The sequence below is a fragment of the Synechococcus sp. WH 8101 genome (genome assembly GCF_004209775.1).
Taxonomy (GTDB): Bacteria; Cyanobacteriota; Cyanobacteriia; order PCC-6307; family Cyanobiaceae; genus Synechococcus_C.
Genome location: NZ_CP035914.1, coordinates 718184 through 770694 on the forward strand (window position 1 = coordinate 718184; position 52511 = coordinate 770694).

Annotated in this window: 59 protein-coding genes and 1 tRNA gene (2 of these 60 running past the window's edge); 39 read left to right on the plus strand and 21 right to left on the minus strand. The window is 63.6% G+C overall.

The window, feature by feature from the left end; all coding sequences use genetic code 11:
- The 3 genes in view from SynWH8101_RS03580 to trpC are tightly spaced (at most 4 nt apart) and all read left to right on the plus strand, a layout consistent with a single transcriptional unit that may run on beyond the window.
- Positions 1–660, plus strand: partial view of an RNA methyltransferase gene (locus SynWH8101_RS03580; protein ID WP_130128588.1) — the 3' portion only. It extends 174 nt beyond the left edge of the window; only the last 660 of its 834 coding nucleotides appear in the window; the start codon falls outside the window, past its left edge; it ends in the stop codon at positions 658–660.
- A gap of 4 nt (positions 661–664) precedes the next feature.
- Entirely contained in the window at positions 665–2107 is a 1443-nt protein-coding gene (gene lpdA / locus SynWH8101_RS03585) for a dihydrolipoyl dehydrogenase (RefSeq protein WP_130128589.1), read from the plus strand.
- Positions 2108–2110: 3 nt separating this feature from the next.
- A complete protein-coding gene (trpC, locus tag SynWH8101_RS03590; protein ID WP_130128590.1) occupies positions 2111–2995 on the plus strand; it encodes an indole-3-glycerol phosphate synthase TrpC in 885 nt (294 codons plus the stop codon).
- 7 nt (positions 2996–3002) lie between these two features.
- On the opposite strand, the gene SynWH8101_RS03595 is transcribed toward trpC, so the two are convergent.
- Genes SynWH8101_RS03595 through SynWH8101_RS03610 form a run of 4 tightly spaced genes read right to left on the minus strand, consistent with a single transcriptional unit; the run spans position 3003 to position 5197 of the window.
- A complete protein-coding gene (locus tag SynWH8101_RS03595) occupies positions 3003–3527 on the minus strand; it encodes a hypothetical protein (RefSeq protein WP_130128591.1) in 525 nt (174 codons plus the stop codon).
- A 40-nt stretch (positions 3528–3567) separates the two neighbouring features.
- Positions 3568–4167: a superoxide dismutase gene (locus SynWH8101_RS03600; RefSeq protein WP_130128592.1), complete on the minus strand. Its 600-nt coding sequence runs from the start codon at positions 4165–4167 to the stop codon at positions 3568–3570.
- A gap of 26 nt (positions 4168–4193) precedes the next feature.
- Positions 4194–4829 carry an FKBP-type peptidyl-prolyl cis-trans isomerase gene (locus SynWH8101_RS03605; protein ID WP_130128593.1) on the minus strand — a complete coding sequence of 212 codons (636 nt, stop codon included), beginning with the start codon at positions 4827–4829 and terminating at the stop codon, positions 4194–4196.
- A 38-nt stretch (positions 4830–4867) separates the two neighbouring features.
- The gene (locus SynWH8101_RS03610) at positions 4868–5197 is read right to left on the minus strand and encodes a phasin family protein (protein ID WP_130128594.1); all 330 of its coding nucleotides are present in this window, start codon (positions 5195–5197) and stop codon (positions 4868–4870) included.
- Positions 5198–5251: 54 nt separating this feature from the next.
- Here SynWH8101_RS03610 and SynWH8101_RS03615 point away from each other — a divergent pair, with 54 nt between their 5' ends.
- Entirely contained in the window at positions 5252–6805 is a 1554-nt protein-coding gene (locus SynWH8101_RS03615) for an apolipoprotein N-acyltransferase (RefSeq protein ID WP_130128595.1), read from the plus strand.
- On the opposite strand, the gene mnmA is transcribed toward SynWH8101_RS03615, so the two are convergent.
- A complete protein-coding gene (mnmA, locus tag SynWH8101_RS03620; RefSeq protein WP_130128596.1) occupies positions 6699–7886 on the minus strand; it encodes a tRNA 2-thiouridine(34) synthase MnmA in 1188 nt (395 codons plus the stop codon). The genes SynWH8101_RS03615 and mnmA overlap by 107 nt on opposite strands.
- A 99-nt stretch (positions 7887–7985) precedes the next feature.
- On the opposite strand from mnmA, the gene SynWH8101_RS03625 reads away from it, so the two are divergent.
- Together SynWH8101_RS03625 and SynWH8101_RS03630 are read left to right on the plus strand one after the other, a co-directional pair.
- A complete protein-coding gene (locus tag SynWH8101_RS03625; protein WP_254428037.1) occupies positions 7986–9494 on the plus strand; it encodes an NAD(P)H-hydrate dehydratase in 1509 nt (502 codons plus the stop codon).
- Between the two features lie 166 nt (positions 9495–9660).
- Positions 9661–10599 carry an RpoD/SigA family RNA polymerase sigma factor gene (locus SynWH8101_RS03630; protein WP_130128598.1) on the plus strand — a complete coding sequence of 313 codons (939 nt, stop codon included), beginning with the start codon at positions 9661–9663 and terminating at the stop codon, positions 10597–10599.
- 3 nt (positions 10600–10602) lie between these two features.
- On the opposite strand, the gene pdhA is transcribed toward SynWH8101_RS03630, so the two are convergent.
- The gene (gene pdhA / locus SynWH8101_RS03635; RefSeq protein WP_130128599.1) at positions 10603–11694 is read right to left on the minus strand and encodes a pyruvate dehydrogenase (acetyl-transferring) E1 component subunit alpha; all 1092 of its coding nucleotides are present in this window, start codon (positions 11692–11694) and stop codon (positions 10603–10605) included.
- Between the two features lie 47 nt (positions 11695–11741).
- On the opposite strand from pdhA, the gene SynWH8101_RS03640 reads away from it, so the two are divergent.
- From SynWH8101_RS03640 to SynWH8101_RS03670, 7 genes are all read left to right on the plus strand, one after another.
- Complete coding sequence (locus SynWH8101_RS03640) at positions 11742–13781, plus strand: ARC6/PARC6 family protein (protein ID WP_130128600.1); 2040 nt, start codon at positions 11742–11744, stop codon at positions 13779–13781.
- 96 nt (positions 13782–13877) lie between these two features.
- Positions 13878–15371, plus strand: coding sequence for a signal recognition particle protein (gene ffh, locus SynWH8101_RS03645; RefSeq protein ID WP_130128601.1), 1494 nt, complete (start codon positions 13878–13880; stop codon positions 15369–15371).
- Positions 15372–15449: 78 nt separating this feature from the next.
- Positions 15450–15866, plus strand: a complete 417-nt coding sequence (gene rpsP, locus SynWH8101_RS03650; protein ID WP_130128602.1) for a 30S ribosomal protein S16 — start codon at positions 15450–15452, stop codon at positions 15864–15866.
- A 6-nt stretch (positions 15867–15872) separates the two neighbouring features.
- On the plus strand, positions 15873–16859 hold the full coding sequence (locus SynWH8101_RS03655; protein ID WP_130128603.1) for a PhoH family protein: 987 nt from the start codon (positions 15873–15875) through the stop codon (positions 16857–16859).
- A 76-nt stretch (positions 16860–16935) separates the two neighbouring features.
- The gene (locus SynWH8101_RS03660; RefSeq protein WP_130128604.1) at positions 16936–17670 is read left to right on the plus strand and encodes a Bax inhibitor-1 family protein; all 735 of its coding nucleotides are present in this window, start codon (positions 16936–16938) and stop codon (positions 17668–17670) included.
- A 148-nt stretch (positions 17671–17818) separates the two neighbouring features.
- Positions 17819–19228, plus strand: coding sequence for a sugar porter family MFS transporter (locus SynWH8101_RS03665; RefSeq protein ID WP_130128605.1), 1410 nt, complete (start codon positions 17819–17821; stop codon positions 19226–19228).
- 5 nt (positions 19229–19233) lie between these two features.
- Complete coding sequence (locus SynWH8101_RS03670; RefSeq protein WP_130128606.1) at positions 19234–20601, plus strand: carbohydrate porin; 1368 nt, start codon at positions 19234–19236, stop codon at positions 20599–20601.
- Positions 20602–20611: 10 nt separating this feature from the next.
- On the opposite strand, the gene SynWH8101_RS03675 is transcribed toward SynWH8101_RS03670, so the two are convergent.
- Complete coding sequence (locus tag SynWH8101_RS03675) at positions 20612–21130, minus strand: hypothetical protein (RefSeq protein WP_130128607.1); 519 nt, start codon at positions 21128–21130, stop codon at positions 20612–20614.
- Positions 21131–21195: 65 nt separating this feature from the next.
- Here SynWH8101_RS03675 and era point away from each other — a divergent pair, with 65 nt between their 5' ends.
- The 6 genes from era to larB are packed head-to-tail and all read left to right on the plus strand — an operon-like array spanning position 21196 to position 25026.
- On the plus strand, positions 21196–22131 hold the full coding sequence (gene era / locus SynWH8101_RS03680; RefSeq protein WP_130128608.1) for a GTPase Era: 936 nt from the start codon (positions 21196–21198) through the stop codon (positions 22129–22131).
- A 32-nt stretch (positions 22132–22163) separates the two neighbouring features.
- Positions 22164–22634: a phycobiliprotein lyase gene (locus SynWH8101_RS03685; RefSeq protein ID WP_130128609.1), complete on the plus strand. Its 471-nt coding sequence runs from the start codon at positions 22164–22166 to the stop codon at positions 22632–22634.
- Positions 22635–22638: 4 nt separating this feature from the next.
- Positions 22639–23352: a tRNA (guanosine(37)-N1)-methyltransferase TrmD gene (trmD, locus tag SynWH8101_RS03690; RefSeq protein WP_174719494.1), complete on the plus strand. Its 714-nt coding sequence runs from the start codon at positions 22639–22641 to the stop codon at positions 23350–23352.
- Between the two features lie 56 nt (positions 23353–23408).
- Entirely contained in the window at positions 23409–23894 is a 486-nt protein-coding gene (gene ispF, locus SynWH8101_RS03695) for a 2-C-methyl-D-erythritol 2,4-cyclodiphosphate synthase (protein WP_130128610.1), read from the plus strand.
- 50 nt (positions 23895–23944) lie between these two features.
- Positions 23945–24334, plus strand: a complete 390-nt coding sequence (locus SynWH8101_RS03700) for a TIGR03792 family protein (RefSeq protein WP_370587011.1) — start codon at positions 23945–23947, stop codon at positions 24332–24334.
- Positions 24331–25026 carry a nickel pincer cofactor biosynthesis protein LarB gene (gene larB, locus SynWH8101_RS03705; RefSeq protein WP_130128611.1) on the plus strand — a complete coding sequence of 232 codons (696 nt, stop codon included), beginning with the start codon at positions 24331–24333 and terminating at the stop codon, positions 25024–25026. The genes SynWH8101_RS03700 and larB overlap by 4 nt, the downstream gene beginning before the upstream one ends.
- Here larB and SynWH8101_RS03710 read toward each other — a convergent pair.
- From SynWH8101_RS03710 to SynWH8101_RS03730, 5 genes are all read right to left on the minus strand, one after another.
- On the minus strand, positions 24988–25167 hold the full coding sequence (locus SynWH8101_RS03710) for a hypothetical protein (RefSeq protein ID WP_130128612.1): 180 nt from the start codon (positions 25165–25167) through the stop codon (positions 24988–24990). The genes larB and SynWH8101_RS03710 overlap by 39 nt on opposite strands.
- Before the next feature lie 333 nt (positions 25168–25500).
- On the minus strand, positions 25501–26457 hold the full coding sequence (locus tag SynWH8101_RS03715) for a DUF1517 domain-containing protein (RefSeq protein ID WP_130128613.1): 957 nt from the start codon (positions 26455–26457) through the stop codon (positions 25501–25503).
- A gap of 35 nt (positions 26458–26492) precedes the next feature.
- A complete protein-coding gene (gene thiS, locus SynWH8101_RS03720) occupies positions 26493–26708 on the minus strand; it encodes a sulfur carrier protein ThiS (protein WP_130128614.1) in 216 nt (71 codons plus the stop codon).
- A gap of 42 nt (positions 26709–26750) precedes the next feature.
- On the minus strand, positions 26751–27797 hold the full coding sequence (locus SynWH8101_RS03725; RefSeq protein WP_130128615.1) for a thiamine phosphate synthase: 1047 nt from the start codon (positions 27795–27797) through the stop codon (positions 26751–26753).
- 137 nt (positions 27798–27934) lie between these two features.
- Entirely contained in the window at positions 27935–28861 is a 927-nt protein-coding gene (locus SynWH8101_RS03730) for a bifunctional riboflavin kinase/FAD synthetase (protein ID WP_130128616.1), read from the minus strand.
- A gap of 61 nt (positions 28862–28922) precedes the next feature.
- On the opposite strand from SynWH8101_RS03730, the gene SynWH8101_RS03735 reads away from it, so the two are divergent.
- Entirely contained in the window at positions 28923–29495 is a 573-nt protein-coding gene (locus SynWH8101_RS03735) for a DUF3611 family protein (RefSeq protein ID WP_130128617.1), read from the plus strand.
- A 5-nt stretch (positions 29496–29500) separates the two neighbouring features.
- Here SynWH8101_RS03735 and surE read toward each other — a convergent pair whose 3' ends face one another.
- Entirely contained in the window at positions 29501–30310 is an 810-nt protein-coding gene (surE, locus tag SynWH8101_RS03740) for a 5'/3'-nucleotidase SurE (protein WP_130128618.1), read from the minus strand.
- A gap of 71 nt (positions 30311–30381) precedes the next feature.
- Between surE and pheS the strand changes: the two genes are divergently transcribed.
- From pheS to SynWH8101_RS03760, 4 genes are all read left to right on the plus strand, one after another.
- On the plus strand, positions 30382–31389 hold the full coding sequence (pheS, locus tag SynWH8101_RS03745) for a phenylalanine--tRNA ligase subunit alpha (protein WP_130128619.1): 1008 nt from the start codon (positions 30382–30384) through the stop codon (positions 31387–31389).
- A 67-nt stretch (positions 31390–31456) separates the two neighbouring features.
- Positions 31457–32365: an NAD(+) kinase gene (locus SynWH8101_RS03750; RefSeq protein WP_130130325.1), complete on the plus strand. Its 909-nt coding sequence runs from the start codon at positions 31457–31459 to the stop codon at positions 32363–32365.
- Positions 32362–33048, plus strand: a complete 687-nt coding sequence (locus tag SynWH8101_RS03755; RefSeq protein WP_130128620.1) for a winged helix family transcriptional regulator — start codon at positions 32362–32364, stop codon at positions 33046–33048. The genes SynWH8101_RS03750 and SynWH8101_RS03755 overlap by 4 nt, the downstream gene beginning before the upstream one ends.
- A gap of 2 nt (positions 33049–33050) precedes the next feature.
- Complete coding sequence (locus SynWH8101_RS03760) at positions 33051–33536, plus strand: DUF192 domain-containing protein (protein ID WP_130128621.1); 486 nt, start codon at positions 33051–33053, stop codon at positions 33534–33536.
- Here the strand turns inward: SynWH8101_RS03760 and SynWH8101_RS03765 are convergent.
- Genes SynWH8101_RS03765 through cbiE form a run of 3 tightly spaced genes read right to left on the minus strand, consistent with a single transcriptional unit; the run spans position 33516 to position 36394 of the window.
- Positions 33516–34949 (minus strand): DUF4114 domain-containing protein, encoded by a 1434-nt coding sequence (locus SynWH8101_RS03765; RefSeq protein WP_130128622.1) that lies wholly within the window; start codon positions 34947–34949, stop codon positions 33516–33518. The genes SynWH8101_RS03760 and SynWH8101_RS03765 overlap by 21 nt on opposite strands.
- A 3-nt stretch (positions 34950–34952) precedes the next feature.
- Positions 34953–35114, minus strand: coding sequence for a hypothetical protein (locus tag SynWH8101_RS13985; RefSeq protein ID WP_165380879.1), 162 nt, complete (start codon positions 35112–35114; stop codon positions 34953–34955).
- Positions 35111–36394 carry a precorrin-6y C5,15-methyltransferase (decarboxylating) subunit CbiE gene (cbiE, locus tag SynWH8101_RS03770; RefSeq protein ID WP_130128623.1) on the minus strand — a complete coding sequence of 428 codons (1284 nt, stop codon included), beginning with the start codon at positions 36392–36394 and terminating at the stop codon, positions 35111–35113. Before cbiE ends, SynWH8101_RS13985 begins: the two co-directional genes overlap by 4 nt.
- 21 nt (positions 36395–36415) lie before the next feature.
- Between cbiE and SynWH8101_RS03775 the strand changes: the two genes are divergently transcribed.
- From SynWH8101_RS03775 to SynWH8101_RS03790, 4 genes are all read left to right on the plus strand, one after another.
- Entirely contained in the window at positions 36416–36724 is a 309-nt protein-coding gene (locus SynWH8101_RS03775) for a hypothetical protein (protein ID WP_254428038.1), read from the plus strand.
- A 63-nt stretch (positions 36725–36787) separates the two neighbouring features.
- Entirely contained in the window at positions 36788–37048 is a 261-nt protein-coding gene (locus tag SynWH8101_RS03780) for a DUF3764 family protein (protein ID WP_130130327.1), read from the plus strand.
- A 56-nt stretch (positions 37049–37104) separates the two neighbouring features.
- On the plus strand, positions 37105–39603 hold the full coding sequence (locus SynWH8101_RS03785) for a GH116 family glycosyl hydrolase (RefSeq protein WP_130128624.1): 2499 nt from the start codon (positions 37105–37107) through the stop codon (positions 39601–39603).
- A gap of 72 nt (positions 39604–39675) precedes the next feature.
- Positions 39676–40173 (plus strand): DUF3122 domain-containing protein, encoded by a 498-nt coding sequence (locus SynWH8101_RS03790; RefSeq protein ID WP_174719536.1) that lies wholly within the window; start codon positions 39676–39678, stop codon positions 40171–40173.
- Here SynWH8101_RS03790 and SynWH8101_RS03795 read toward each other — a convergent pair whose 3' ends face one another.
- Both SynWH8101_RS03795 and SynWH8101_RS03800 read right to left on the minus strand, forming a co-directional pair.
- On the minus strand, positions 40174–40560 hold the full coding sequence (locus SynWH8101_RS03795) for a type II toxin-antitoxin system VapC family toxin (protein ID WP_130128625.1): 387 nt from the start codon (positions 40558–40560) through the stop codon (positions 40174–40176). It lies immediately after the preceding gene.
- A 5-nt stretch (positions 40561–40565) separates the two neighbouring features.
- Positions 40566–40814: a type II toxin-antitoxin system Phd/YefM family antitoxin gene (locus SynWH8101_RS03800; protein WP_130128626.1), complete on the minus strand. Its 249-nt coding sequence runs from the start codon at positions 40812–40814 to the stop codon at positions 40566–40568.
- Between the two features lie 117 nt (positions 40815–40931).
- Between SynWH8101_RS03800 and ribD the strand changes: the two genes are divergently transcribed.
- The gene (gene ribD, locus SynWH8101_RS03805; RefSeq protein ID WP_370587021.1) at positions 40932–42014 is read left to right on the plus strand and encodes a bifunctional diaminohydroxyphosphoribosylaminopyrimidine deaminase/5-amino-6-(5-phosphoribosylamino)uracil reductase RibD; all 1083 of its coding nucleotides are present in this window, start codon (positions 40932–40934) and stop codon (positions 42012–42014) included.
- Between the two features lie 10 nt (positions 42015–42024).
- On the opposite strand, the gene SynWH8101_RS03810 is transcribed toward ribD, so the two are convergent.
- Complete coding sequence (locus tag SynWH8101_RS03810; RefSeq protein WP_130128628.1) at positions 42025–42786, minus strand: potassium channel family protein; 762 nt, start codon at positions 42784–42786, stop codon at positions 42025–42027.
- Between the two features lie 89 nt (positions 42787–42875).
- Between SynWH8101_RS03810 and ftsH the strand changes: the two genes are divergently transcribed.
- From ftsH to SynWH8101_RS14580, 10 genes are all read left to right on the plus strand, one after another.
- The gene (gene ftsH / locus SynWH8101_RS03815; RefSeq protein ID WP_130128629.1) at positions 42876–44756 is read left to right on the plus strand and encodes an ATP-dependent zinc metalloprotease FtsH; all 1881 of its coding nucleotides are present in this window, start codon (positions 42876–42878) and stop codon (positions 44754–44756) included.
- A 52-nt stretch (positions 44757–44808) separates the two neighbouring features.
- A complete protein-coding gene (gene argF / locus SynWH8101_RS03820) occupies positions 44809–45765 on the plus strand; it encodes an ornithine carbamoyltransferase (protein ID WP_130128630.1) in 957 nt (318 codons plus the stop codon).
- A gap of 71 nt (positions 45766–45836) precedes the next feature.
- Positions 45837–46454 carry a transcriptional repressor LexA gene (lexA, locus tag SynWH8101_RS03825; RefSeq protein WP_130128631.1) on the plus strand — a complete coding sequence of 206 codons (618 nt, stop codon included), beginning with the start codon at positions 45837–45839 and terminating at the stop codon, positions 46452–46454.
- A gap of 92 nt (positions 46455–46546) precedes the next feature.
- Positions 46547–46619, plus strand: a tRNA-Ala gene (locus tag SynWH8101_RS03830).
- A gap of 189 nt (positions 46620–46808) precedes the next feature.
- The gene (locus tag SynWH8101_RS03835; protein ID WP_130128632.1) at positions 46809–48098 is read left to right on the plus strand and encodes a site-specific integrase; all 1290 of its coding nucleotides are present in this window, start codon (positions 46809–46811) and stop codon (positions 48096–48098) included.
- 195 nt (positions 48099–48293) lie between these two features.
- A complete protein-coding gene (locus tag SynWH8101_RS03840; RefSeq protein ID WP_130128633.1) occupies positions 48294–48611 on the plus strand; it encodes a hypothetical protein in 318 nt (105 codons plus the stop codon).
- Entirely contained in the window at positions 48608–48862 is a 255-nt protein-coding gene (locus SynWH8101_RS03845; protein WP_130128634.1) for a hypothetical protein, read from the plus strand. The genes SynWH8101_RS03840 and SynWH8101_RS03845 overlap by 4 nt, the downstream gene beginning before the upstream one ends.
- Before the next feature lie 603 nt (positions 48863–49465).
- The gene (locus tag SynWH8101_RS13990; RefSeq protein ID WP_165380911.1) at positions 49466–49885 is read left to right on the plus strand and encodes a hypothetical protein; all 420 of its coding nucleotides are present in this window, start codon (positions 49466–49468) and stop codon (positions 49883–49885) included.
- The gene (locus SynWH8101_RS03850; RefSeq protein WP_130128635.1) at positions 49875–51293 is read left to right on the plus strand and encodes an AAA family ATPase; all 1419 of its coding nucleotides are present in this window, start codon (positions 49875–49877) and stop codon (positions 51291–51293) included. Before SynWH8101_RS13990 ends, SynWH8101_RS03850 begins: the two co-directional genes overlap by 11 nt.
- Positions 51287–51583 carry a DUF4326 domain-containing protein gene (locus SynWH8101_RS14580; RefSeq protein WP_130128636.1) on the plus strand — a complete coding sequence of 99 codons (297 nt, stop codon included), beginning with the start codon at positions 51287–51289 and terminating at the stop codon, positions 51581–51583. The genes SynWH8101_RS03850 and SynWH8101_RS14580 overlap by 7 nt, the downstream gene beginning before the upstream one ends.
- Positions 51584–51668: 85 nt before the next feature.
- Here the strand turns inward: SynWH8101_RS14580 and SynWH8101_RS03860 are convergent, their stop codons facing one another.
- Together SynWH8101_RS03860 and SynWH8101_RS03865 are read right to left on the minus strand one after the other, a co-directional pair.
- Positions 51669–51995 (minus strand): hypothetical protein, encoded by a 327-nt coding sequence (locus SynWH8101_RS03860; protein ID WP_130128637.1) that lies wholly within the window; start codon positions 51993–51995, stop codon positions 51669–51671.
- A gap of 283 nt (positions 51996–52278) precedes the next feature.
- Positions 52279–52511: the 3' portion of a hypothetical protein gene (locus tag SynWH8101_RS03865; RefSeq protein ID WP_130128638.1), read on the minus strand. Its footprint extends 136 nt past the window's final position; 233 of the gene's 369 nt are visible here — the last part of the coding sequence; its start codon lies off the right edge, out of view; it ends in the stop codon at positions 52279–52281.

The following is a 52511-nucleotide window of genomic DNA, read 5'->3' on the forward strand; positions in this document are numbered from 1 at the left end:
GAGGCCCATCCCAATGCCCTGGGTGCGTGGGAGGGGCCGGTGCGCTGGCATCACGTCACTGAGGAGGTGCTGCGGGCGGCGTTGTCGACCGTGCACCCTGATGGTGTGGCCTGTCTGCTGCCCCTCAAGGCCCTGCCGGAGCCTCCCGGGCACACCAGTTTTGTGCTCGCGCTCGATCGTGTGCAGGATCCAGGCAATCTCGGCACCTTGCTGCGCACTGCTCTGGCGGCCGATGTGGAGCTGGTCTTGCTGGCCTCCGGTGCCGATCCCCTCAGTCCGAAGGTGGTGCGCAGCTCCTCCGGTGCGGTGCTTAAGCTGGCCCAGGAGCGCCTTAGGCCCGAGGAGCGGCTGGGGGTGAGGGCTCTCGCGGAACGCCTCCAGGATCTGCGCCGTGATGGCCTGCAGGTGGTGGCCACGCTGGTGCCGGATGCCTCAGCACCTGTGGAGGTGGTGCCCTACTGGGAGCTCGACTGGACCCGACCCACGGCCCTGGTGCTGGGAAACGAGGGATCAGGGCTGCATCCGGAGTTGCTCGCCTGCTGTAGCCATGGCGTCACCCTCCCCCACAGCCCGCGGGTGGAATCCCTGAATGTGGCCGCGGCTGCGGTCCCGCTCCTGTTGGAACGCCGACGGGCGACAATGACCGCTCCACGCAGCTGACCGGGTGAGCGACGCCACTTTCGACTTCGATGTGATCGTGATCGGTGCGGGTTACGGCGGTTTTGATGCCGCCAAGCACGCTGCCGAGCACGGCCTGAAGGTGGCGATCATCGAATCTCGCGACATGGGCGGCACCTGCGTCAATCGCGGTTGTGTTCCTTCCAAGGCCCTGCTGGCGGCCAGTGGTCGGGTGCGGGAGCTGGCGGATGCCGACCATCTCGCCGGCTTTGGCATCCATGCGGCACCGGTGCGTTTCGAGCGCCAGAAGATCGCCGACCATGCCAATGCTCTGGTTGCCACGATCAGAGCCAATCTCACCAAGACCCTGGAGCGGGCCGGCGTCACGATCATCCGCGGCAAGGGCCGTCTGGAGGGAAGCCAGCGTGTGGGGGTGCGGGAGGTCAGCGGTGTGGATCGGGTGTTGACGGCCCGCGATGTGATCCTGGCCACCGGTTCCGATCCGTTCGTGCCACCGGGGATCGACACCGATGGGCGCAGTGTCTTCACCAGCGATGAAGCGGTGAATCTGGAATGGCTGCCGCGCTGGATCGCCATCATCGGCAGTGGCTACATCGGCCTGGAGTTCGCCGATGTGTACACCGCCCTTGGCTGTGAGGTCACGATGATTGAAGCCCTGGATCGGGTGATGCCGACGTTTGACCCCGACATCGCCAAAATCGCAGCCCGCAAACTGATCGATGGTCGCGATATCGAGGCCCGCTCGGGGGTGCTGGCCAAAGCGATCCGCCCCGGATCTCCCGTTCAGATCGAGTTGGTTGACATGGAGACCCGCGAGCCGGTGGAGACGCTCGAGGTGGATGCGGTGCTGGTGGCCACCGGGCGTGTGCCCAGCAGCAAGGATCTCAATCTTGAATCGGTCGGTGTCGAAACCCAGCGGGGCTTCGTGCCGATCGACGACAGCATGCACGTTCTGGTGCATGGCCAGCCCTTGCCGCACCTCTGGGCTGTGGGTGATGTGACCGGCAAGTTGATGCTGGCTCACACGGCGGCCGCCCAGGGCACCGTGGCCGTCGACAACATCCTCGGCCATGGCCGCACCATTGATTACCGCAGCATCCCTGCGGCCACCTTCACCCACCCTGAGATCAGTTCCGTGGGGCTGAGCGAAGCCGACGCCAAGCAGTTGGCTGCCGATCAGGGCTTTGAGCTCGGTGTGGTGCGCTCCTATTTCAAAGCCAACACGAAGGCCCTGGCGGAATTGGAAAGTGATGGTCTGATGAAGCTTCTTTTCAACAAGTCGAGCGGAGAAGTGCTGGGTGCCCACCTTTATGGGTTGCATGCCGCTGATCTGATTCAGGAGATCGCCAATGCGGTGGCAAGGCGCCAGAGCGTGACGCAGCTGGCCCAGGAGGTGCACACCCATCCCACCCTGAGTGAACTGGTGGAAGTGGCTTACAAGCAGGCTGCAACAGCGGTGGGGGCCTGAGTCATGGAGATCCGTCGCCGTCCTCCCAATCCCCGCATCCAGGTGGCCCACCTGGAATACGCCATTCCCCATGAGGAGAGTGAGCCCCGTCACATTCTTGAGAAGATTGTTTGGGAGAAGGATCGAGAGATCACCACAGCCAGGGAGCGCATGCCTCTGGAGCAACTCAAGAGCAAGGTCGCCCAGCTGCCTCCACCCAAAGATTTTCTTGCTGCCCTGCGGTCAGCACCTGTTGCCCCGGCGGTGATTGCCGAGGTCAAAAAAGCCAGCCCCAGCAAAGGGGTGATTCGTGAGGATTTCGATCCGGTGGCCATCGCCCGTGCCTATGCCGCCGGCGGGGCCAGCTGTCTGTCGGTGCTCACCGACAAAACCTTTTTTCAGGGTGGCTTCGACGTGTTGGTGGAGGTGCGCGACAGCGTTGAGCTTCCCCTCCTCTGCAAGGATTTCATCCTCAGCCCCTATCAGCTGTATCAGGCCAGGGCCGCCGGAGCTGATGCTGCCTTATTAATCGCAGCCATCCTCAGTGATCAGGATCTTCGTTATCTCCGCAAGGTGGCCGCAGCTCTGGGGCTGACCGTGCTGGTGGAGGTTCACGACGCCAAGGAAATGGAGCGAGTGCTTCAGCTCGGTGGATTTCCCTTGATCGGCATCAACAATCGCGACCTCACCACGTTTGAGACCAACCTGGCCACAACGGAAGGGTTAACGACAGAGTTTGGTGTTCGCCTTCAGGAGCAGGGTGTGCTCCTGGTGAGTGAATCGGGCTTGTTTGAGCGCTCCGATCTGGATCGGGTTCAGAGTGCAGGAGCGGCTGCTGTGTTGGTGGGAGAGGCGTTGATGCGAGAGGCCGACGTGGAAGCCGGCCTGCGCACGCTGCTTCAGGGCTGAGAGAAACTCAGCTCTTCTGCCAGCACTGTTGGGGGGTGCTGGTGGTCAGCAGCATTCCCTGAATCGGGGTGGTCGTGGTGTGCAGGGTGTAGCTGAATTCGCTCGGCCGCACACCGCTCGGCCGTGCACACACGAAGGTGGCACCGCTGGTGTTGGTGGTGGGCACCGTGCTGATGTTGTACAGCTTCAGCAGATTGACCATGGCGGCGTCGTAGTCGACCTCCGCCTGGTTGTTGCCCAGGAACAACTGGGAACGGCTGGCACCACAGCGGGTTTTGGAGGTGGTGACCTGGGGATAGAGGGCCTTGGAGGTGTAAGTCACATCGCAGAGCATCCCCTTGGAGGTGTTGCTCGGTCCGCTGATCGCCAGGATCGCCACCGACTGGGGTGTGGCTTCACGCACAAACACTGACTTGGGAATCAACCCTTTCAGGTCGATGGCCTTGGCAGCGGGGCTCAGGGCCGTGATGGCACTGAAACCGGCGCCGCCGAGGGCGATCGCAAGGGCGCAGGAGTGGAGGGCAGAACGCATGGGCGCGGTGATCGTCAAGAACGGTTGTCAGGGGTTGGAATCAGGCGGCGGCCAGATTGGCGGCCACGAAATCCCAGTTCACCAACTTGTCGAGATAGGTGCTGATGTAATCGGGACGGCGATTCTGGTAGTCGAGGTAGTAAGCGTGCTCCCACACATCCATGGTGAGCAGGGCCTTCTGACCATGGGCCAGGGGCAGGTCGGCGTTGGCGGTTTTGGTGATCTTCAGGCTGCCGTTGTCGAGCACCAGCCAGGCCCAGCCGCTGCCGAACTGCGTGGCACCAGCGGCCTTGAACTGCTCGACAAAAGCGTCGTAGCTGCCGAAGTCGGCGTTGATCTTTTCAAGCAGGGCACCGCTGGGCTGGCCACCGCCACCGGGCTTCATGCATTGCCAGTAGAAGCTGTGGTTCCACACCTGAGCGGCATTGTTGAACACACCGGCCTTGCTGGAATCACCGGCCACGGCGGTGATGACCTCCTCAAGGCTCTTGCCGTCAAGATCGGTGCCTTCAATCGCCTTGTTCAGATTGGTGACGTAGGCGTTGTGGTGTTTGCCGTGGTGGAACTCCAGCGTCGAGCGGGAGATGTGCGGCTCGAGGGCATCGAGGGCGTAAGGCAGGGCAGGAAGGGTATGGGCCATGGGAAGGTCATCCGGGCGGCGGGATCCTAACGGCCCTTCACCTCCAGCAGCTCCACATCGAAAATCAGGGTGGCGTTGGGAGGAATCACGCCACCGGCACCGCGGCTGCCGTAGCCGAGATCGGGGGGGATCACGAGCTTGCGCTTGCCACCCACCTGCATGCCCTGCACGCCTTCATCCCAACCTTTGATCACCCGGCCGGCGCCGAGAGGGAAACTGAAAGGGGTGCCGCGGTCGTAGCTGGCATCAAATTGCGAACCGTCTTCGAGGGTGCCGCGGTAGTGCACAACCACGGTGTCGCCTGGGCTCGCCTCGGCTCCGGTGCCCACGACCACATCGGTGATGCGCAGGCCGCTGGCCGTGAGTCGGGATTTCTCCACATCCATCGGGCCGCCGAGGGCGGAGGCATCAGCCTGGGCGATGTCGGCAGGCTGGGTCTGGTCAGCAGCCATGGCAAAAAGGGTGGGGTTGGGGTCATCTGGATCGAGCTCCATCGGCGCCGAAGCCGATGCACCGCTGGTGGCGATGGCCGGGGCTGTGAGGCTGGTGCTTGAGGCACCGGGGGCGGCGGCAACCACTGTGGAGGGTGCCACGATCTGGCTGATCAGGGCCACCATCAGGCAGGCCACACAGACGGCGGAGCTGATCAGAATGTCGCGCACGACGGCTTTTAAGGAACGTGAGCCTGATTGTGGCAGGTTCACTCCTGACGGTCGCGTTGGCGCAGCTGTTGCTCCAGGCGATCGATGCGGCCGCGCAGTTCATCCATTTCCTTCTGGCTGGCCAGGCCGAGATCCTGAAGAAGATTGTCGCGGTTCCGCTCCAGGTTGCGGCCCATCTGCTGTTCGAGCTCAGGCGTCTCACCTCGGAGCGCCTTGAGCACATCGTCCACCAGGGCGGAGGCATGGGAGGGATCCAGCCGGCCGCTGCTCACCCACTCCTGGGTGACATAACGGAGGCGATCCGCCACCAGTGTGGTGGTGCCAAGGCCACGCAGCAGCAGCTGCTGAAGGGGGTTGGCGCTCTCCATGGCACATCCTGGTCCGGGTTGACTTCAGGATGGCGATCCCCCTCTCCGTTGACCATGGGCGATGACCGATCCATGGCTGTTCTTCAGGCGGCCAGCGGTGGTGTGTTGGCGGGCCTGGCCCTCAGCCTCCATGGCGGTTGGTGGCTCGGGGGGCCGCTCTGGATGACGCCGGCCCTGGCCCTGCTCTGGTCGGTGCTGCGGCAGCCATTCGCAGCGGCGCTCTGGGGCGTGGTGGCCGTCCTAGTCAGCCATCGCTGGCTGCTTGCGCTCCATCCGCTCACCTGGATCGGTGTGCCCGCCCCCCTCAGCCTGCCGGTGGCGATGCTGATCTGGTTGCTGTGCGGTCTCGCGGCTGGGGTGCTGGTGGGGCTCTGGGCCTGGCTGGCGACGCTCACTGGACGCAGGAGCTGGTCGGCCGCTCTTCTGCTTGCTGGTTGCTGGGGGCTGGCGGAGGTCGCTTTGGCGCGAACGCCCCTGTTCTGGATTGGCGTGGGCGGCTCGCTGCTGCCAGCCGATCCCTGGCTGGCGGGTCTGGCGCGCTGGCTCGGTGCCGGCGGCCTGGCGGCCCTGTTGCTGCTGCTGGGGTGGTGGCTCTGGCGTCTGGTGCGACTGGTGCAGCTGCGGGCCAGGGGGCAGCGATCCACCCTGCTCGTGGGGCTGGTGCTGCTGGTGCTGGCCCATTGGCTGGGTGGATGGGGGAACCGGAGGGTGCCCACGGCCCAACCGGCGCTGAGCGCTCCTCACCCGGCCGCACCCTGGCACGTCGCCTTGTGGCAGCCGGCGATTCCCACCCGGGAGAAATTCCTTGCCGAGCAGCAGCTCCGCCTGCCGGCCCGGCTCGACGCGGCGCTGGTGGAGGCGGCGCGGGCACAGGCGGACTGGTTGGTGGTGCCCGAGGGCACCTTGCCCCTGCAGGGACGCCTGCAGGAGCCAGCTCCCCTTCCCCTGCTCACGGGGGGTTTCCGTTGGCACCGCGGCCGGCAACGCAGTGCCCTGTTGCTGATCCCTGCCGGCGAGCGTCAGCCGAGCGATTCGATCGACAAGCATCGCCTTGTGCCCCTTGGGGAGTGGGTGCCGTCCTGGCTTGGAGCCGGTCCGGGCTTGTCGGCGGTGGGGGGCCTGGAGCCCGGGGAGCCTTCGCGCCTCTGGCGTTGGAACGGGCCACCGGTAGCGGTGGCGATCTGCTACGAGATCAGCAATGGTGCGGCCCTGGCCAGGGCCGTGGCCGATGGTGCCCAATGGCTGCTCACGATCGCCAACCTGGACCCCTATCCCGTGTTGCTGCAACGCCAGTTCCTGGCCTTGGCCCAACTGCGCAGCGTCGAAACCGCCCGACCCCTGCTCAGCGCTGCCAACACCGGACCCACCGCAACAGTGGCGGCCACAGGAGAGGTCCGCTGGTTGCTGCCTTCCGGAGCGGCGGCGGTGGCGATCGCGCCCCTGGTTCCCGCCGATGGATTCAGTGCCTACGTGCGTTGGCGCGAGGCACCTCTGATTGGGCTCACCCTGCTGGCGGCGCTGCTGGTGCTGAGGCAGCGTCTCGCTGGATCAGGCCCCCGCCCAGCAGCCGTTCCCCCGCGTAGAACACCGCCGCCTGACCCGGGGTGATCGAAAACTGTGGCTCCGCAAAGTCGAGCCGACAGCGGTGGGGGCGACCCGCCGCCGCATCGGTTGCTTGGGCCGGCAAGGGGGTCAGGCGTGCCGCAACAGCACCGCTGCGGTAGCGCACTTGCACCTCCACATCGATCGGATGCTTCGGCTCAGGGATCGACACCCAGTTCACGGCGCCCACCTCCGCGCCGGCGCGGGCCGCATCGCGGCGCGGAGCCACCACGACGCGATTCAGGGCGCCATCCAGTTGGACCACGTGCAAGGGCTCACTCCAGGCCACCCCAAGGCCCTTGCGCTGGCCGATGGTGAAATGTTCGATCCCATCGTGCTCGCCCACCACGGTGCCATCGCGCAGCACGATTTCTCCCTGACGTGGCGCCAGGTAGGTGTCGAGAAAGGCCCGCATCGAGCCGTGGTGATCCGCCAGGCAGAGGTCCTGGCTCTCCGTTTTCTTGGCGGTGCGGAGGCCGTGACGAGCCGCTTCGAGGCGGGTGTCGCTCTTGGTGAGTTCCCCCAGCGGAAATACCAGTCGGCCGAGCGCCTCCTGGGGTAGGTCGTAGAGGAAATAGCTCTGGTCTTTGTGGCTGTCGCAGCCGCGCAGCAATTGGTGGCGTCCGTTGTCGCTCTGGGCGCCATGGCGGATGCGGGCGTAGTGGCCCGTGGCGATGCGCTCAATGCCTCGCTCATCGAGAGCCCACTGCAGCATCGGGCCGAATTTCACCTCCCGGTTGCAGCGGGAGCAGGGCAGCGGTGTGATGCCCTCGCCATACCCCTGCACGAGGAAATCGACGATCTGCTCCTTGAAATGGGAACGGAAATCCACCACGTGGTGGGGAATGCCCAGTTGGTCGCAGATCCCGGCCGCATCCACCAGCCCTTCGGCGCAGCAGGCTCCCTTGCCGCTCATCAGCCAGAGGGTGAGCCCTTCCACCTGCCAGCCCGCCTCCACGAGCAGAGCCGCCGTCAGGGAGCTGTCGACCCCACCGGATAGGCCCACAGCCACCCGATGCTCGCCCGGCCAGCAGTGCAGCTTGGCGAGGGCCTGATGCCCTGCTTCGGTGACCGGAGCTGAACCCATGGGCGATGGCACTGGATCTCTCCATAGTGAGGTTCCGCCTGCCCGTTCGTGACCTGGCCCCGTCCCGATGCTGCCCACTGGCTGGTGAGGTGCGAGCTGATGGCAGCCCTCGAACAGGACTGGTTGGCCAGTGGTCTGCCGGTGCCGTCCTTGATGGAAAAGGTGGGGCTAGCGATGGCCGCCTGGCTGCTCGAGCGCCCCACGTGGCTGAGCGCAGGGGTGCTGGTGCTGGTGGGGCCCGGTCATAACGGCGGCGATGGTTTGGTGGTGGCCCGGGAATTGGCCCAGGTCGGTGTGGCGGTGCGGCTCTGGCTGCCGTTGCCGATTCGTGCGCCTCTCACGCAGCAACACCTGGACCATGCCCGCTGGCTTGGGATCCCCGTCCTGGAGTCGGTTCCCGATCCCGCCGATCCCGCCCTCTGGATCGAGGCCCTTTTCGGTCTTGGCCAGAGTCGGCCTCTGCCGCAGGCGCTGGCTTCCCTGCTGCGCCAGCGGCAGCAGCAGCGACCCCACCAGCTCGTGAGCCTGGATCTCCCTGCCGGCCTGGATGGTGATCACGGCCACGCCCTCAATGGTGAGGCGGCGGTGGCGCGGGCCACCCTCACGGTGGCCTTGATCAAGGAGGGGTTGGTGCAGGATGCGGCCCTGGAGCATGTGGGCGAGCTACATCGCATCGATGTCGGCTGGCCCGATCGCTTGATGCCTGATCCGTCCACCCCCCTGCTGCTCGGGGTGAGACCGGACGATCTTGAAGACCTCGTCTGGCCCCAACCGCCTTGTTCGGCGATGAAATACCAGCGGGGTCGGGTGCTGGTGATCGCTGGCAGTGATCGCTATCGCGGCGCGACGCTTCTGGCGCTCAGGGGTGCGCTGGCCAGCGGTGTGGGCAGCATTCAGGCGGTGGTGCCAGAGACGGTGGCGCAGGCGCTGTGGCAAGTGTTACCGGAAGTGGTGCTGGCTGGAGCTGCAGGCCCTGACGCTGAGGTTGGGCGGCTCTGGCCCGAGACCGTCGCAGAGCTCGACCTGAGTCGTTTTGACGCGGTGTTGCTCGGGCCGGGGCTGGGCCCTGGTTCTGCTGACTGGGATCGGGCCGCGGCTCCCCTGCTGGCCTTTTCAGGCGTTCTCGTGCTCGATGCCGATGGCCTGAATCAGCTCGCTGCATCGCAAGGGGGTTGGCGTTGGTTGACGCAGCGGCAGGGACCCACCTGGCTCACGCCCCATGCCGCGGAATTCCAGCGTCTTTTCCCCACCCTTTTGCTGTCGTCTCCCGTCGCGGCAGCCCGGGAGGCCGCCACCTGCAGCGGTGCCGTGCTGGTGCTCAAAGGTGCGCACAGCGTGATCGCCGCGCCGGATGGCAGCGCCAGGCAGTTGCTCCATACCGATCCCCATGTCGCCCGCACCGGCCTGGGGGATGTGTTGGCTGGATTCGCGGCTGGCTGGGCGGCGCAGCGACCGGCCATGACCTGGGGGGCGGAAGCGCTGGCGGCAGCGGTGGCGCTGCATGCGGAGGCGGCGCGCCGTTGCAGGGTGTCGAGTACTGCTGGAGATGTGGCCCAGGCCTTGGCCAAGCTGTGCCGACGGCAACAACGGCAAGCCGGACGAGAGTGATTCGCTGGAGATTTCATGCGGAAACCGCAATCTCCCTGAGGCTTGGGGGGTCGCTCAGGCGCTTCTGTGTCGTTTTCCTTTCATGAATCTGAAGGGTTGCTGAAAACACATCGCCGTTCCGATTTTTCATAAGACAGTTTTGCCACGAACTGTGCGGCAGACATCCATGGCATCCCTGGCGGCTGGTCTTGCTGAGTCCCAGCGTCGTCGGAGTAGTGACCCGATCAGTTGGTATCTGGCGACGATTGGCAGGATTCCTTTGCTCACCCCCGCTGAGGAAATCGAGCTCGGCAATCAGGTGCAGGAAATGATGCGTCTCACTGAAGACGGCACTCTGGCGCCGGATCATGACAGCTTCAGCTCCCATGATCGCCGCATGATCCGCGTCGGCAAACGCGCCAAAGAGCGGATGATGAAAGCCAACCTTCGCCTTGTGGTGAGTGTTGCGAAGAAATATCAAGGCAAAGGATTGGAGTTGCTGGATCTCATCCAGGAGGGATCCCTTGGCTTGGAGCGTGCGGTTGAAAAATTCGATCCCACCCGCGGCTACAAGTTTTCCACCTACGCCTTCTGGTGGATTCGCCAGAGCATGACCCGGGCGATTGCCTGTCAGTCGCGCACGATTCGCCTGCCGGTGCATCTGAGCGAACGCCTCACCACGATTCGCAAGGTCAGCCTCGATCTCGCCCACAAGCTCGGTGCCATGCCCAGCCGGGTGGAGATCGCCGAGGCGATGGACATGCCTCTGGATGAGCTGGATGCCTTGTTAAGACAGGCGCTCACCACCAGCAGCCTCGATGCTCCGGTGAATGGAGAGGAGGGGCGCAGTTTTCTGGGGGATCTGATCGCGGACACGTCGTACGACGAGCCCCTCGACAAGGTGGAGCAGAGCATCCATCACGAACAGCTCGGTCGCTGGCTCAGCCACCTCAGCGAACAGGAGCAGTATGTGCTCGGACTGCGCTTCGGCCTCAATGGCAATGAGCGCCACACCCTGGCTGAGATCGGTCGTCTGATGGAGGTTTCACGGGAGCGGGTGCGTCAGGTGGAGCTCAAGGCTCTGCGCAAACTGCGCAATCTCACCCGCAGAATGCCGAGCCTCTGAGGCTCAGTCCTCAGCCCAGATGTAACGGGTGAGCTCGGCCCCGTCGGGTTCGGGCGCGGCGAGAGCGAAGTCAACGCAGTCCTGCACTTCGGCATCGATCTCTTTTTCGATCGCGCGTAGGTCGTCGCTGGTCACCAAACCGGCAGCCACCAGGTCGCGTTCCAGAGCTTTGAGAGGGTCCCGCTGGGCCCAGAACTGTTTCTCTGCTTCCGCCCGCAGCTCGTCGGGGTCGGCGAGGGAGTGGCCGCGGAAGCGGTAGGTGAGGCACTCCAGCAGGGTGGGGCCTTCTCCGGCCCGGGCCCGCTCAAGGGCCCGTTGCGTGGCGGCGCGCACCGCCAGCACATCCATGCCATCCACTTCTTCGCCGGCCATGCCGAAGGCTGCGGCCTTGCGCCAGATCTCCGGGTCGCTGGTGGCTCGGTCATGGGCCATGCCGATGGCCCACTTGTTGTTCTCCACCACAAAAAGGATCGGCAGCTTCCAGAGCTGGGCCATGTTCAGGCATTCAAAGAATTGGCCGTTGTTGCAGGTGCCATCACCGAAGAAAGCGGCTGTGACGGCATTGCTGGAGGCGTCACCCAGGGCATCGCGCTTGTAGCGACTCGTGAATGCGGAGCCGAGCGCCACGGGAATCCCCTCCCCGATGAAGGCGAAGCCACCGAGAAGGTGATGCTGCTTGGAGAAGAGGTGCATGGAGCCACCACGCCCCTTGCTGCAGCCGGTTGCCTTGCCGAAGAGCTCACTCATCACCTCCCGGGCTGGCACACCGGCACTGAGGGCATGCACGTGGTCGCGATAGGTGCTGCAGAACCAGTCGTGCTGACGCTTCATGGCGCCGATCACCCCGGTGCTGACAGCCTCCTGGCCGTTGTAGAGGTGCACGAAGCCGAACATCTTGCCCCGGTAATACATCTCGGCGCACTTGTCTTCGAAGCGCCTGCCCAGGGTCATGTCGCGATACAGCGCCAGGCCTGTGTCTCGATCAACCTCGGCCCGCTGGGCCGTCACCAGCGACGACAACCGCTCGGCATGGGGCCCTGCCAAGGAGGCTGTCGCGGTCGTCGGATCGCTGTTCACTGCGATGTTCTGACTCATCCCCAGGCCCGTATCGATGCGCAACTTTAAGGGGCAGCCCACATCCAATGGGCAAAAACCCTGACACTGCCTACAGTCTGCAGCCAACAGCACCGGTGCCGGTGGATTTGCCGATCGATCATTTCCGTCTGCTCGGTGTCAGTCCGTCGGCGGAATCCGAAACGATCCTGCGCACGCTCCAGCTGAGGATCGATCGCTCTCCCGATCAGGGATTCACCCACGAGGGTCTGCAGCAACGCGCCGATCTCCTCCGCCTCTCTGCCGATCTGCTCACCGATCCCACCCGGCGTCGCGACTATGAGGCGGCGCTCATGGAACTCGGGCGGGACCACCCTGGCGAAACCGCTGGCCTGGAAGTGGCGTCGAGTCGTGAAGTGGGCGGACTGATCCTTTTGTGGGAGGCCAACGCCCCCCATGAGGCGTTTCAGTTGGCGTGCCAGGCCCTGCAGCCCCCACAGGCTCCTGCCCTGGGCAGTGGCCGTGAGGCCGATCTCGCCCTGCTTGCGGCCCTCGCTTCCCGGGCAGCCGCCGAGCAGGATCAGGAGCAGCGCCGCTATGAATCAGCTGCCGGGCTGCTGGGGGAGGGGCTTCAGCTGCTGCAAAGGGTCGGCAAATTGCCGGATCAACGCCTGGTGTTGGAGCAGCGCCTCGAGCAACTCAAGCCCTACCGCATTCTCGATCTACTCAGTCGCGATCTGTCCGAACAACAGGCCAGGAGCGAGGGGCTCGATCTTCTCGATCAGCTGGTTCAAGACCGGGGAGGCCTGGAAGGCCTGGATCAGGGCGAGATCGGCCTCAGCCAGGGGGAGTTTGAACTGTTTTTCCAGCAGATCCGCCGTTTCCTCACCGTGCAGGAGCAGATCGATCTGTTTGAGCGCTGGCAGGGGCTGGGGTCGAGCGATGCCGCCTTCCTGGCGGTGATGGCGTTCTCCGCCGCCGGCTTCTCCCGCCGCAAGCCCGAGCGTCTCGATGAAGCGCGTCAGCGGCTGCGTGATCTCCCCCTGGAGGGTCTCGACACCCATCCGCTTCAGGCCTGTCTGGATCTGCTGCTGGGCGATGTGGATCACGCCATGACCCAGATGCGGGCGAGTGCCGATTCTGAGTTGCAGACCTGGCTCAAGCGCCACCCCGGCGATGATCTGGCGGCACTCTGCGATTACTGCCGCTCCTGGTTGCGTCGGGATGTGCTGCCCGGCTACCGCGACGTGGATGCCGATGCGGTGGATCTGGAGGCCTGGTTCGCGGATCGCGATGTGCAGGCATTTGTGGAACGCCTGGAGAGGGTTCAGGGTCGACGGCTCCCCGAGCCGGCGGAGACCTGGTCACCGACCGATCCCTATCCCGCCTTCCCCCTCGATCCTGACGGCACGCTTCCCCTGGCGATCCCCTCACCCCCCAACGCCTCTCCTAGCGCTGAGAGCGATCGTGGCGCTGAGGTTGATGGAGAGGCGCCGCCGTCCTGGCGCGAGCGCTTGCCACTCGATCGGTTCAGCCCTGCCCGCTTCCAGGTCGGCCGACCCTGGCTGTTGGGATCCGTGGTGTTTGTTCTGCTGGTGGCGGTAGCAGCGGCCTTTGCCCTGGTGGGGTTGCGGCGTGAATCGGAGTCGGAGTCGCCACCGACACCGCCGCCATCCACGCCCGTGCAGGCCAGATTGAAGCCGGAGGCGGATCCGGCCCCAGCTTCCCTGAAGCCACTCGAGGCGGACGCCCCCAGTGAGGCCCAGCTGCAGACCCTGTTGCAGGCGTGGCTTGATCGCAAGGCACGCGTGTTGGCTGGGAGCTCCCAGGCCGACGCCCAGCTGGAAACGGTGGCCAGGGATGGCCTGATTCAACAGCTCAAGGCTGAACGCCAGGCTGATGCGGCGGCAGGTGCCCGCCAGACCGTGAAGGCGACCATCACGTCAGTGGAGGTGGTCAGTCGCTCCCCGCAGAGGATTGAATTGCGGGCCCGGGTGGCTTACAGCGATCAGCGCCTGGATGCCGATGGAAAAGTGATTGAACGCACGCCTCCCACCACTCTCCCGGTCACGTACATCCTCGGACGCGATGGCCGCGCCTGGCGCCTGCACGCTTACATCACCGGCTGAATTTCACTCTGGTGGACCGAATCGGTTGGAGGGGGATGCCGGTCGGTTGAAGGCGGCTTTTTACGATCGGAGCTGCGTCTTCCAGGATCCCCTTCCATGTTCGATGAGCTGTCAGCCCGCTTTGAAGATGCGGTCAAGGGGCTGAGGGGCCAGGACAAGATCTCTGAAACCAATGTGGAGGGTGCCCTCAAGGAGGTGCGCCGTGCCCTCCTTGAGGCGGACGTGAGCCTGCCGGTGGTGAAGGACTTCGTCGCAGAGGTGGGCCAGAAGGCAGTGGGCGCCGACGTGGTGCGCGGCATCAGCCCGGATCAGAAGTTCATCCAGGTGGTTCACGATCAACTGGTGGAGGTGATGGGGGGCGGCAACGCGCCGCTCGCCCGGGCGGAGCAGGCGCCCACGGTGGTGCTGATGGCGGGCCTGCAGGGAGCTGGTAAAACCACGGCCACCGCCAAGCTGGGCCTCTACCTCAAGGATCAGGGCCGCCGGGCCTTGATGGTCGGTGCCGATGTGTATCGCCCTGCTGCCATCGATCAGCTCAGAACCCTCGGGGAGCAGATCGGCGTGGAGGTGTTCAGCCTCGGTGCGGAGGCGAAGCCGGAAGAGATCGCCAGTGCCGGTCTGGCCAAGGCCAGGGAGGAGGGGTTCGACACCCTGTTGGTGGACACCGCTGGCCGGCTCCAGATCGACCAATCGATGATGGAGGAGATGGTGCGGATCCGTTCCGCCGTGCAGCCCGATGAGGTGCTGCTGGTGGTGGATTCGATGATCGGCCAGGAGGCGGCCGAGCTCACCCGGGCCTTCCATGAGCAGGTGGGGATCACCGGTGCGGTGCTCACCAAACTCGATGGCGACTCCCGTGGCGGCGCCGCCCTGTCGATCCGCAAGGTGAGTGGTCAGCCGATCAAGTTCATCGGCACCGGCGAGAAGGTGGAAGCGCTGCAGCCCTTCCATCCGGAACGGATGGCCAGCCGGATTCTGGGCATGGGGGATGTGCTCACCCTGGTGGAGAAAGCCCAGAAGGAGGTGGAGCTGGCCGATGTGGAGAAGATGCAGAAGAAGTTGCAGGAGGCGTCCTTCGACTTCTCCGACTTCCTGCAGCAGATGCGTCTGATCAAGCGCATGGGCTCCCTCGGCGGCTTGATGAAGATGATCCCGGGCATGAACAAGCTCGATGACGGCATGCTCAAACAGGGTGAGCAGCAGTTGAAGAAGATCGAGGCGATGATCGGCTCGATGACCGTCGCCGAGCGTCAGCAGCCGGAATTGCTCGCGGCCCAACCCTCGCGTCGGCGCCGGATCGCTTCCGGCAGCGGCCATTCCCCCGCCGACGTGGACAAGGTGCTGGCCGACTTCCAGAAGATGCGCGGCTTCATGCAGCAGATGACCCGAGGTGGCGGCATGCCGGGCATGCCTGGGATGGGGGGATTCCCTGGCATGGGGGGATTTCCGGGGATGGGTGGTCCCGGCGGCGGCATGCCTGGCATGGGGGGCATGGGGGGCATGGGGGGCATGGGAGCCCGTGGCGGTCGTGGTGGTCCGCCCCGCCGTCAGCGCCCGGCCAAGAAGAAAAAAGGCTTCGGAGAGCTCTGACGGGTCGCAGGGTATGGTGGCTGTTTGGCGCGCGATTCAGCATCAGCGCCGACGTCCACCCATCCACGCAGCGCCACGATGATCAAGCTCCGCCTGAAGCGGTTCGGTAAGAAGCGGGAAGCGAGCTTCCGCCTTGTGGCCTGCAACAGCACGTCACGCCGTGATGGACGGCCTCTCCAGGAGCTCGGGTTCTACAACCCCCGCACCAAGGAGACCCGTCTCGATACGGAGGGACTGCGTGCCCGCCTCAGCCAGGGAGCCCAGCCCACCGATGCGGTGCGCTCCCTGCTGGAAAAAGGTGGGTTGATCGAGGCCAAGGTGCGCCCGGCCGAGATCGTCGGCAAGGCCAAGCAGGCGGCAGCCCGTGAAGCGGCAGCCAAGCAGGCTGCCAAAGAAGCGGCTGAAGCCAAGGCAGCAGCTGAAGCCGAAGCCAAAGCCGCCGCTGAGGAGGCGGCCACCGGCGATGCCGAAGGCGGTGAGAGCGCCGAGGCCTGATTGTTGATGTCCGAAGCTGCCGCATCGGGCCGCTTCGTTGTTGATCTCCCCCACCCCGAGGCGGCGCTGGCCCTTTCAGGCCCCTCGGAACAGATCCTGCGTCAGCTGGAGGCCCTCACCGGTGTCTCCCTGGTGATGCGGGGTCTTCAACTGGACATCACCGGACGGCCCAGTCAGCTCGAACGTGCTGCAGCTGTGGTGGAGCTGTTGCGGTCGTTTTGGCAAGAGGGCGATGCGATCTCGACGGTGGACCTGCAGACGGCGCTTCAGGCACTCGATACGAACCGCCGTCAGGACCATCAGGCGATGGGGCAGCAGGTGCTGGCGCGCTCCCAACGGGGGCAGCTGCTGCGGCCGCGCACCCTGCGCCAGAAGACCTACGTCGAGGCGATGGAGCGCCACGATCTCACCTTTGCGCTAGGCCCTGCTGGCACCGGCAAGACCTTCCTGGCCACCGTGTTGGCGGTGCGCATGCTCAGTGAACGCAAGGTGGAGCGACTGATCCTCACCCGGCCGGCGGTGGAGGCCGGCGAGCGTCTCGGTTTTCTCCCCGGGGATCTGCAGCAGAAGGTGGACCCCTACCTGCGCCCCCTCTATGACGCCTTGCATGCCTTGATGGGGCCGGAAAAAACGGCGGCGCTGCTCGAGAAAGGCGTGATTGAGGTGGCGCCTCTGGCTTACATGCGCGGCCGCACCCTGGCGGAATCCTTCGTGATTCTCGATGAGGCGCAGAACACCACCCCTGCGCAGATGCGCATGGTGCTCACCCGTCTGGGCGAGCGTTCCCGCATGGTCGTGACCGGCGACATCACCCAGGTGGATCTGCCTCCAGGGCAGCTAAGCGGCCTGGTGGAGGCGGCTGAGGTGCTGGATGGTGTTGAAGGCGTGGCGGTGTGTCGCCTCACCGCTGCCGATGTGGTGCGCCATCCCTTGGTGCAGCGGGTGGTGGAGGCCTACGCCCGTCGTGACAAGGGCCGCACCCGGCGCGGATGAGGGGATCCGCACCGTTGCCGCCAGCGCCGCTCTGTCAGGACTGGCAGAGTACGTAAGTCATGTGATCTGGGGCGCCATGCCAGCCAGCAGCAATTTCCAGGAAGCGATCCGCGAGGCCCAGTCGAGTGCCCTCGTCGGCCCCAATGTGGTGAACAAGGCCTTGCCCTATGTGGGGGGTGGCATGGTGCTCACCGCCGGTGGCGTGTTGGGTGGGATGGCCACCATGGCCTCGATCGGTTTCCAGGCGTTCAACACGATCTCCCTGATCGCGATCATCCCCTGGTTCATCCTTTTCTTCGTGGCTCAGAACGCCGCGAACAAGGCCAACAACGGCACGGCGCTGCCGCTGATGGCCACCTTCAGTCTGCTCACAGGATTCACACTCACCGGCCTGGTGGTGCAGGCGATTGCCGTGGCGGGTGCCGCTTCGATCGGCATCGCCGCGCTGGCCACCGGCATCACCTTCGCGGTGGCTTCGGTGGCCAGTCGTCGCATGAGCGACAGCGTCGGTCAGGCCCTCAGCGCCGTGGTCGGCCTCGGTCTGATCGGTCTGGTGATCGCCATGCTGGGCATTTTTGTTGCCGGCTTCTTCGTGCCCGGCATCTTTGCGGCCACCAACCTGGCCATCGCAGGCTTCGGCACGGTGTTGTTCGTTGGCATGGCGTTTGTCGACTTCTACACCATGCCCCGCACCTACCGGGATGACCAATACCTGGCTGGTGCTCTGGGGATGTATCTCACTTACATCAACCTGTTCATCTTCATCCTCCGTTTGATCATCGCCCTGCAAGGCGGCGGCCGCCGCGACTGATCGCCACCACCGCTGGCTTGGGCACCCCTCGGGTTGCCCTCCGCGTCAGACCCCGGTCGCCAGGCCGGGGTTTTCCGTTTCAGGCTGTGACAGCACCCAGACGAAACCAGGTTGGCTCGCTGGATTAGGAGCGCTTAGTGACAAGTGGATGGCCTCCAGTCTTCAGCGCCGCGAAGCCGATCAGCGGATGCAATTCATCCTGAGGCTTGCGATTGCGGCGGCCTTAGGCGGCTTCCTTTTCGGGTATGACACGGCGGTCATCAATGGGGCCGTGTCTTCGATTCAGGCCACGTTCAACGCCTCGGCCGTGGGACTCGGTCTGGCGGTGTCTTCAGCCTTGCTCGGTTCTGCCGCGGGTGCTCTCGGTGCGGGCTGGCTTGCGGATCGCATCGGTCGCCGGCGCAGCATGTGGCTTGCGGCGGTGCTCTTCATCGCCAGTGCGGTGGGGTCCGCCCTGGCACCGACGCTGCGCGATCTGGTGATCTGGCGTGTGATCGGTGGTGTGGCCGTTGGCTTTGCCAGTGTGCTGGCGCCGGCTTACATCGCTGAGATTTCTCCTGCCAATTTGCGGGGGCGCACCGGTTCGTTGCAGCAGTTGGCGATTGTGGTGGGGATTTTTATCGCGCTTCTGTTTGATTACGTGATCGTGCTGGCCACGGTGGATCAGGAGCCGCTCTCCAGTGTGGGCCCGCTGCCGGCCTGGCGCTGGATGTTGATGTCTGAGTTAATCCCGGCGCTGTTATACGGCGGCATGGTGCTGCGGATTCCCGAAAGCCCTCGCTATCTGGTTCAGATCGGTTGCATTGAGCATGCCCGTGAGGTGATCCTCAAGACCCTGGGTGAACCTACCCAGGAGGTGATTGATCGCATTCAGGCCAGCCTCGGCCATCGCAATGGTGGACAGATTCAGGATCTGTTCTCGAAGCGTTCTCTGCTTCTACCGGTGGTGTGGACCGGCGTGTTGTTGGCGATATTTCAGCAATTCGTTGGCATCAATGTGATCTTCTATTACTCCAGCTCTCTCTGGAAGGCCGTGGGATTCAGCACCACGGATAGCCTCAGCATCACGGTGGTGACCTCAATTACCAATGTGGTCACGACGTTCCTAGCGATTGCCACGATTGATCGACTCGGGCGGCGGCCCCTGCTGTTGGTTGGTTCTGTGGTGATCACGATCAGCCTGGGATTGATGAGCTGGACGTTTGCCGGCGCTCCGATTGTGAACGGCGAACCCCAGTTGACCGGCGCCGCCTCGTTGGTGGCCCTGATTTCGGCGAACGTGTTTGTGTTTGCCTTCGGTTTCTCCTGGGGGCCGGTGATGTGGGTGCTCTTGGGTGAGATGTTCAGCAATCGCATCCGCGCCCTGGCCCTGGGGCTCTCCGCCACCGTGAACTGGCTGGCCAATTTCCTCATTTCCACCACCTTCCCCGTGTTGCTCCAGTCATCGGGGCCTGCGCTCGCCTATGGCTTGTATGCCACAGCTGCAGCGATCTCCTTCTTCTTTGTGCTGTTCATGGTGCGGGAAACGAAGGGACGTGAGCTGGAAGACATGGCCTGATCGTGATGTCAAAATCACAGCCACGTCGGCCCCAACGCTGGGCCTCTCTCCTGGCTCTGATCCTCGCCATGGGGGCACCATGGGCTGCTGCAGCGCCCAGCCTCGCTGAGGAGGTGGATGCATCAGAGTCAGCCAAGGAAACGATTGACAACACTCCCCAGCCCTGGCTGCAGAACTGGCTGGATATGCCCGACTGGATGGCGATCTCCCTGGGATACGTCAATGAAATCAACGGCAATCCATCCGGTGGCTTGCAGCAAACGGCTACCTACACCCACAACATCTCGCTCAACACGAGCTATTCCAGCGGCTACACACGACCCGTTGATCAGTGGGGCGAATTTGATCACTGGAAACTGGTGGCCAATCTGTCGCAGCGTTCTGGCACCAGCTTGTCGCAGAAGATTCCCAATGCATTGGCTGTGCAGCAGATCTTTGGCTATGGCCAGACTTTTCGTCTGGCGGGCCTTTGGGTGGAGCGCGGTCAGCAAGAGAGCGGTTTGCTCACTCTCAAGCTGGGCAAGATGGCTACGTTTGATGATTTCGCCTCGTCGCCGTTGTATTGCTACTACACCAACAATGGCTTCTGCGGGCAGATCTGGGGCATTCCCAATTCTTTGCCCGTCGCCGCCTATCCGGCCAACCATTATGGGGCTGTTGTGCATGTGGGTGATCGCAAGCGCGGCACGCTGCGCTATGGCCTTTATCAGATCAATCCCGAGGGATTTGAACCCGGATATCACGGTGCCGACTTTCAGATCAGCTCCTCCAATGGCCTGGCTCAGTTTTTGCAACTCGATATCCCCTTCGCCCCGGCTGGCACGATTCCCTTGAAGTGGATGGCCGATGGCCGCTTGCAGCGCGTGCCGGAGGATGAGAAAGATCTTGATTATGTGTCCGGTTTGCCGGCTCCCGGTTTGCAGCTTGGTGGTTGGTTGGGGAGCTGGGATTTCCCTCTGTTGGAGAACAGTGCGCTGACCGCGTCTCAGAACAATGGGGTGTATGGCCTGGTGGCGGTGCCGCTGACGCTCGGGGGGCTGGCTTTGGATGGTCGTCTCTGGGCCAACCTGGCCTATGGCTTCAACCCTGATGTGCAGACCATTCCCGTGAACTATGCCGGTGGCTGGGTAGGGAAGGGCGTGTTTCGCAATCGACCGAATGACGCTCTGGTGATCGGGTTTTCCCATGCCGGTTGGAGTCCGGACATGCCCACGCCACAGGTGTGGGAGTCGGTGATCGAATTGGGGTATCAGGTCGCGATCGGCACCAATGCTTCGATTCAGCCCAACCTCCAATACGTGTTCAATCCCAGTGGCACCGGTGCGGTGCCCGATGCGTTCGTGTTGGGGGTGCAGATGACGTTGTTGTTCTGATCTGGCTGGATCAGTCGGCGACGGCCTCCACCGCTTCCCGGATCGCTTGCTTCTGCCGCTCGTCGTAGCCCCAGCGCTCCAGGAAGGCCAGGTCGTCGCCGCGGCTGTGATGGGCCGCATCGAGCAGGGTTTCGAGACGTTCTTTCACTTGGTGGGGATCGAGTTGACGCAGCAACTCGCAGCAGCGGGCATTGACCCGTTCCGAACCAGAGGCCTGCGCGTCGTCGCCATTATTGCGATGGTGCACCACCATCGCTGCACTCATCGCCAGGTTGCGAGCGGTGAGGTCCACCACCCCTTCTCCCGCATCGCGCAGCTTGATCACAAGGGGTTCCGGCAGGCGATCCATCAGGGCGCTGTCGCCGGCGAGGCTCACCACGAAGAAGCCGCGAGCCCCATCGCGACTGGCCACCAGCTCCGCCACCCGATCGGCCAGCACTTCGTCGCTGATCTCCTCCCCATCCCACTGTTGCAACCAACCGGCGGCGATCTCCATCGCCTGCTGAAAGGTGGGTTCGAGCGCACTCATGCTCTGCCATCACTGCGGCGATCAGCCTATGGGCAACGGGTGTGCTTGCAAGCGATGCTGAAGCCATGGATCTCACCCCTGGCGCCCAGACCCCTCACCGCTCTGGCTTCGTCGCCCTGATCGGACGCCCCAACGTGGGCAAATCCACCCTGGTGAATCAGCTGGTGGGAGACAAGGTGGCGATCACTTCGCCGGTGGCCCAGACCACGCGCAACCGTCTGCGCGCCATTCTCACCACCCCCGAGGCCCAGCTGATCCTGGTGGACACCCCAGGCATCCACAAGCCGCATCATCTGCTCGGCGAACGCCTGGTGCAAAGCGCCCGATCCGCCATTGGTGAAGTGGATCTGGTGCTGCTGCTTCTGGAGGGGTGTGAAGCCCCTGGCCGCGGCGATGCCTTCATCATCCAGTTGCTGCAACAGCAGCGCCTGCCGGTGCTGGTGGTGCTCAACAAATGGGACCGGGTGCCCGCAGAGCGCAGGCCGGAGGCCGATCTCGCCTATCGGGAGTTGCTGGAGACCACCGATTGGCCCATGCATCACTGCAGCGCCCTGAGTGGAGCCGGTTGCCCGGAGCTGGTGCAGGCGATTGTGGCTCGCTTGCCCGAAGGGCCCCAGCTCTATCCCGCCGACATGGTGAGCGATCAGCCGGAGCGGTTGTTGATGGCCGAACTGATCCGCGAGCAGGTGCTCACCCATACCCGTGAAGAGGTGCCCCACAGCGTGGCGGTGCAGATCGACCGGGTGGACGAGATGCCGTCGAAGGGAAAGGGCAAGCCCCGCACCGCCGTGCTCGCCACCGTGCTGGTGGAGCGCAAGAGCCAGAAGGTAATTCTGATCGGTAAGGGCGGAGCGATGCTGAGAACGATCGGCCAAGGCGCCCGTCTCCAGATGCAGACCCTGATCGATGGGCCGGTGTATCTGGAGCTGTTTGTGAAAGTGGTGCCCGACTGGCGCAGCAAACCGGCGCGCCTGGCCGAACTCGGCTATGGCGTGGAGTGAAACGGGGGACCCGCGGCTGAGAAGATGGCGGCATGAGCGACCTCCCCTTCCCTCCTGCTGATCTCGATTCGTTCCTGCAGCTCTGTGACGGCCGCTGGATGAGTCTGCGCAGCATTTTTCAACTCGACGGCAGTGACGACTGGCACAGCAGTGAGCGGGGAGAACTGGTGATGCAGAGCGAGCAGGAGGGAGCGGATGGCGGCGCCAGGCTGAAGGTGTGCGCGGCGGATGGGCGCCAGCTGGCTGCCATGCACTTTGCCCCAAGAGGTGTGTTGACCCTGGCGGCAAGTCCTACTGAGTCAAGCGGCCATTGGCAGCTGCATGGTGATGGCTGTCTGGAGCTGACCTTGCCCGCCGCGAACGGCGCCAGCCTGCGCGAGCGGATCTGGTTCACCAAGGCGAACCTGCGTCTGCGCAGCACCACCCTGGTGGATCAGGACGGCACACCGCGTCAGGCCAGTTTCTGCTCGGAGATCCGCCGGGTCACGGCCCCTCAGGGCTGAGGGGATGGCTGCGTTGCGCCTCGATGTGGTGAGCCTGGCGCCTCAGGCGTTTGCGCCGTTGCTGGAGCTGGGGGTGATCGGTCGGGCCTTTGCGGCGGGGCGTGCGGAGTTGCACCTGCACAACCCGCGCGATCACGCCACGGATCGCTACCGCAAGGTCGACGATGAGCCCTACGGCGGCGGTGCCGGTATGGTGCTGAAGCCGGAGCCGGTGTATGCCGCTGTTGAGGCGATCCCGGTGTGTGGGCGGCGGCGTGTGCTGCTGATGACACCCCAGGGTCAGCCCCTGCGGCAGGCCGATCTGCAGCGTTGGTCGGAGACGTGCGATCAATTGGTCTTGCTCTGCGGCCACTACGAGGGGTTTGATGAGCGGATCCGCGCCCTTGCGGATGAGGAGGTGTCGCTGGGAGATTTTGTTCTCACGGGCGGTGAGCTGCCGGCGATGACGATCATCAACGGGGTGGTGCGTCTGCTGCCGGGCACGGTGGGGACGGCCCACTCCCTGGTGGAGGAGAGCCACAGCGATTTGCTGTTGGAGCATCCCCACTACACGCGGCCGGCGGATTTCCGGGGGATGGCCGTGCCCGAGGTGCTGCGCAGTGGCGATCATGGTGCGATCGAGCGTTGGCGGCAGGCCCAGCGCGAGCAGCGCACGGCTGAGCGCAGACCCGACCTGCTCACCCGCTGGCGCCAGCAGCAACAGCAGGCGCAGCAGTAGCAGGCGCAGCAGTTCGGCCGCGGTTCATCAAGAATGGAGCTCTTGACCTGGCCCCCATGCAGCTGCGGATTGGCAACGGCTACGACATGCACCGCCTTGTGCCTGGCCGGCCCCTGATTCTGGGTGGACAGCGATTGGCACACCCCGATGGCCTGGGCCTGGATGGCCACAGCGATGCCGATGTGTTGGTGCACGCGATCATGGATGCCCTGCTTGGGGCGCTCTCTCTGGGCGATATCGGCCAACACTTCCCCCCGGAGGATCCCCGCTGGAAAGGGGCCGACAGCCTGGTGCTGCTGGAGCAGGTGGTGGCCTTGGTGCGGGATCGTGGCTGGGGTGTCGCCAATGTGGATTCGGTGGTGATCGCTGAGCGCCCCAAGCTCAAACCCCATATCGAGGCGATGCGTCGTGCCATTGCCACGCGTATCGGCATCGCACCGGAGCAGGTAGGGGTGAAGGCCACGACCAACGAACAACTCGGACCCGAAGGACGGGAAGAGGGGATCTCCGCTCAGGCGGTCGCGCTGCTTCAGGCTCTGTGACCCGCCGCTTTTCAGGATTGCTACGTAGGGTTTTAAGCCTTGCCCTGTCGTTGGCTGTGCTGTTCAGCTCCCCTGCCCAGGCGCGGTTCGTCGCCTTCGCCGATCCGGAGGGCGGCTACGACGTTGCCGTGATCGAGCATCTCAAGGTGAAGGTGCCAGAGGCTGCACGGCAGGCTTGGTTGGAGGCGGAGCGGGGCAGCTGGGAACCCTGGCTGGCGCGTCAGCAGGGATTTCTGGGCCGGGATCTGCTCTGGAATCCTGAAACCGAAGAAGGCACGCTGCTGATCCGCTGGCGCAGCAGAGAGGCGTGGAAGGCGATTCCTGAGCAGGAGGTGGATGCTGTGCAACAGCGCTTTGAGCAGCTGGCCCGTGAGGCCACCGGTGAGCGTCTGGGTAATCCGTTTCCGCTCCTCTACGAAGGCGAACTGCTGCCCCAATGACGGCGACAGCCCATCTCGACTGGGATCGTCGCCGCCGCATCGGCATCAGTGAGGCGATCTGGGGGGAGCACAAGACAGCGGAACAGATCGCGGCGATTCTGGAGTCGTTCTATGGCCGCGGTGAAGCTGCGTTGGTCACCCGCGTCGATGCTGCCAAGGCCGCTGCTGTGGCGGCATTGCTGCCCGAGCGCGACCTGCAATGGCATGACCAGGCCCGCTGCCTCAGCAGCGTTCCAATCTCGCTCGAACAGAGCGACGCAGAGGCGCCGGTCACCATCCTCAGCGGTGGCACAAGCGATTGGCCCGTGGCCAAGGAAGCGCAGCTGGCTCTGGCGTTCCAGGGCATCGCCGCCTCGTTGATGCTGGATGTGGGGGTGGCCGGCTTGCACCGTCTGCTCGAGCGGTTGCCCCTGCTGCGCACGGCGCAGGTGCTGATCGCCTGTGCCGGCATGGAGGGGGCTCTGCCCACCGTGCTCGCCGGACTTGTGCCCCAGCCGGTGATCGGTGTGCCCGTGTCGGTGGGGTATGGCGTCAGCGCTGGAGGACGGGCCGCCCTTGATGGAATGCTCGCCAGCTGTGCGCCTGGCCTCACGGTGGTGAACATCGACAATGGCTACGGCGCAGCGATGGCTGCGTTGCGCATCCTCAGCTCCTCAGTGGAGCGGGTTGTGGCCGATCGGGTTGAGGAGTGAGCTTTTCGGTTCGGACCCATCCAGTTCGAACAATTGCTCCACCCACAGCCGCATGGAGTGAGGCAAGGAGCCCTGCTCATAACGCAACATCGCTTCCAACAAAACAGGCGAATTCACCCATTGGATCGTGCGGCTGGCCATGGCGCAGGCAGCTTTGGTTGCACGATGCGGCTTGCTCAGAGGGTTGGCAAGGCTGCCGGCGTCGCGATCTAGTCGGCTTTGTCGTATTTTCTGCCCAAGCGCCACAGTTCATTGCTGTGGGAGGGAGATTCGACGATGCGAAGCTTGCGCACGAGTTCAAATAAATCGGCCTGATCAAGTTCCCCGTTGCTTTGCCACTGCATGGCACGTGGATCGGGTTGTGGAGCAGCGGACAAGGAGGGACGGTTTGAAGTCCGATCAAGCTAATCAGCGTTGGACCCGGTTTCTTCCCTGAAGCGCCGCTTTGCAGTGGAAGATTTTCTGAAGCCTGATTCAGAGATGCTGCAGATTCGGATAAGCGGTCACCAGTTCATCGGCGCTGAGCACATCGCCACTGCCATCGGGTTGCCAGATCACCTCAAGGGCGATCAGGTCGCTGGAGGCCGTGGAGCCGAGGATGCGCAGGGTTTCACGCAGCGCTTCGCCATTGTCGGCTTGCTTGATCGTCATTGGACGACGGCTCGCCACTAGCAGGGTGACGACGATGTATTCACTGGTCGCATCGGCATCGCCGCGTTGGGCCAGGTCGCCCGAGGTGGTGCGAACGCCGCCCACATTGCTGGTGAGCTCCTGCCGCAGTTTGCTGCGCTCGGTCATCGACAACCGATTGAAGGTGCTTTCTGCGGCACTGAAGGGAACGCTGCCGCATTCAGCATTGGCGTACACCCACAACTCAGGCTGGCGCAGGAGGGCGAGGGTGGTGTCTTGAAGCACGCGTTGCAGACCGGAAGCCTGGCTCGTGTCGGCCGTGGCGGCCAGTTGGCGCAGGTCGCTCTGCAGGGCTTTGGCACTTGCCAGCAACCCCACCTGCACCTGGATCAGGCTCACGGGCCCTGGATTGATCGTGTTGACCCGATCGCCGCCGATCGCAGTGCCGCCGCCACTGCCAGCGCTACGGAAGGCATTCACCAGCACCCCCACGATCGCCATCAGGATTAGAAAACCGAAGAGACCGCCGCCCCCGAATCCGAAGATCGGGATGATGAACGGAAAGCCGATGCCACCGCCATAGCCGCGGCTGTAGCCACCGCCGTAGCTGCGGTTCAGCCCACCGCTGCGCGGCATCGATGGGGCCCGGAAACTGCCGCCGCCGATGCGGCCGCCGCTGGCGGCTTCACTCACCTGGGGCTGAATGATCAACACGCTGATGAGCAACAGCGGGATCATCAAGATCGACAGGCTGCGCTGCAGCCAAGGATGCAGCGGTGATTGGCTCCGGTGCTTCGGCATGCGTTCTCCAGCGGCTCACATCGTTGAAAACGACTCTAGGAACCGCCACCCACGATGGTGACAATCTCCAACGTGTCGCCATCGCGGACGGTTTGGCTGTCCCACCGATCTGGGGTCAGGATCAAGCCGTTGAATTCCACCACCACCAGGCGTGGATGGTGCCCCAGTTGCTCGATGACCGCCGCCAGGTTGGCCGGGGCAGGGCTGAGCTGGCGTAGCTCTCCATTCACCTGCAGTTGAAGCGTGGGCATCGCGGTTGAGGGCGGTCAGAACAAGTCAGAACACGGGAGCGGTCACGACAGCGCCGTGAGCAGTTCGTGGCTGGCCGCATGGGCATCGGTGGCTTCCATGATTGCGCGCACCACCGCCACCCGATGGGCGCCGGCCGCACGCACCGCGTCGAGCCGTTCTGCATCGATGCCGCCGATGGCGAACCAGGGAATGGAGGCATGGCGACTGGCTTCCTCAACCCACTGCAGGCCGCGTGCGGTGCGATCCGGTTTGGTGGCCGTTGCATACACCGGACCGACGCCCACGTAGTCGCAGCCTTCGTTTTGGGCCGTGAGCAGCTGCTCGAGCTGGTGGGTGCTGCGCCCTAACAGGCGATGGGGGCCGATCAGGGCACGCGCTTCCTGTGTAGGGAGATCTTCCTGGCCCAGGTGCACGCCATCGGCATCCACCAGGAGGGCCAGATCAATCCGGTCGTTCACGATGAATAGGGCCTGATGCCGCTTGCAGAGCTCGGCCAGGGCGCGTGCCTCCTCGAGCCGCTGTAGGTCATGGCCTTCTTTCGCTCTGTATTGCACCAGGGAGACGCCCGCCTGGAGGGCAGCGGCGACCTGGGCCTCCAGGTTTGGCACCGGCGAGGTCACGAGATAGAGCCGGCTCTTCTGCAGGCGCCGCAGGCGTTCCTGATGGTCTCCAGCCTGCAGGATCGTGACCTCGAGGTCGTAGATGCCGTAGCGGATCTCCGCGGCCGTCGCCGCCAGCTCTGGGTCGCGATCGCGTCCGAATTCCTCCAATACTCGGAGCGCTTCCTGAATCCGTCCGCAATTGGCGGCCACGATCTGTTCCGAGTGATCCCGCTGCTGCTGGGCGGGGTGGCCCAGGCCGGCGCCGCTGTCGGTGGCGGTGGACCGTGCTTCCTTGTAACCCCTGTGGTGGTGGACGCCGAGTCGCTGGCGCCAATCCTTGAGGCAGATCACCAGATCCTGCCGGTCGAGTCCGAAGCGGCACCAGTCTTCAACGACGCGAAGTCCTTCGCGGGCCCGGTCGAGATTGGCGTCGATCAGCCGGGCCACACGCTGATCGCCGAAGGCAGCGACAAGCATCGATTTCATGGCAATCTTGGCAGGATCGCACGCCTACGAGCGGCCATGGACAACGGTGGATCCGAGAGCACCATGCACGTGTTGGTGTGGGGGATCGTGCTCCTGGGGGGGATCGGCGTGTTCATCGTCTGGGGTTTGGCGAACGCCTACCCCACCGGTGCCTGAAGCCGAAGACGCGCCCGTTGGGCATCGAGGCCGATCTGGGCGCTGAGCTCCTCCAGCCCTGAGAAGCGCTGCTGCCCCCGCAGGCGTTCCACCGGTTCCACCGTGAGCTCCCGCCCTTCCAGTTCCAGGCGGGTGTCGAGCAGATGCACCTCCACGGCCGAGGGGGAGGTGGGATCCACCGTGGGCTGGGGGCCCAGGTTCATCACCGCCGGCAGACGCTCGCCCTTGTCTTGGAAGAAGGCCCAGGCGGCATACACCCCGAGGCCGGGCAGGAATTTGCGTCCATCCACCTGGAGGTTGGCCGTCGGCCAGCCGAGCTCGCGGCCGAGGCCTCGCCCTCGTACCACCCGACCGCTGAAGCGATAGGCCCGCCCGAGCAGTGCGCTGGCCCTGGCGAGGTCGCCGGCATTGAGAGCCGCGCGGATGCGGCTGCTGCTCATCCGGCCGCCGTCGTCTTCCAGGATCGGCAGCACGCTGACCCGCACGCCGGCGCGTTCACACAGCCTGCGCAGGGTGTTGGTGTCGCCTGTGCGGTCGCGTCCGAAGCGGAAATTGGCACCGACGGCGATGTGACGCGCCTGCAGGGTCGTCAGCAGCACCTGATCGACAAAGTCGTCCGCCTGCAGCCGGGCCAGCTGCTGGTCAAAGGGCACCAGCACCAGCTGCTCGATCCCCAGCGGTTCGAGCAGATCCACCTTTTCCGAAGGCAGATCGAGCCGCAGGCGGGGTTCGCCATGCAGCACTTCGCGGGGGTGGGGCCAGAAGCTCACCACGCTCGGCAGGCCGCCGCAGGGATCCCCACACACGGCATCGATCACGCGCCGATGGCCGGCATGGAGGCCATCGAAGCTGCCGAGGGCCAGGGCCGTTGGCGTGCGGGCCTGCTGGGGTGAGCAGAGGGGGATCAAGGCTGGCCGTGCATCCGGCAGGAGTTGATGCCAAGTTTGGACGACCGCCGTTCACTCGCGCATGGCCGATCGCCTTGATTTCCAGCAGCTCGCCCTGGGCGTGCGCCGGATGGCCTGGATCCGCTTCTGGATTCAAACGGCCCTCGGCGTGGTGGTGGTGGGGGTGTTGCTGTTCAACAACATTGGCGGCAGCCTGGCGCGCAATTCGGAGCGGGCGTTGGGGCTTGGGCCGGGCCTCTCACTCACCACGCTTTCGTTTTTTGTGTTGTTGTTCAGCCTCTGGCAGGGCTGGTTGATCGTGCGTCTTGGCCGCGCCCTGGGCAGCAACGCTAGGCCCAGTCGCGGCGAGGCGAGTCGCCTGATCAAGCGCGGCTTGCTGGCGGATCTGCTCGGCCTGGTGCTCGCCTCTGTGGGCTATCAGAGCCTGGCCGGCAGCCTGTTCGTGCAGGCCTCTCTGCAGGCCCCTGGCTTCTTTGGATCTCCTGTGGGGGGAACCAGCGCCCGCAGCCTGGTGGGTTACCCGATCACCTCGATTGAAATGCTTTCGGTGTTGAGCAACACCCAGGTGTTGTTCGCCCACACCATCGGTTTGATCCTCTCTCTTTGGTTGCTGCAGCGGATTTACCGCACCTGAAGGCGTCAGCGCACCAGCTGGTCGGCGAGTTGCAACTTGGGCAGGCTGCTCAGGCCACCACGCCAGAACAGTTCCGGCTGGATCGGTGTCAATGACGGAGCATTGGCCTGAATCTGGGCCACATCGGTGGGCCAGTCGCGGGGGCCGTCGCCGCCCGATTCGAGGTCTTCGACTGCTTCGCCGGCCAGCCAGTAATAGGTGCGGCCGCGGGGATCGACGCGGGGGCTGAACTGTTCGTCGTAGCGACGGATCGAAAGACGGGTCCAGCGCAGCGCTCCCATCGCCTCCGGATGGCAGGGGGGGATGTTGAGATTCAGCAGCAGTTGCTCAGGCCAGCCATCGGCAAGGGCGGCTTCAGCTACCGCGAGGGCCAGCTCTCCGGCACCCGTGAAATCACGCCACTGGAAGCAGGCGCTACTGATCGCCATCGCCGGCAGCCCTTCGAGGGTGCCCTCCATGGCGGCGGCCACGGTGCCGGAGCAGAACACATCCGTGCCCAGGTTGGGTCCGTGGTTGATCCCCGACAGCACCAGATCGGGCGGACTGTCGAGCAATTCGAACAGGGCCAGTTTCATGCAGTCGGCGGGGGTGCCGCTGCAGGCCCAGGCGGTGATGTCGTGCTCAAACAGTTCATCGGCCCGTTCCGCCCGGATCGGCGTTTGCAGGGTGAGGCCGTGGCCGGTGGCAGAACGCTCCTGGTCGGGGCAGACCACGGTGACGCTGTGGCCACGACTGGCCGCTGCGGCGGCCAGAGCGCGAATGCCCGCTGCGAAGACGCCGTCGTCATTGCTGATCAGGATCCGCAGCGGGGACATGGCATCCGGGGCTTCTGGGGGGAACCTAAGCGTGCTGGCTGCCTACAGTCAGTCGCCGCGATCCCGATGCCGTGAGCGCCACCGTGTCTCTTCAGCAGCTCACCGATCAGTTGGAGGCCCTCGAAGCCGACGCTGCCGCAGCGATTGCCAGCGCCGCCGATGCCGAGGCGCTGGAGCAGCTGCGAGTGGGTTTGCTCGGCAAAAAAGGCCGCCTCTCCGGTGTGCTCGGCGCCATGGGCAAGCTGCCGGGCGATGAACGGCCCCTGGTGGGGCAGCGGGCCAATGTGTTGAAAACCCAGGTCCAGGAGCTGCTCAGTCAACGACTGCAGGCGGTGAAAAGCGCGGCGATGGAGGCCCGGATCGCGGCCGAGACTCTGGATGTCACGGCAGCGGCCAGTGGCACCCCCGTGGGGCATCGCCACCCTCTGATCACCACCACCGAGGAGATCGTTGATCTGTTCTGCGGCCTCGGCTATCAGGTGGCGGAGGGCCCGGAGGTCGAGAGCGACCACTACAACTTCACGGCCCTCAACATCCCTGCGGATCACCCGGCCCGTGACATGCAGGACACCTTTTATCTCCAGGACAACCTGCTGCTGCGCACCCACACCTCACCGGTGCAGATCCGTCACCTGGAGCAGACTCCACCCCCCGTGCGCATCGTGGCGCCCGGTCGGGTATATCGCCGCGATGCCGTCGATGCCACCCACTCGCCCGTGTTCCACCAGGTGGAGGTGCTGGCGATTGATGAGGGCCTGGATTTCAGCCATTTGCGCGGCACGGTGATGGCCTTTCTGAAGGCCTTCTTCGGCGATCTGCCGGTGCGTTTCCGCGCCAGCTACTTCCCCTTCACCGAACCGTCCGCGGAGGTGGATGTGCAGTGGCGCGGGCGCTGGCTGGAAGTGATGGGCTGCGGCATGGTCGATCCGGCGGTGCTGGAGGGGCTGGGTCTGGATCCCGATCGCTGGAGCGGCTTCGCGGCCGGTTTGGGTGTGGAGCGCTTCTGCATGGTGCGCCACGGTATCGATGACATTCGCCGCCTTTACACGAGCGATCTGCGCTTCCTCGAACAGTTCTGAGCCTTGCCTTAAGCCAGCGCAGCGGAAAGTCTCATAAAATTCCTGGGCTGTTGTTTGGATGCGATCGGTGCCCCGGGTCGGACTGATCGTCAATGACGGCAAGCCGCTGGCGGTTGACACCGCCCAGACGATCCAGGCCCGTCTTGAACGCTGCGGCCATGAGGTGGTGCGCGCCAGCAGCGCCGGCGGCATGGTGGGCTTTGCCAATCCCGACCAGCACCTGCGCATGTTGGGCTACAACGCCTGCGTGCCTGAGGGGTTTGATCCGAGCATGGCCCTGGCGATCGTGCTGGGGGGGGATGGCACGGTGCTTTCGGCGTCGCGCCAGACGGCACCGGTTGGGGTGCCGATTCTCACGATCAACACCGGCCATCTGGGCTTTCTGGCCGAGGCCTATCTGGGTGATCTGGATCGGGCCCTGGAGCAGGTGCTCACCCAGCAATGGACGATCGAGGAGCGCGCCAGTTTGGTGGTGAGCGTGATGCGGGGTGATCAGCGTCGCTGGGAAGCGCTCTGCCTCAACGAGATGGCCTTGCATCGCGAGCCCCTCACCAGCATGTGCCATTTCGAGATCGCGATCGGTCGCCATGCCCCGGTCGATATCTCTGCCGATGGCGTGATCCTCTCGACGCCCACCGGTTCCACCGCTTATGCCCTCAGTGCGGGCGGCCCGGTGATCACGCCCGATTGCCCGGTGCTGCAGCTGACCCCGATCGCGCCCCACTCCCTGGCGTCCAGGGCTTTGGTGTTCAGCGACCGGGAGCCGGTCACCGTGTTTCCCGCCACGCCGGAACGGTTGATGATGGTGGTGGATGGCAGCGCCGGTTGCTACGTGTGGCCGGAAGATCGGGTGCTGATCCGGCGCAGTGACCATCCCGTGCGCTTTGTGCGCCTGTCAGACCATGAGTTTTTCCAGGTGCTGCGCAACAAACTGGGTTGGGGCTTGCCCCATGTCGCCAAACCGGATCGGCCATGACGACGGGTCTGCTGGTATTGCTCGTGGGACCCGGTGCCTCCGTTCTGGCGCCGCGTCTCGAGGCCTCCGGATACCAACCACTCGCCTGGTCTGCGGGAGCGGCGGCGGCCATGCCCGCCAGGGCTGAGTCTCCGGTGGCAGCGATCCTGGCCTTGGATCAGGCCGATCGCATCCCTGATCTGCGCGCACGCTTCGGAGCGATGCCGATCCTGCTGGATGTGGAGAACGACAGCGTTGAAGCTCGCGAACTCTGCCTCAGCGCCGGAGCGGACGATTTCTGGCTCTCCTCACTCGGCACCAGTGATCTGCTGCAACGGCTTCGTCTGCACCGCCGCATTCAGGCCCGCAGCGGTGAGCAGCCCAGCCTGCTCCAGGTGGCTGATCTGAGCGTGGATCCCACCTGTCGTCAGGTCCGGCGCGGCAGTCGGCCGGTCGCGCTTACCGCTCGGGAGTACGCCCTTCTGATGTTCCTGTTCGATCACCGCGGTGAAGTGCTCAGCCGCGAGCAGATCCTGAGGGAGGTCTGGAACGACGACCAGGGCACGTCCAGCAACGTGATCGAGGTGTATGTGCGTTATCTGCGCCAGAAACTGGAGGAGGGTGGCGAGAAACGCCTGATTCACACCATCCGCGGCCGCGGCTACTGCCTCAACGACGGCATGCCCCAGCTCGAGCGTTCCTAGCCATGGAGCTGCCGCCCGCCCAGTCGCCACCGCAACAGCTGCCCCTAGAGGCACGCTGGTGCGTGGCCGATCGCCGTGATGCCTGCGTGCTGCTTGAGGTAGCCGATGAACCCCAGGAGCAACGCCTGGGACTGATGCAGCGACCGGCCCTGCGACCGCTAAGGGGGATGTGGTTCCCGTTCCGACCCTCACGGCCGCTGCGCTTCTGGATGTTCAACACGATCGCCCCACTCGACATGGTGTTCGTGCGCGATGGCCAGGTGCTGGCGATTCAGCGCGATGTGCCCATCTGTCGGGCTCAACCTTGCCCGTCCTACTGGGCGGATGCGGATGGCAACGGCCGGGCCGATTTCGCCGATGGCGTGATCGAGCTCGGCGCCGGCGAGGCGACCCGGCTGGGCGTCAAGGTCGGCCTGCCGGTACGGATCGAGTCGATCGCTCCGGTTGTGGCGCCACGCCGATCCGCCTCAACGCACGTCGAAGAATGAGAACGTCATCGTCAGGTCGTTGAAGTCCTGATCGCCACCGCCGGGCAGATCCTCCATGCCGATTCGGTTGCTGCCAAGGCGCCTGAAATGGTTGAAACCATCGGGATTGGCGGCGTCGAAGGCGAAGTAGATCGCCTCCTTGCCAGGTTCCAGCACTTCCACCACCGGGGCGATCAGCGCTCCTCCCTGCAGGGTGTCCTGCCGGTCGCTGGAGCCATCGTCTTCGGCCTCCAGTCCTTGCAGCGGCGTCACGCTGTTGCGGGGGGAGAGGGCAGCCTGTTGATAGTCGGCATCGCCAGGGCGGATCAGGGCGCCGCTGACAGGATCGATGACAGCGCCATCCGCATCCTGGACCACATAGAACCCCACCCGAGACTGAAAATCCGCCTCGCGACTTGCGCCCACATTCACGGTGAGCCGTTGTAAGGGATCGAGGCTGCGCAGGTCGAGGAGCACATCGTCTGGCGTGTCCTGCAGGGTGGCGATCGCGCTGCTGATCAGGCCATCCTGCTGGGGGATGAGGTCTGTGGCGGGGTTGAAGTTCGCTGGGATCGTATCCGGGAAATACACCCCGGCCTGAAAGGGCATCGCCCCGTCGTAGTGACTGCTCCAGGGCGGGCCATCGAGGCTGCTGGATTGCAGCTGCTGAATCGAGGAGAGGATGGCGTAGGGCAGGTTGTCTTGGCCGTCGAACGCGCGGGTGTCGGTGGAGATCGACCCTGGCAGCGCATCCGGGTTGTTGCTGCTGTATTGCTGGCCGAGGAAGCCATCGATCAGGCCGTTGTGGCGCAACACCGAGAGCACGTTCCACTGGCCATTGGCTCCCTTCTGGGAGTTGGTGAGGGGAAGGTTGGTTAACTGGAGAGGCGCGAGTAGACCGGAGCTGCTCAGCAGAGTGGCGATGTCGGGGTTGCCCAGGTTTTTGAAGAGGCTGCTGGAGGGAACTGGGATGATCCTGGCCTCGTCGCCCAGCACCTGCCGACCGGCCCAGAGCACGGCGATCACGCCGGCGTACACCTGATCCACGTCGTCCTGGCTCAGACCTCCGGGTGCAAATTCAAAATCCTGGGCCCAGATGCTGTAGCCGCCTTGGCCATTCGGCTGCGTTTCCGAGCGGCTGAGAAATTCGCCCGGGTAGGTGAGCACCGCCTTGAGAATTGATTGCGCCACCTGCTGGCGGTTGCCATCCGTGATGCTGGTGGGCATCAGGCTGGCGATCAGGGGCCAGAGGTTCCGTCCTTTGAACTGGCGATCGTTCAGCGCGCACGACATGCCGACCACCCGCCCGTCCTTGATCAGATCAGCGCGCGCCCCGGGGCTGAGCTCTCCGATCGGCACCACATCCGTGGGGATTGCGCCCGCCTCCAGAGTGGCCTTGAGGTTGTCGACGAAATAGGCGTAGGTGGTGGTCATCGCTCAGCCGAAGAAGCCCTTGGATTGGAGAAACAGTCCGATGGCCAGCAGCGGCCCGAAGCCGGCGATCAACAGGGTGATCTTCATGCGCAGGGGCGACACCTGACGGTCTTTCTGGAGTGGCATGGCGATCGCTTCGGGTTGAGCTTCGATTCTGGTGCTCAAGCCCCCGGCAGGCGCCCCTTGAGCACCAGCACCGGATTCATCGGCGCCAACCGGGTGCCACCGGCCAGGGGCTGACCCCGCCAGGACTGCAGCTGACTGAGGTTCACTTGGCAGCCGGCTGTCTCCAGGAGCGGTCGTAGCTCGGCCAGGGCTTCGAGGGTGGCCAGGGGGATCACCACCACGCCGCCGGGCTGCAGGCGCTGCAACACCGTTTCGAGCAGGGCGGCTCGAGCCCGGCCTCCCCCGCCAAGCAGCACTCGGTCGGGGCGTTGCAGTGACTTGGGGAGCGCATCGGCAGCAGTCTCGCCGCCTTGCAGCAGGGCCAGGGCGTCTCCTTCCAGCACGGCCGCTGGCCGCACCCCGAGGCGCTCGGCGTTGGCATGGATCAGGCGCGCCCCGCCGCCCCGTTGTTCAATCGCCAGGAGCTGCAGGCCTGATCGGAGGCGCAGGGCTTCCAGGCCCACGCTGCCGGTCCCGGCCCCCAGGTCCCAGAGCACACCGCGATCCGGCAGCTCGAGATCGGCGAGCAGCTGGATGCGCACCTCCCGTTTGGTCATCAGTCCTGGGCGGTCGTCGTGTTGCAGGAAGAGGCCGTCCTCAAGGCCGAAAAGGGGCAGGCGTTCCGGTGGCGGGGCGCTGGGGGGCACCGCCAGAAGCACCACCAGATGCAGGGGATGGAGTGTGCTGGGGGATGGATCCGGGGGGTGCAGCTGCTGCACCCGCTCGTCCGCGTGCCCAAGGGCCTCGAACAGCCAGAGCGCATAGGTGGTGTCCAGCCCACTGCTGCGCAGGATCGTTCTCACCTCCTCCACGCCGCCGCGGCTGGGGTCGGTGAGCACGGCCAGGGCTTTGGGCCGTTGCTGCAAGTGTTGCGCCAGCGCCAGGGGATCGCGCCCATGCAGGCTGAGCCATTGGGCGTCCTGCCAGGGGCGGCCGAGCCGGGAGAAGGCCAGCTGCAGGGAGCTCGGTGCCGGTTGAAACCGGAGCCGATCGGCCCCCAGGCGCTCCATCAGGGTGCGGCCGATGCCGAACCAGAGTGGGTCACCGCTGGCGAGCACCACCGCCCGCGTGCTCCGCGGCAGGGCCTGGAGTTGGTTGCAGAGCTGAAGAGGGGAATCGCTGGCGAGCAGCGTCGCCGGGTGGTGATCGCCAAGCCAGGGTGCCAGTGCTGAATGCAGACGCCGGGGTGCGGCGATCAACGCAGCTTCACGAAGCAGTTGCTGCTGCGGCGCCGCCAGGGTGGCGGGTGCGCCGGCATCGGTGCCGATCACCTCGATCATGGCGTCATTGTGGCGCTGGCGATGTCGATTGAAATTGAAATGGAGAGTGCGCAGGAGAGGGTGCAGAGCCGAGAGCGGCGTCAACGCTTGCATGAACTCCTACTGGCCCTGATCGCCCAGCAGGGCGACCTGGAGCTGATGGATGGGGAAGGTCCCGTGGGGATCACTGCTGGCTCCAGCACCGAGGCACCTGCTGATGCGGCCCGCTGGTTGGATCGCAATCGGCGCCTGTTACAGCGCTACCAGGCTCTGGTGCGCACGGCGGTGACCTTGGATACTTTGCTCGATGCGGAAACCACCGCTGGCTCAAAAATGAACGATGGCTTCTGACCGGCCCTTCTGAGAATCAGTGATAAGTTCCGCGCGCTTCATGCGCTCAGGCATTCGCTGATGATCGAAACCCACGTGCTCACGTTCACCATTAACAAGAGCTTTGCTGAATGGGTGGCGACCTATGACGCCTCGAAGCCATTGCAGGCAGCGGCTGGCATTACCTCCTTGTATCGGGGCGTGAGTAAAGAGGATCCCACCAAGGTTTGTGCTGTGATGCAGGCCGAGCCCGGGATTATGGAAGCGTTTATGAGTGATCACGCTGAGCTGGTCGCTTCCTCGGGCCATGTACTGGAGAGCACGGTGAGCCAAGTGTTCATCTGAGCCCCTCTGGCTTGTCGCCTCAGCTCTGGCAGGCTGGGGCGACTTTCTGCCTCTCCATGGCGCCGCTCGGACTCTCTGCTCTGCGTTCGCTGCTGGGCCGTCGCAAGCAAGCCAAGCGTTGGCAGCCGCCCGAGGCGAGCTGGAGCCGGCCGTTCGGCCTCGGTTGGGATCGCCCCTACACGGTTCGCTACGCCAGCAACCTCGATGATGGCCCTAACCACGGCATGCCACTGGGGGGCTTTGGAGCGGGCTGTTTCGGCCGCGCTCCCGATGGCAGCTTCAACCTTTGGCATCTCGATGGCGGTGAGCATTGGTTCGGTGTGCTGCCCGATTGCCAATTCGCTCTGTTTGAACGGAATGGCAGCAGCACGAGGGCCCATGCCCTGGCGGTGAAACCCGGGGCGGATGCCTCGCGTCCGGATGGTGGTGAGCCCCTGGCCGCCTGGGATTGGTATCCCGCCAGCACGCCCGAGCGCTGCACCGGCACCTATGCCTCCCGCTATCCCCTGAGCTGGACCAGTTACGAGGGCGTGTATGACGCCGAGGTGCGCTGCGAAGCCTTCAGCCCCATCGTGCCGGGGGATTATCAGCGCACCAGCTACCCGGTAGCTGTGTTCGTGTGGACCTTGCGCAACCCCACCACCAAGCCGTTGGATCTGTCGTTGCTGTTGAGCTGGCGCAACACCACCGGCTGGTTTACCAACACCGATGCTTCCGCCGAGGTGCACTTCCGGGACGATGGCAGCCCGGAGCACAACTACGCTCCTGCGATCGGCAAGACCGATGGGCAGCGCAACCGCTGGGTTGACGATGGTGCCCTTCAAGGCGTGGTCCTGGAGGGGAACGTCTCCACTCCGATCGCCGAAGGCGAGGGCCAGTGGTGCATCGCCACTGCACAACAGCCGGGGGTGACGATTCATCGCTGCAGCCGTTGGAATCCCCACGGTGATGGCAACGAGCTCTGGAGCAGTTTCCGCGCTAACGGCTCGATTCCCGATAGCAACAACGACCGCCGCAGCGGCCACAACGATCCCCTCAGTGCCGCCCTGGCGGTGCAGTGTCAGTTGGCACCGGGCCAGAGCATCGAGATTCCGGTGGTGATCAGTTGGGATCTGCCGGTCACGGCCTTTGCGACAGGCAGCAGTGCGCTGCGCCGCTACACCGATTTCTTTGGCGCAGAAGGCCATCAGGCCGCGGCGATCGCCGCCGAAGCGCTGCGCGATTGGTCGCAGTGGAAGCAGCAGATCGAGGCTTGGCAGCAGCCGGTGCTGGAGCGCAGTGATCTGCCGGAACCGGTGCGGATGGCTCTCTTCAACGAGCTCTATGACCTCTGCAGCGGCGGCAGTTTGTGGAGCGCGGCGACGCCCACGGATCCCTACGGTCGCTTCGGCGTTCTCGAGTGCATCGACTACGCCTGGTATGAAAGTTTGGATGTGCGCCTTTATGGATCCTTGGCGCTGCTGCAGCTCTGGCCGGAACTCGATAAGGCGGTGTTGCGCAGTTTTGCCCGGGCGATCCCAGCGGCCGATGCCACGCAGCGGCCGATTGGTTGGTATTTCACCCAGGGCAAAGGGCGCGTGGAGGCCGACCGCAAGGTGAAGGGGGCGACCCCCCACGATCTGGGGGCACCGAATGAGCAGCCTTGGGATGCCACCAACTACACCGCCTATCAGGATTGCAATCTCTGGAAAGACCTGGCCAGCGACTATGTGCTCCAGGTGTGGCGCACGTTCAAGCTGTCGCCCAGCGGCGAAGACATCAACTTTCTGGCGGAGTGTTGGCCCGCGGCCGTGGAAGCCCTCATCTATCTCAAAGGCTTCGACATCAACAACGATGGCTTGCCCGACAACGGCGGCGCCCCGGATCAGACCTTTGACGATTGGCCGCTCAAGGGTGTGAGCGCCTACTGCGGCGCCCTCTGGATTGCGGCCCTGGAGGCGGCCCTGGCGATGGGGCAGCAGTTGCAGCTGGCCACGGGCCTGGACACCGCCGCCGAGCAGCACACCTTCAGCACCTGGCTGGAGCAATCCCGCGCCAATTTCGACACGCTGCTCTGGAACGGTGAGTACTACGACATCGATGCTGAGAGCGGCACACCGGTGGTGATGGCCGATCAGCTCTGCGGTGATTTCTACGCTCGTTTGCTGAAGCTGCCAGCGGTGGTGAGTGATGCCAACTGCCGCAGCACCCTCAAGGCTGTGAAGGAAAGCTGCTTTGAGAAGTTCCAGGGCGGCCGCCTCGGGGTGGCCAACGGCCTGCGCCGCGATGGCACCCCGCTCGATCCCCAAGGCACCCATCCGCTCGAGGTGTGGACGGGGATCAACTTCGGCATCGCTAGCTACTACCGCTTGATGGACGACACCAGCACCGCCCTGGCGATTACCTCCGCCGTGGTGAACCAGGTGTATGCAGGCGGGCTGCAGTTCCGCACCCCCGAAGCGATCACAGCGGTGAATACCTTCCGCGCCTGCCACTACCTGCGGGCGATGGCGATCTGGGGACTCTGGGCCACCCACACCGACTGGCAGCGGATCCCCGGGGCTGAACGCGGGTAATCAAATCAGCTTCCACGCCAGCACCATCGCGCCGGCCTGGCACCGATGATGGGGGCACTTCTCCTGGGCTTGATGGGTGTGTTGCGGCGTCTGCTGGTGTCCGTTCTGGCGGCGGTGATGCTGGTGTTGCTCACGCCAGGGGCGGCGATCGCCCAGGTGCATGAGCATCAGGATGAGAATGGTGCGCCGATGGTGCGCAGCCTCGAAAGCCTGCGCGATCTCGACTATCAGAGCTGGCAGGCGGTGGCTTACCGCACCGGGAAGCCTGGCAATCCTGTGGTGCTGCGCATCGTGGGCTATCCCGGCAAATTGCGGCTCGAGCATCCCGCCCCGCTGCTTGTGCAGGCCGGCGTGAAGGAGTGGCAGCTGGATGACATCACCCTTGAGAATTCCGTCTTGGCCAGCGATGGTCGTGAGGCAGCTGCCGAGTTCGCCCTCGATCCCCTGCTCAACGATCTCAGCAACAACCGGCCGCTGCGTTTGTTCCTGCCTGGAGTGTTCAATGAGCTGCCCGTGCCTCCCTACGTGGTGGGTGAATGGCGTGAGGTGCAGACGGAGCCTCTCGGTTGATCACATCCTGCGGATCGGGCCCGGGTAGCGACTGAGTTGCTCGTCTGCGGTGGTCAGCAGCAGTCCTTCGGTCTGTGCCTGGGCGACCAGCAGCCGATCAAAAGGATCGCGATGGAGGGGCGGGAGTTGCGCAACAGCCAGCACGTGATGGCTTTGAACGCTCAGCTCCCGCCAACCGCCTTCCAGAAGCGCCCGTCGCAACAGCTCTGGTTGAACCTGAAAATCGGGTTTGCCCAGCGCCTGTTTGATCACCACTTCCCAGAGGCTGGCCACGCTGAACACCGGTGTGTTGCGTGGGTCTTCGATCATGGCCACCAGGGCTGGGTCCAGACGTTCGGGTGAGCCCATAGCCCAAATCAGCAGGTGGGTGTCGAGCAGCAACTGCATCGTTCTCAGCGGCCTTCAAACAACTCGGGGATCACGTCGTCGCCCAGTTGGTCAAAGTCATCGGGGACCTGGCAATGCCCCTTGAGTAGGCCAAGGCGGGATTTCTGCTTGGTGCTGGATGCCGTGGCATCCAGAGCGGTCACCTGGACCAGCGCGCGTCCTGCCTTGCAGATCAGGAAGGCTTCCCCCGCGGCGGCTTCGTCCACCAACCGCGAGAGATGGGTTTTCGCTTCGTGCATGTTGACCTTCCGCATGGCGCCCGCTCCAACCCTCGCTTTGGTTAGTCGACTAAGTCGAATTTAACTGGGTCCACCATGATGGTGGTGCGGTTTGTGTGTCTGGCACGTTTGAGCGAGCGTTGGATTCCCTGGATGCGCCGGGCCCTGCAGCTGGCGGCCTTGGCCGACGGTCACACCAGCCCCAACCCCCTGGTGGGCGCCGTAGTGCTCGATGCCGCTGGCACCCTTGCGGGGGAGGGCTTCCACGCCCGGGCAGGTGACCCCCACGCCGAGGTGGGGGCCTTGGCCCAGGCCGGCGAGCGCGCGAAGGGCGGCACGCTTGTGGTGACCCTCGAACCCTGTTGCCATCACGGCCGCACCCCTCCTTGCACCGAAGCCGTCATCCAGGCAGGGATCCGCCGGGTGGTGGTGGCGCTCAACGATCCCGATCCTCGCGTGGCTGGCGGTGGCCTGCAGCGTTTGCGTGATGCCGGCGTGGAGGTGATCCCCGGGGTGCTCGAGGCCGAGGCGGCCCACCAGAACCGCGCCTTTGTGCATCGGGTCAAGACCGGGCGCCCCTGGGGGCTTCTCAAGTGGGCGATGAGCCTGGATGGCCGCACGGCCCTGCCCAATGGCGCCAGCCAGTGGATCAGTGGCGCTGCTGCGCGCGCCTGGGTGCATCGCCTGCGGGCCCACTGCGATGCGGTGATTGTGGGGGGCGGCACCGTGCGTGCCGATGACCCCCTGCTCACGAGCCGCGGACTGCGCACACCTGAACCGTTGCGAGTGGTGCTGAGTCGCTCCCTCGATCTGCCTGCGGCAGCCAGGCTCTGGAACACGGCCGAGGCCCCCACCCTGCTGGCCTCTGGGCCAGCCGTGGAAGCAGTCGATGGCGAGAGCGGTCCGTTGCTGGAGGCGCTTGGCGCCGCCGGAGTCATGGCCACGGCCCTGCAACGCTGCGAACCCTTGGCTTTGCTAGAGCAGCTGGCATCACGCGGTTGCAACCGGGTGCTCTGGGAATGTGGATCGGCCTTGGCTGCGGCTGCATTGCAGCAGGGCTGCGTGCAGGAGCTGGCGGTGGTGATCGCCCCGAAACTGCTGGGGGGCCTTGCAGCGCGCACCCCCCTCGGCGAGCTGGGATTCACGGCGATGGATCAGGTGATCCCGCTCCAGGACCAGACCCTGCAATGGCTCGAACGTGATGCTGTGGTTCAGGCCCTAGTGCTGCCGCTGTAAGCCGCTCGATTCAGAGCTCGTCGAGATCCTGGTCTTCCAAATCGTCGCGATCCTCCAGTTCACCGGTGTAACGACTGATCAGCACCCCCATCACCACCGCCAGATAAAGGGTCCCTACGATGCCGGTGCTCACCGAGATCATGCGTGACAAGGGAAGCATCGGGTTGATGTCGCCGAAGCCCAGGGTGGTGAGGCAGACAAAGGCGAAGTAATTGATCTTCGCGAACAACCCTGGGGAGAGCAGCAGGGTGGCGTCGGTGCCGCGCAGCTGTTCGGTGGAGAGATCCAGCGGTTCGAAACTGCCCGGTTGGATGGTTTCCACAGCACTCATCACCAAACCGGCGGTGAGGCCCAGCAGCAGGTAACCGGCCGCAGCCCCCATGAGCATCTCCCGGCTCACCCGCGTTTCGCGGGACAGGCGTTTCACCAGCCGCACCACACTCCATCCCGTGAGCAAGCTCCAGCTCAATACCAGGGGCACGCCGGTGTTCACCCAGCGCAGCGGTGTGATCAACCAGAGCAGTTGCGAACCAAGGGCCACGATGCCGAGGAGTTGAAACAGGCGATCGCTCATGGTGCGCCGCGCTTTGCGGATCACCAGCAGTTGGGTCAGCAGCAGGGCGATCAGGGAGTAGCCCACCGTTCCCAGCCAGGAGAGCCAGGGGAAGGCGAAGCTCACCAACACCAGCAGGCACAGGCTCAGCAGCAGCTGGTAGATCCGTTCGCGACTGCGTCGACTGGTGCGTTTCCGGCGCGTCGGTTCAAACGTCATTGTCACAATCGCGTTCGGTTCTCCGTCCCTGGCCGGTGGCGGGCATCCGGGGTGGCCCCCCTAGCTTGGGGGACCAGTCGACTGTCGCCATGCCGATTCGAGAGGATGACAACAGGCCGAATCGGCGCTTCGGAATCATCAACCTGGTGCTGATCGGATTCGGGGTGTTGCTGCTCTTCAGCAGCTTCATTCCCAATCCCGGCATGCAGGTGCCGCGGGTGCCCTACTCCCTGTTCATCGATCAGGTGAATGACGGTGCTGTGAAGCGCGCTTACATCACCCAGGATCAGATCCGCTACGAGCTGGCCAATCCCGAGGAAGGGGCGCCCTCGGTGCTGGCCACCACGCCGATCTTCGACATGGATTTGCCTCAGCGGCTTGAAAGCAAGGGGGTGGAGTTCGCCGCTGCACCGCCGAAGAAACCCAACATCTTCACCACGATCCTCAGCTGGGTGGTGCCGCCGCTGATCTTCATCCTGGTGCTGCAGTTCTTCGCCCGGCGCTCCATGGGGGCTGGCGGTGCCCAGGGTGCCCTGAGCTTCACCAAGAGCAAGGCCAAGGTGTATGTGCCCGATGAGCAGTCGCGGGTCACGTTTGCCGATGTGGCCGGGGTGGATGAGGCCAAGGACGAACTGACCGAAATCGTTGATTTCCTCAAGACCCCCGAGCGTTATGCCGAGATCGGCGCTCGCATTCCCAAGGGGGTGCTGCTGGTGGGTCCGCCGGGCACCGGTAAAACCTTGCTGTCAAAAGCGGTGGCCGGCGAGGCGGGTGTGCCCTTCTTCATTATCAGCGGCTCTGAATTTGTGGAGCTGTTTGTGGGGGCGGGTGCCGCTCGCGTTCGTGATCTGTTCGAGCAGGCCAAGAAAAACGCGCCCTGCATCATCTTTATCGACGAACTCGATGCCATCGGCAAGAGTCGCTCCGGCTCCATGGGTGTGGTCGGTGGCAACGATGAGCGCGAGCAAACGCTCAATCAGTTGCTCACAGAAATGGATGGCTTTGCCTCCAAAGACAAACCGGTGATTGTGCTGGCGGCCACCAACCAGCCGGAGGTGCTGGATGCGGCGCTGCTGCGTCCTGGCCGCTTCGACCGTCAGGTGCTGGTCGACCGTCCCGACCTTTCCGGTCGCAAAACCATCCTTGAGATCTACGCCAAAAAAGTGAAGCTCGCTGATGGGGTGGATCTTGATGGCATCGCCCAGGCCACCAGTGGCTTCGCCGGTGCCGATCTCGCCAACCTGGTGAATGAGGCGGCGCTCCTGGCGGCGCGGGCCAAGCGCACCAAGGTGGAGCAGCAGGATCTTGGTGAGGCGATTGAACGGGTGGTGGCAGGCCTGGAGAAGAAGAGTCGGGTGCTCCAAGACGACGAGAAAAAGGTTGTGGCCTATCACGAGGTTGGCCACGCGATCGTTGGCCATCTGATGCCCGGAGGCAGCAAGGTGGCGAAGATCTCGATCGTGCCAAGGGGCATGAGCGCCCTCGGCTACACCCTGCAACTCCCCACCGAAGAGCGCTTCCTCAACTCCCGCGAAGATCTGGAGGGCCAGATTGCCACCTTGCTGGGTGGACGTTCCGCCGAGGAGATCGTGTTCGGCAAGATCACCACCGGAGCTGCCAATGATCTCCAGCGCGCCACCGACATCGCTGAACAGATGGTGGGCACCTATGGCATGAGTGAAACACTCGGTCCGCTCGCCTACGACAAACAGGGCGGCGGACGCTTCCTCGGCGGCAACAACAACCCCCGTCGCACCGTCAGTGACGCTACGGCCCAGGCGATCGACCGCGAGGTGCGTGGTCTGGTGGATCGAGCCCACGACACGGCCCTGGCGATCCTGCGCCACAACATGGCGCTGTTGGAGACCATCGCCCAGAAAATTCTCGAAAAAGAGGTGATCGAAGGCGATGAACTCAAGGAGATGCTCGCCGCCAGTGTCATGCCGGACCACGCTCCCGTCGCGGCCTGAGGCTTGACGGGAGGCGCTCCCGTCCCCGATAACACTTCTTTGAACGATCGCCATGGTCGCCGCAAGCTCCGGCGTTGCTTCCGTTCTCTCTCCTCTCAAGGGCAGAGATTTCCTTTCCTCTGCGGATGTCAGCGCTGAGCAGACCGCTGCTCTGCTGGAGCTGGCCCGACAGCTCAAATGCGGTGACCGTCGCATCGACCTGGGTAATCGGGTGCTGGGCCTGATCTTCACCAAGGCCTCCACCCGCACCCGCGTCAGCTTTCAGGTGGCGATGGCCCGCCTGGGGGGGCAGACCGTAGATCTCAACCCTCAGGTGACCCAGTTGGGCCGGGGTGAGCCGCTCGAAGACACGGCCCGTGTACTCAGCCGTTTCTGTGATGTGCTGGCGGTCCGCACCTTCGCCCAGCAGGAGCTGGTGGATTACGCCCACTGGGCCACGATCCCCGTGGTGAATGCCCTCACCGATCTGGAGCATCCCTGCCAAGCCCTCGCCGATTTCCTCACCATGCAGGAGGCGTTTGGTGACCTGCAGGGCCAGACCCTCGCCTATGTGGGCGATGGCAACAATGTGGCCCATTCCCTGATGCTCTGCGGTGCGCTCCTGGGCGTGAACGTGCGCATCGGTTGCCCTGAGGGATTCGAGCCGCTGCCTGGTGTGCTTGATCAGGCCAGGGCGCTGGCGGTGGATGGTGCGGAGATCAGCGTCACCAGCGATCCCGTCGCTGCGGTGCGCGGAGCCCAAGCGCTCTACACCGATGTGTGGGCGTCCATGGGGCAGGAACAAGAACAGGCGGAACGGGAGCGCGCTTTCCAGGGTTTCTGTCTCAACGAAGACCTGTTGGCGAAGGCGGATGCCCGCGCGATCGTTTTGCATTGTCTGCCTGCTCACCGCGGTGAAGAAATCAGCGCCGGGGTGATGGAGGGTGAGGCGAGCCGCATCTTTGATCAGGCAGAAAATCGCCTGCATGCGCAGCAAGCGTTGCTGGCCTGCCTGATGGGTGGCCTCTAGTGACTCACGCCGGGTCTTGCCAGCGGCACTATTGAGAGGTACAAATGTATTGACGCGTGATTGTCTGGTCAGTGCCATCCGGATCCCCCGAGCCTCTTACGTCCGCTCAGCAGGAGTTGTACGACTGGCTCGCTGATTACATCGGCAGCCATCACCACAGCCCCTCCATCCGTCAGATGATGCAGGCCATGGGGTTGCGATCTCCCGCTCCTGTGCAGAGTCGCTTGCGCCACCTGCAGCAGAAGGGCTGGATCACCTGGCAGGAGGGGCAGGCGCGCACGCTTCAGCTGCTCGGAGGCATGGCCTCCGGGATTCCGGTGCTGGGAGCGGTGGCGGCCGGTGGCTTGGTGGAGACCTTTGATGACGTCCAGGAGCGCCTCGATCTCGCTCCTCTCCTGGAAACCAGAGGTCTGTTCGCTCTCACCGTGAATGGCGATTCGATGGTGGAGGCGCACATCGCTGATGGCGATGTGGTGTTAATGGAGCCCGTGACGGATCCCAGTCGATTGCGGCAGGGGGTGATTGTGAGTGCGCTGGTGCCGGGGAGCGGCACCACCCTCAAGCATTTCCATCGCGATGGTGGCACCGTGCGTTTGGAGGCGGCCAACCCGGCCTATGCGCCGATCGAACTGCCCGCCGATCAGGTGCAAGTGCAGGGCAAGCTCATGGCGGTCTGGCGTCAGGTCTGAAGGCTGAGCGCATGGGCGGCAGGGTCTGGCCTGCGGCGGTGTAAGCTTCGACACGACGACGGCACGAGCCCAAGGGCATCACCGCCGTTCATGGGGCCATAGCTCAGCTGGTAGAGCACCTGCATGGCATGCAGGGGGTCAGGAGTTCGAGTCTCCTTGGCTCCATTGAGAAAACCCAGTCAGAGACAGGGGTTTCGAGGTTCTGGCGCAAGAACTGCAGAGGGTCAGGTGCACCCAGATGCACCCATTTGCGCTTGTTTGGCGCATGGTTTGGCGCATGATGGTGGGGACACAGATCCCGCTTCTTAGCTGGTTTTCTGCCCTCCTCTGGCGCATTTGGCGCACGTTTGGCGCATGGCACCCCGTCAGCAATGGTTCGACCTCCTGCGGCTGCAGCTTCGCCAGCAGCACGGCAAGGGTTGGAGCGTGCGGGAGATTGGGGCCAGCAGCCGCAACCCGATCGGACGGTGTCAGCTCACAAGGATCTGGGAGGATCGCACCCGCTCCAGCGTGGTGATGCCTCTGGAGTGGAAGGCCACCAATGCAACCGCGATCCTGGCAACCGTTGGCCAATTGCGCAGCCTGATGGAGGAGCGCAACCTCAGCCTGCAGGATGCGCACAAGCTCAACACTGAGCTGCTGTCAGGCCCTGCTGCTACCCAGGAAGGTTTTGCGGGCTGGCCAGAGGTCGCCGCTCGATTCCTGAAGTCACAAGACGGCAGGCGCAGCTCAACACTCCGCGATTTGACCGCAAGGGTCGAGCGAACGCTGCAGGCATTGCAGACGAAGCCGGCGCCTCGGGATGGTGCGTCCTTAATGCGCACCTATGCCAGTAAGTTCTTCGAGAGCTGCCCTGCTGGCGGCGTAGGCCGGAAGCGCAATCTTCTCGACGTGGCCCGCTTTCTCACCTATGCAGTCGATGAGTGCGGAGCGCCGACAAGGTTCTACCCACCGAGCAAGGCAAAGATCAATGAGTTGATTGGTTCAGCCGAGACTTCAGCCGCCGATCACCTGACGCCGCCGGTCATGCCAGAGGATCTGGCAGCTCTGCTGGATCAGTTGGAGGCCGATGGTGAGCATGAGCTGCGGCTGGCGGTTGGGCTGGTGGGTCTGTTCGGTCTAAGACCTGCTGAGCTGGCTGTGCTCCAAGTGCGTGATGGCAAGGCTTATGTGGGCAACGTGAAGCGCAACAGCAGCAATTTGGGCAGCAAAGCCAAACCAGCCCGGCTGGTGAAGCCCATTGATATTGCAGGTCGTGAGGGTGAGGGTGAGCGCCTGCTGCAGCTCTATGCCAGTGGGCTAGTGAAGCTGCCTAAGTCGATCCGCACTCAGATCGCCCTGGTGGAGCAGAAGGGCAAGTTCCAGGACGTTGGAGCTGACTTCCGCCAGAAGCTGGAGCGCTACAAGCCATGGCAGGCATTGGTGGCGCGGTGCCCAGGGGTCACGCCCTATTCACTGCGGCATGGGTATGCGTGGCGGGCACACTGCTGCAGCGCTAACCCCATGCACCCAAGAATCGCAGCAGCGCTGATGGGGCACAACGTTGCCACTCACCTGAAGCATTACGGGCAATGGACGGATGAGGCCAGCCTTGAGGCTGCCGTGGATCGATACAACCAAGGGGTTCACCCTGTGGCTGCCTAGGTGCACCTTGCACCCCCTGGGTGCACTTATGAATAAAGTCAGAGCAGTTAAGAGTAACTTATTTATCTGATTTTGCCTTTGCAGTGTTTGCAGTGAGTTTGACGGATAACAGGGCGGAGTAGGGATTAGGAGGGTGGCGCCGTTTTTGCGAACTGTCCGCATGGTGCGCTTGTCGTTTCAAACGAACCAACTCCAATGTCTGCGACCTCCAAAGCCATCGCGGCACGCCTCACATTCACTGTCGAAGTCAAGCTCTCCGTCTTGGCGACAGAGGCGAAATGGAAGAAGTTAACCAAGGATTACCGAGACCCTAATGAGAGCTGGGCAAGCGAAGCTCAATCGGTTATAGGTTGCTTCATTGAAGAAGAGCTGGCTCCTAAGCTCAGTGGCGAATTGACGGATTCTGTCAAAGTTGTTCTATCTGACGATACTATTTGCGGACTGGATGCAACCGAGCCAGCTATCTTTTGCTGTGACCTCGAAGACGTTGAGCTTGAGGAGGTGGGCTCATGAGCACCTCTCAGCAATGGCTGCCAACGCCTCAGGCTGCTGTGGCGATTGGCTGCAGTCAGAACCATCTGAAGCGCTGTCGTGATTCTCACGGTGGCTTCCTTGTCGGTGGTGAGGATTACATGCTCGGTTCCTCTCGCAGCGCTGCAATCCTCTGGAATGTTGATGCTGTTAGGAAGGCTTTCCATCATCGCGGAATGATGGCTCGCAAGGCTGAGGCCGTCCTGCGTGAGCTGCAGGAGGTTGGGGCATGAAGTTCCTGGAAGCCCAAAGGTTTCTACTCAGCTGTGGCTTTCGTGTTGATCGTGATGGGTCAATGCCTGGGTGTTATTGGGTAAAGCCTGGCCGGAAGATTGCAGAGCTGATGAATGATGAGATGGTGCTATTTGAGAGCTGGCATGGTGACGCTGATGACGTGAAGTACAAAGCAATGTGCCTCCGTCGCGCTCTGTCTGAGCGAGTCGAAGAAGTGTCTGTCACTGAGGTTAGGTAAAGAGAATGACCCCCACCAATGGCGAGGGCCTGTTCCACCCCGGACTCAGGTTAGCTGACCCTCTGCTTCACCTGCAGCGGGTTGATTCCTTGAGATCTAACTCTGGCACTGGGAGCAGGGCCAGTTGCTATCTCAGCGATGCGCCAAAGCATGCGCCAGATTGTCTCGGGTGGGCGGCATGTTGACTCGATCGTCCAAGCGCATGCCGTGCCCAATATGCGGGCGCAATAGCGATGGAGACTGCCGATTTAATGATGAGCTGATCCTTTGCCACCTCGGTTCGCGGTTCAGCCCACCAGAACACCTCCGAATCGGAGACGTTGTCAGCATCAATGGCACTGACTGGGCGTTGACTCGAACTGGAGTGGGCTACGACGGCGCAGCCCATCAATTCCAGCTACATCGCCCAAAGCCAACTAAGCGAGGCAGTGGGCCTTCGAGACGTATTCGCAGGCGACGCTCACTGAAGCTGATCGCACGATCTGATCTTCTGCAATTCCTCGCTGTCTATCGGGAGGCAATGCGGTGTCCTGAATTCATTCATTGCACCCCAGATGAGCTGAAGCACTACTTCCGCGCTATTGACACTGCATCCCAGCAGGGACCGCAACTGCTGGTAAAGCTGAACTCCCTGGCGAGTTCCGATCAATCTTGGCGGCGATACGCCAAAGCGGTGCAGCTCAAGCTCAAGACACTGGGCTATCAGCAAGCTGATGCCAATTTGTTCAGAAGGAATTGTCTAGGCGAAGTGTTGAACATGGGAGGACAAGATAATGTCTTCTGAACTTACCTACAACGAGCTAGTCAGGGCGACGTTGGATGCAATCACATCTGGCGACGAAGATGCGGAGATGGAGCATCGATCAGAATTGAAAACTTGCTTCCGCCTTACCGATGAACAAATCAACGGCAGGTTGTTTCGACTCTTAAGCCAAGGGACATTGGTCAAGTCAAATGCACAACATGATTCCGTTGATCTGGCGCACGTGGAGCAACTCACTTACCTGCTGGATGGCTGGATCCCAAGGGGTGATGTAAGCCTGTTCTATGGGGCAGCAGGAACCGGCAAAACATCCCTGCTCGCGGCCATTGCATACGCTCTTGCAAATGGCAGGAATCTGCTGGATCGTGAAAGTCCACCAGAACGACCTGGCCGAGCGCTGTTCATTGCAACCGATGGAGGTAATGCCACCTTCAAGAAAGCATTGGAGGATCTGGCAATTGACCCTCTTGACCCTGTTTTCAAGCCTGGGCACCCTGATCAACGAATCTGGGTGTGGGGCCACGAGCCTGGTCAAGGTCATCAGGCATGGGATGCCAGCATCAATGGCGTGATCAGGCTGCAGCAGTTCATCCAAGCCAAGCTGATTGATTTTGTCGTTATTGACAGCGCCAAATCGGTTAGCTCTCGTGCAGGCTGGAGCTACGCCAGTAACGAAAGTGTTAAAGCGATGCTTTCCTATCTGCGGGAGATCGTTTGCCAGCCAACCGGTTGCAATATCACCTTTCTAAGTCATGACGGCTTTGTAAAGGGTTCTGCGAGCGGTGCGAAAGCTTGGCAGGAAGAGCCATCCATGGTTGTTCACCTGATGCCAGCGACGGATCCCGATGGGCGGTTTACAGGCGTTACTGCGGAATTCAAAAAGGACCGCGCTGCCGTAGTGGATCCGCGAAGGAAGCTGACCTTCAGCCTGAACCGAGAGGATGGGGGTTACGACCTGGCATATGGGACCGCGAAGGTGGGCACCTGCGAGGACGCGATTATTCAGATCCTCTGGGATGCACATCAGCGAGGTGTGCGACACCTCAGCCGCAAAGGGTTAGCTGATGAGGTGTTTGCAGCGCATGGTAAAACTGCTAAGACCGTAGACAACACACTCGGGAAGATGACGCCAAGGCGGGTTGTCAAGCCCAAGCCGGGTTGTTACGCGCTTGCTCCAGGTGAGCTTCAGAGGCTTTCTCCTAATAAAGCTCTTGAAGAAGAAGGAAGGAATTTAAGTAAAAGCACTGCGGCGCAAGGGGAGTGGCGACTTCCCGGCCAGTTCCCAGGCCCTGCAGGTGGGAATCCCGAGATCTCCACGGGAATACTATCGGGAACGAACCAAACCCCTTTGCTGGACTGGGATGTCAGCAATTCCCTTCCCATCCAAGAGAGACTCCCCTACGAGATGGAGGACGGCGACGAATGGTGAGCCGAAATCCCAACCGCTTCAGAATTGGCAACTACTTCCAACCCAACCCGCCGAACAGCAAAAGGGTTACGCGGCCATCTCGATGGGGAAATCCGTTTAGGGTCGGCATTGAGGCTGCCGATGCCTCGCAGGCTGTGGCGATGTTCCGCGAACACCTACACCATCATCCTGAGTTGGTGGCACTGGCAAGGCGGGAGCTTGCTGGCTTTGATCTGGCCTGCACCTGCCCATTGGATCAACCCTGTCATGCAGATGTCTGGCTGGAGGTGGCGAATCAACCCTCTGCCTGAGTAGCAGAAGGTCAATCTGTTCAGTCACGTTCCAGCAACTGAGCAGCTCTGCCTAAGGATGCCCATTGATGCGCCAAATCCTGCGTCAACCGCGCTCCAGCAGGCCGGTGAGCTGAGCCAGCAACTTCACGCAAGCCACCGTCTCCCCAAAACGCTCGGACGCAGCACAACGCCTTGCCGTGCTCTGCAACGTGGAGATCATCTGACTGAGCAGCTCATCGCGCTGCGTTGCGCTGATGCCTGCTAGGAGCTGTTTCTGAGCTTTCTCGATGTAGCGGTCTGCTGTTCTTGGGCTGACCCCCTCTACTTCAGTCAGGTGCGTCTTGATCTCGACTCTGGGCCGGAGTAGCGACAGCTCCCGCAACACCCACGCCTGCCGGGCTGCTGCTTCCGCTCGGGTGCTCTTCACCATGGTTTGCCCTCCAGCGCGAGGCGTTCTTGAACTTCCGCCCATTCCGCTGGGTGCTGCTCACACCACAGATCCTTGATCGCGCCAGCCTTCCAGCACCACACGCAATGGATCACACGGCGGAAGTCATCAGGTTGTGGTGGTGGTGCGGACAGGATCCCGCCGCTCACAGCGCGACCTAGGAGGGTGCTGCCTCCTGAGTGTTTGTGCTGCCACCATTGGAGATGCAGGTCCTGGAAGGATTGCGGCACCCGCTCGATGAACGTTCTGGTGACAGTGGAAGCCATCAGGCGCCGCCTCCGTCGTGTTCCGTGCCATCGAGTACCTCCAGCAGCCGCAGGCGTTCAATGGCAATCAGTGCGGCCTCTTCTTGCAGGGCTCCGGCCTGCCTGCGGATCTGTTCTTGTAGAGAATTGATCCGATCCTGTTTGCTGTCGATTGCCTGCATGATCTGATTTTTGTAGAAGTCACGTTTTGCAAGTGCTGGTAGCTGCTGACCCCAAACCCACTCAATGAACG

What these genes read in the sequence shown, in the direction of transcription:
- trpC (WP_130128590.1), top strand. Translation starts at nt 2,111, where the DNA reads ATGGAGATCCGTCGCCGTCCTCCCAATCCCCGCATCCAGGTGGCCCAC.
- SynWH8101_RS03595 (WP_130128591.1), bottom strand. Translation starts at nt 3,527, where the DNA reads ATGCGTTCTGCCCTCCACTCCTGCGCCCTTGCGATCGCCCTCGGCGGC.
- SynWH8101_RS03600 (WP_130128592.1), bottom strand. Translation starts at nt 4,167, where the DNA reads ATGGCCCATACCCTTCCTGCCCTGCCTTACGCCCTCGATGCCCTCGAG.
- SynWH8101_RS03610 (WP_130128594.1), bottom strand. Translation starts at nt 5,197, where the DNA reads ATGGAGAGCGCCAACCCCCTTCAGCAGCTGCTGCTGCGTGGCCTTGGC.
- SynWH8101_RS03615 (WP_130128595.1), top strand. Translation starts at nt 5,252, where the DNA reads ATGGGCGATGACCGATCCATGGCTGTTCTTCAGGCGGCCAGCGGTGGT.
- mnmA (WP_130128596.1), bottom strand. Translation starts at nt 7,886, where the DNA reads ATGGGTTCAGCTCCGGTCACCGAAGCAGGGCATCAGGCCCTCGCCAAG.
- SynWH8101_RS03625 (WP_254428037.1), top strand. Translation starts at nt 7,986, where the DNA reads ATGGCAGCCCTCGAACAGGACTGGTTGGCCAGTGGTCTGCCGGTGCCG.
- SynWH8101_RS03630 (WP_130128598.1), top strand. Translation starts at nt 9,661, where the DNA reads ATGGCATCCCTGGCGGCTGGTCTTGCTGAGTCCCAGCGTCGTCGGAGT.
- pdhA (WP_130128599.1), bottom strand. Translation starts at nt 11,694, where the DNA reads ATGAGTCAGAACATCGCAGTGAACAGCGATCCGACGACCGCGACAGCC.
- SynWH8101_RS03640 (WP_130128600.1), top strand. Translation starts at nt 11,742, where the DNA reads ATGGGCAAAAACCCTGACACTGCCTACAGTCTGCAGCCAACAGCACCG.
- ffh (WP_130128601.1), top strand. Translation starts at nt 13,878, where the DNA reads ATGTTCGATGAGCTGTCAGCCCGCTTTGAAGATGCGGTCAAGGGGCTG.
- rpsP (WP_130128602.1), top strand. Translation starts at nt 15,450, where the DNA reads ATGATCAAGCTCCGCCTGAAGCGGTTCGGTAAGAAGCGGGAAGCGAGC.
- SynWH8101_RS03655 (WP_130128603.1), top strand. Translation starts at nt 15,873, where the DNA reads ATGTCCGAAGCTGCCGCATCGGGCCGCTTCGTTGTTGATCTCCCCCAC.
- SynWH8101_RS03660 (WP_130128604.1), top strand. Translation starts at nt 16,936, where the DNA reads ATGCCAGCCAGCAGCAATTTCCAGGAAGCGATCCGCGAGGCCCAGTCG.
- SynWH8101_RS03665 (WP_130128605.1), top strand. Translation starts at nt 17,819, where the DNA reads ATGGCCTCCAGTCTTCAGCGCCGCGAAGCCGATCAGCGGATGCAATTC.
- SynWH8101_RS03670 (WP_130128606.1), top strand. Translation starts at nt 19,234, where the DNA reads ATGTCAAAATCACAGCCACGTCGGCCCCAACGCTGGGCCTCTCTCCTG.
- SynWH8101_RS03675 (WP_130128607.1), bottom strand. Translation starts at nt 21,130, where the DNA reads ATGAGTGCGCTCGAACCCACCTTTCAGCAGGCGATGGAGATCGCCGCC.
- era (WP_130128608.1), top strand. Translation starts at nt 21,196, where the DNA reads ATGGATCTCACCCCTGGCGCCCAGACCCCTCACCGCTCTGGCTTCGTC.
- SynWH8101_RS03685 (WP_130128609.1), top strand. Translation starts at nt 22,164, where the DNA reads ATGAGCGACCTCCCCTTCCCTCCTGCTGATCTCGATTCGTTCCTGCAG.
- trmD (WP_174719494.1), top strand. Translation starts at nt 22,639, where the DNA reads ATGGCTGCGTTGCGCCTCGATGTGGTGAGCCTGGCGCCTCAGGCGTTT.
- ispF (WP_130128610.1), top strand. Translation starts at nt 23,409, where the DNA reads ATGCAGCTGCGGATTGGCAACGGCTACGACATGCACCGCCTTGTGCCT.
- larB (WP_130128611.1), top strand. Translation starts at nt 24,331, where the DNA reads ATGACGGCGACAGCCCATCTCGACTGGGATCGTCGCCGCCGCATCGGC.
- SynWH8101_RS03710 (WP_130128612.1), bottom strand. Translation starts at nt 25,167, where the DNA reads ATGGCCAGCCGCACGATCCAATGGGTGAATTCGCCTGTTTTGTTGGAA.
- SynWH8101_RS03715 (WP_130128613.1), bottom strand. Translation starts at nt 26,457, where the DNA reads ATGCCGAAGCACCGGAGCCAATCACCGCTGCATCCTTGGCTGCAGCGC.
- thiS (WP_130128614.1), bottom strand. Translation starts at nt 26,708, where the DNA reads ATGCCCACGCTTCAACTGCAGGTGAATGGAGAGCTACGCCAGCTCAGC.
- SynWH8101_RS03725 (WP_130128615.1), bottom strand. Translation starts at nt 27,797, where the DNA reads ATGAAATCGATGCTTGTCGCTGCCTTCGGCGATCAGCGTGTGGCCCGG.
- SynWH8101_RS03735 (WP_130128617.1), top strand. Translation starts at nt 28,923, where the DNA reads ATGGCCGATCGCCTTGATTTCCAGCAGCTCGCCCTGGGCGTGCGCCGG.
- surE (WP_130128618.1), bottom strand. Translation starts at nt 30,310, where the DNA reads ATGTCCCCGCTGCGGATCCTGATCAGCAATGACGACGGCGTCTTCGCA.
- SynWH8101_RS03755 (WP_130128620.1), top strand. Translation starts at nt 32,362, where the DNA reads ATGACGACGGGTCTGCTGGTATTGCTCGTGGGACCCGGTGCCTCCGTT.
- SynWH8101_RS03760 (WP_130128621.1), top strand. Translation starts at nt 33,051, where the DNA reads ATGGAGCTGCCGCCCGCCCAGTCGCCACCGCAACAGCTGCCCCTAGAG.
- SynWH8101_RS03765 (WP_130128622.1), bottom strand. Translation starts at nt 34,949, where the DNA reads ATGACCACCACCTACGCCTATTTCGTCGACAACCTCAAGGCCACTCTG.
- cbiE (WP_130128623.1), bottom strand. Translation starts at nt 36,394, where the DNA reads ATGATCGAGGTGATCGGCACCGATGCCGGCGCACCCGCCACCCTGGCG.
- SynWH8101_RS03775 (WP_254428038.1), top strand. Translation starts at nt 36,416, where the DNA reads ATGTCGATTGAAATTGAAATGGAGAGTGCGCAGGAGAGGGTGCAGAGC.
- SynWH8101_RS03785 (WP_130128624.1), top strand. Translation starts at nt 37,105, where the DNA reads ATGGCGCCGCTCGGACTCTCTGCTCTGCGTTCGCTGCTGGGCCGTCGC.
- SynWH8101_RS03790 (WP_174719536.1), top strand. Translation starts at nt 39,676, where the DNA reads ATGGGTGTGTTGCGGCGTCTGCTGGTGTCCGTTCTGGCGGCGGTGATG.
- SynWH8101_RS03795 (WP_130128625.1), bottom strand. Translation starts at nt 40,560, where the DNA reads ATGCAGTTGCTGCTCGACACCCACCTGCTGATTTGGGCTATGGGCTCA.
- SynWH8101_RS03800 (WP_130128626.1), bottom strand. Translation starts at nt 40,814, where the DNA reads ATGCGGAAGGTCAACATGCACGAAGCGAAAACCCATCTCTCGCGGTTG.
- ribD (WP_370587021.1), top strand. Translation starts at nt 40,932, where the DNA reads ATGCGCCGGGCCCTGCAGCTGGCGGCCTTGGCCGACGGTCACACCAGC.
- SynWH8101_RS03810 (WP_130128628.1), bottom strand. Translation starts at nt 42,786, where the DNA reads ATGACGTTTGAACCGACGCGCCGGAAACGCACCAGTCGACGCAGTCGC.
- ftsH (WP_130128629.1), top strand. Translation starts at nt 42,876, where the DNA reads ATGCCGATTCGAGAGGATGACAACAGGCCGAATCGGCGCTTCGGAATC.
- argF (WP_130128630.1), top strand. Translation starts at nt 44,809, where the DNA reads ATGGTCGCCGCAAGCTCCGGCGTTGCTTCCGTTCTCTCTCCTCTCAAG.
- SynWH8101_RS03835 (WP_130128632.1), top strand. Translation starts at nt 46,809, where the DNA reads ATGGCACCCCGTCAGCAATGGTTCGACCTCCTGCGGCTGCAGCTTCGC.
- SynWH8101_RS03840 (WP_130128633.1), top strand. Translation starts at nt 48,294, where the DNA reads ATGTCTGCGACCTCCAAAGCCATCGCGGCACGCCTCACATTCACTGTC.
- SynWH8101_RS03845 (WP_130128634.1), top strand. Translation starts at nt 48,608, where the DNA reads ATGAGCACCTCTCAGCAATGGCTGCCAACGCCTCAGGCTGCTGTGGCG.
- SynWH8101_RS03850 (WP_130128635.1), top strand. Translation starts at nt 49,875, where the DNA reads ATGTCTTCTGAACTTACCTACAACGAGCTAGTCAGGGCGACGTTGGAT.
- SynWH8101_RS14580 (WP_130128636.1), top strand. Translation starts at nt 51,287, where the DNA reads ATGGTGAGCCGAAATCCCAACCGCTTCAGAATTGGCAACTACTTCCAA.
- SynWH8101_RS03860 (WP_130128637.1), bottom strand. Translation starts at nt 51,995, where the DNA reads ATGGTGAAGAGCACCCGAGCGGAAGCAGCAGCCCGGCAGGCGTGGGTG.